The organism is Rhizobium sp. Pop5 (genome assembly GCF_024721175.1).
Classification (GTDB): domain Bacteria; phylum Pseudomonadota; class Alphaproteobacteria; order Rhizobiales; family Rhizobiaceae; genus Rhizobium.
Genome location: NZ_CP099399.1, coordinates 903,684 through 961,354, shown reverse-complemented (window position 1 = coordinate 961,354; position 57,671 = coordinate 903,684). Strand labels below are relative to the sequence as shown.

Sequence of the window (57,671 nt, the reverse complement as noted above, 5' to 3'; positions counted from 1 at the left end):
AGAACGTCCTGCTGTTCTCATGCTACCTCTTTTACGGCCTTGCCGCCCGCGAAGTGCTGAAAAGCCGGTCGATCGCCGCCGTCGCCATGTTGAGCCTCATCACCCTGCCGCAGGTAGGGTTCCTGGCACAGAGGGAGCTCACCCACACTGTGGCGCTGCTGTTTGCCACGTCGCTTTTCCTTTTCGGCTTCTTCCGTACGCTGCAACGGCCGTCGCTCGGAAGCTACCTCGTCATCGGTATCGCCACCGGCATCGGCCTGATCTCGAAGTATAATTTCGTCATTTTGCCGTTTGCCGCCCTCATTGCCGTGCTGCCGAACCGGGAATGGCGCAGCCGTCTCTTCGACTGGCGCCTGCTGGCGGCGATCGTCGTCGCCATTCTGATTGTGTTGCCACATGCGCTCTGGCTGCCTGATAATCTCGCCCGCGCCTCCGCCTCGACGCTGAAGCGGATGGCCGCCAAGGACGAGGCCGCCGCCGGCCTTCCTCGGATGGGACAGGGGCTGCTCTCCTTCATCATCGCGGTCCTCGGCTTTGTCGCACTGCCGATCGTTCTTTTCGCGGCCGCCTTCCGGCGGGATTTCTTTCGCGCACTCTCCTCCTCCGGCCCGATGATACGGGTGATCGAACGGATGATGGCCATCAGCCTGTTTGCGGTCGTGAGCCTGGTCTTCATCGGCGGCGCCAGCGATATCCATGAGCGCTGGCTGGACCCGTTCCTGCTCGTCCTGCCGCTTTATCTGTTCCTGAAACTCGAAACGGCGGGCTTCGACCTTTCCGCCGGCCTTGCGCGCTTCCGGCCCGTGGTGCCGGTCTTCATGGTCGTCATCCTGCTGGTCCTGCTGATCCGGATCATCGGCGTGCAATATGTCGGCTATACAAGGGCGAACGCGCCCTTCTCCGGCTTCGCGGCCGAATTGACCGCGTCCCGCAAGCCCGTTCTCATCGTGGCATCGGACAAGTATCTTGCCGGCAATCTGAGGCTGGAGCTTGATGTTCCGAGCGCAATGCCGTTCTTCGCCGGTCCCGGCGTTCCCGAATACGCGCGGGCGAAAGGGCCGGTGCTGGTCGTCTGGCGCGGAAAGACGGCTGATGATGCAGCCATCCCGCCAGACTTCGCTGCCGATCTCGAAGCATCGGGCATCCATCTGCAAGAGTTGAACACGCTGACACTGCCCTATCTCTTTGGTGACGACAAACACCCCTTCTCGATCGGTTATTCCTGGGTCGAGGGCGGCGCGAAATAGGATATGAACAGTCGGTGCCATATCGGCCGATTGCGGGAAACCGGCATTGGCGGCTGGCAACGGGCGAACACTTCATGTAGTAGGCTTCCCCAAGTGCTGCGGCGGCTATGGAAGCCGTTCCGCCCGACGGCCTTTTGGAGATCAAGAGTTGCAGACAACGGTAGAAACCATTCGCGGTGCGAATGATCCGGTACAATCGCTCGAACTGTCGCTGGTCGTGCCCGTTTTCAACGAAGAGGAAAGCGTCGGCCCGCTGGTCGAGCGCATCGTCTCGGCGATGGCCGGATACACCAATCGCTGGGAACTGATCCTCGTCGATGACGGCAGCACGGATGCGACGCTTGTCAACGCCCGCAAATTCGTCGGACGCGCAGGGCTGGCGCTCAGAATCGTCGAGCTGCAGCGTAATTTCGGCCAGACTGCCGCCATGCAGGCCGGCATCGATACTGCTCAGGGCCGCCTGATCGCGACGATGGACGGCGATCTGCAGAACGACCCGAAGGACATTCCCGCGATGGTCGCCGAACTGGAACGGCGCGAACTCGACCTCCTGGTCGGCTGGCGCAAGAACCGCAAGGACGGGCTGTTCTTGCGCAAGATCCCTTCCTGGTGCGCCAACTACCTGATCGGCCGCATCACCGGCGTCAAACTGCACGACTATGGCTGCAGCCTGAAGATCTATCGCGCCTCGATCATCAAGCAGGTGAAGCTGATGGGCGAGATGCACCGCTTCATCCCGGCTTGGGTTGCCGGCGTCGTCCCGAGCTCGCGCATCGGCGAGATGGCCGTTACCCATCATGCCCGCGAGCACGGCGTTTCGAAATACGGGATTTCGCGCACCTTCCGCGTCATCCTCGATCTTCTGTCGGTGATGTTCTTCATGCGCTACAAGGCGCGGCCGGGACATTTCTTCGGTTCGCTCGGCCTCGGACTTGGCGCGATCGCGATGCTGATCTTGCTCTATCTCGGTTTCGACAAGTTCATCATGGGCAATGACATCGGGACGCGCCCGATGCTGATGGTCGGCGTCGTGCTTCTGCTGTCTTCGGTACAGATGATCACAACAGGCATCCTGGCGGAAATGATCGCGCGCACCTATTACCGCGACGACGCCTCCCCGAACTATATCGTCCGGCAGATCTTCGACGATCAAACCAAAGCGTAAGCCGGCAGCACGATGCTGGAGCGCGCGACGAAGACGATTGGAACCGCAAGCCTGCTGCTTGCAGCCTATTTCGTGCTGAACGTCGCGCTGCGCATCGCGCTTCCGCATTCGCTGGAACTCGACGAGGCCGAGCAATCCTTCTTCTCGCAATATCTGCTGGCGGGCTACGGCCCGCAGCCGCCCTTTTACAACTGGATGCAATATGCCATCGTTTCGGTGGCGGGCATGTCGATGGGCGCGCTGATCGTTCCGAAGAACATCCTGCTCTTCCTGTGTTACCTCTTCTACGGTCTTGCCGGACGCGAAGCGTTGAAAGACCAGACGCTTGCCGCCGTCGGCATGCTGGCGCTGATCACCCTGCCCCAGGTCTCCTACATGGCCCAGCAGGATCTGACCCATACGACCGCACTGCTCTTTGCCAGCTCGCTGTTCCTTTACGGCTTCTTCCGCACGCTCAACCGGCCCGGTATCGACAGTTACCTCCTGCTCGGGCTTGCGACCGGCATCGGGCTGATCTCGAAATATAACTTCGCCCTGATGCCCGTCGTCGCGCTGATCGCCATCTTGCCCGATGCGGAATGGCGGCGGAGAGTGCTCGACTGGCGGCTGCTCGTCGCAGTCGCCATCGCGCTCGTCATCGTCCTGCCGCATGCGAACTGGCTGCGGAACAATCTCGAATTCGCCTCCTCCGACACTCTGGGCAAGATGGCCGCCGGCAGTGAGCCCGCAAGCGCGTCGCGGATCGGCAAAGGCCTTCTCGCCTTTCTCGTCGCCATCATCGCTTTTGCAGCATTGCCCGTTGCGGCCTTCGCCGCCGCCTTCCGCCGGGATTTCTCCCGGGCATTTTCGGCGGGAAACCGCTGGACTGGGATGATGGAACGGATGATGCTTGCAAGCCTCGCCGGGATCGCCCTCATCGTACTCCTCACCGGCTCCACCATGGTCCGCGAGCGCTGGCTCGATCCGTTCCTGCTCGTGTTGCCGATCTATTTCCTGGCGAAGATGCAGGCAGCCAGGTTTGACCTTTCTGCCGGATTGCGCCGCTTCCGGCCTGTCGTGCCGGTGCTGATGGCATGCGTGCTGATCGCGCTCGGCTTCCGCGTCGTCGGCGCCGGGCTGATCGGCACCTACAGCCGACCGAACGTGCCAATGGCCGGCCTCGCGCGCGAAATGATGCGGCAGGCTCAACCCGCCCTCATCATCGCCTCGGATACCTATGTCGGCGGCAACATGCGGCTGCAGTTTCCCGATGTGCCCGTCGTCATCCCGGATTTCCCTGTGACCGGCATCCCATCCTATGCGTCTGCCGGTGGCCCCGTACTCATCGCCTGGCGCGGTAAAAAGACGGAGACGGCCGCGGATGCGGTGATGCCGGAGCGGCTTTCATCGGCGCTGACGGCGGCCGGTGTCGTGCCGCAGGCGATCGGTTCGCTGTCGCTTCCCTATTATTTCGGCCGCCAGGGTGACAATTTTTCGCTCGGTTATGCCTGGGCTCAGGCGGGGACCGGTAAATGACCGAAACCGGCCCTCGCGACATGCGATGGATCTTCGTCCTGCTGGCCGCCTATTTCGCGCTTCAATTCGGCGTGCGGCTGGCAACCTCGCATTCGCTCGATCTCGACGAGGCCGAACAGGTCTTCCGATCGCAATGGCTCGCCGCGGGTTACGGCCCGCAGCCGCCTTTCTACAACTGGCTGCAATACACCGTCTTCCAGTTTACCGGCGTTTCGCTTGCCGCCCTTTCTGTGGTGAAGAACCTTCTGCTCTTCACCTCCTATGTGCTCTACGGCCTGACCGCACGCCTTATCCTGCGCGACAAGGCGCTCGCCGCGGTCGCAACGCTCGGGCTGCTGACGATCCCGCAGATGGTCTTCGAGATGCAGCGCGACCTGACGCATACTGTCGCCGTGTTCTTTTCGGCCACGGTTTTCTTCTACGGCTTCGTTCGCAGCCTGAAGCAGCCGAGCCTCGGCTCCTACGCAATCGCAGGCATTGGCATCGGTTTCGGCTTGCTTGCCAAATACAATTTCGCGATCCTGCCGGCCGCCGCTCTGATTGCAGCGCTGGCGGATCAGCGCCTGCGGCCACGGATCTTCGATTGGCGGCTCGCGCTGACCGCAGTGGTGGCGCTCGTTATTACCCTGCCGCATCTCTTCTGGCTCAAGGACAATCTCCATTTCGCGACCGCGCGAACCCTGGAAAAGATGACGTCGAGCGACAATGCGAGCTATCTGATGCAAGTGGCGATGGGCGTCGGCTCGTTCGCTCTCGCCATTATCGGTTTTGCCGGATTGACGGTCGCAGTGTTTGCGGTCGTCTTCGGCAAGAGCCTGCGCGCAGCACTCGCCGCCCATTCCGAATGGACGCTGCTCCTCGAGCGGATGATGCTCGTTTTCGTCATCGGCATTCTGCTGTTGATCGTCTTCGGGGGTGCTGCCGGCATCAAGGATCGCTGGCTGGTGCCGATGCTCTTCATCCTGCCGCTCTATCTCTGCCTGAAGATCGAGGCGGCGGGCGTGGAGACAGGCAAGGCTTTCCGGCGCTTCATCCCGGTTGTCGCCGTCATCATGATCGGCGTGCCGGCCGTTCTTTACGGCAGTGTGGCCACGGCACGCTTCTCCAGGTCATTACGAGCGACTGAACCGACCTTACGCCGGCATGCTCGAAGTCCTGCGAAAACAGGCCGAACCGGCGGCTATCCTTGCCGGTGACAGTCTGCTTGCCGGCAATCTGCGGCAGGATATTCCCGGCGTACCGGTCGTTTCCATGGATTATCCGGGCTTCAAGCCGGATCTCTCCGACCGGCGGCCGCTTCTCCTCGTGTGGCTCATCCCGCGCAAGGGAGAAAACGAAGCGCTTCCCGCGGCCATGGCCGCATGGCTCCAGGCAAATCTCGGCGTCACCGCGCCTGATGCGTCGGTGATCGACGTGCCCTATTTCTATGGGCGCGGTGACGATAGCTTTCGTTTCGGCTACGCCTGGATCAACCCGCCGGCTTGAACGACGTCAGGATTTCAGTTCCTTCCATGCCGCATCCAGCGCCAGCTTCGTGATTCTCGCCATCTCATCCACTTCCGCGTGGCTGATGACGAGCGGCGGCGAGGCGAGCATGCGGTCACCGGTGGCGCGCAGGACGAGGCCGTTCGCCAGCGCGTAGTTACGCACCAGCGAGCCGACCTGATCTGGCTTTTCGTAACGGGTGCGCGTGCTCTTCTCAGCGGCAAGCTGCAGGCCACCCATCAGCCCGATACTATCAGCCCCGCCGACAAGATCATGCTCCGCCAGCGCTGCCCAGGCCTTGCCGAAATACGGCCCGATATCGTCGCGCACGCGCTCGACCAGCCGTTCCTCCTCGATGATGCGCAGGTTTTCGAGTGCGGCGGCAGCGCAGACCGGGTGACCGGAATAGGTGAAGCCGTGATTGAAGTCGCCGACGTCGTTGATCAGCACATCGGCGATGCGGTCGCTGACGAGCACGCCGCCGATCGGCAGATAGCCTGAGGAAAGACCCTTGGCGATCGGCGCAAGATCCGGCTCGACGCCATAATGCTGATGGCCGAACCAGACGCCCAGACGGCCGAAACCGCAGATCACTTCGTCGGACACGAGCAGGATATTGCGCGCCTTGCAGATGCGGTCGATCTCCGGCCAATAGGTTTCGGGCGGGATGATGACGCCGGCTGCGCCTTGTACCGGCTCCGCGACGAAGGCAGCGACATTTTCCTCGCCCAGTTCGTCGATCTTAGCTTCGAGTTCGCGAGCGACCTTGAGACCGAACTCAGCAGGCGAGAGATCACCGCCCTCGCCATACCAATAGGGCTGGCCGATATGAACAATACCCGGGATCGGCAGGTCGCCCTGTTCGTGCATGTATTTCATGCCGCCGAGGCTGGCGCCGGCGACGGTCGAGCCGTGATAGCCGTTCTTTCGCGCAATGACGATCTTCTTCGACGGCTTGCCGACGGCGCTCCAATAAACGCGGGCCATGCGGAACCATGTGTCGTTCGCTTCAGAGCCGGAGCCGGTGAAGAAGATATGGTTGAACCGCCCGCCGGCATGTGAGGTGACCTTCTCGGCAAGCAGCGCCGTCGGCGTCGAGGTCGTGCCGAAGAAGGTGTTGTAATAGGGCAGTTCGTTCATCTGACGCGCGACGGCTTCCGTGATCTCCCGGCGGCCATAACCGATATTGACGCACCAGAGGCCGGCGAAGCCGTCGAGGTATTTCCTGCCGTGATTGTCGAAGATGTAGACACCCTCGCCGCGCTGGATGACGCGCGTGCCTTCGGCATTCAACTTCTTCATATCGGCGAAGGGATGCAGGTGGTGCGCGGCGTCGATCGCGGCGAGATTCGAGAGCGGGTAAGTATCGGGCATGGCTGGTGAAAGACCCTCATGGATTGAAAGGCTGCTGGCGATGAAATGGCAGCTTGGCCTTGTTCCGGAGGATATTCAAGGTCTTGGCGAGCGACGCTGCCGCGACTCGAGGTACGTGTTGCGGCGCCTTTGGCGGGGGCGGCTCAACCCTTTTCCATCACGCCGATATTGCACGCTTGATGACTGTTAAATGGCTACAAATGCAAGCCAAAAACACCGATATGAAAAGGAAGGTCCCAAGCGGTGAATGAGACAGCGGCAGAAACGACCAGTCGCCTTGTTGAAATTGAGGCAACGCAAACTCGGAAAGCCCGGCTTGCGCAACCGCTCCCCGCCCCATAGGCAGACCGGTCGCGATCAGCGCGATATGGGCATGAATGAACCCCGAACGGCGGTGTCTTTGCGGCTGCATGGCCACTCGAATCCCGAAAATCGATGCAAGCGTCAACAGGACCGCGGCGCTCCAAATTCCAACGCCAGGTACCGCCAAAAGCAGATAGATGGGCTCGCGCATGACCGGAAGCAGTGTCATATGCAGCCACCATGCGAACGCACTTGAGGGGTGGCTTTCCAGGAGCGGTATGCTGAGAACAAAGTTCGATGCTATCGCGTAAGCCAGTGATGGCCCAAGTCGCATCAGCGTGAAAATAGCGATCCGCATGCGGCGTTCCATCCTTTCACCTCAGAGCAGGATAGGCGACGTTGATCGATTTCAACTCAAGGAGTCATGGGTGGCACAGCATGCCTACTTTGGATAGCAGGCATTTTATCACGCTCTCGCATTCCGGCGAAGGCCGCATCTGTCGCTTTTTTGCGACTATTTGCTCAAATTCTTGAGTTGTTAGCTTTTTTTTACGATGATTTCCGGTGAACAGATCCGAGTCTTAGGTATGAATGTCTGATGGGGGATCAAGTTGCCGATGATGCAGATCAGAGCTGGAACTAAATGCATTGCGTTTTTGATAGCGGCTGGAGCGATCTTAGCTGGGTGCCAGTCATCCGGCGTTGATGGTCTGGCTGCTTATGGCGACAGTGCAAAAACTCTCGAGGATGACTCAGCCGTCGCCTTCTATAAGAACGACGAGTTGATAACCAACGGCAAACTGCAGTTTCAGGAAAAGAACTACGGAAAATCCTACGCCATTTACAAGCGAGCGGTTGACGTTTTTCCGCAGGATCCGGCCGCTTGGCTAGGCTTGGCGGCCTCAGCCGACATGGTTGCCCGCTTCGACACTTCCGATCGCGCCTACCAGCAACTCTCTCGAATGATCGGCAACACCCCGGTCTACTACAACAATCTCGGCTATTCCCACCTATTACGCGGTGATTTGCGCACTGCCAGACGGTATTTCCTGAAAGCCTACGAGCTTGATCCAGGAAACGAAATCACTGCCCGCAATCTCGAATTGATGAAGAACAGTGTGAATTACGCTCAGCGGGGATAGGCCCTTCAGCGATCGGCAATCTGCGTCGGGATGAGAGCGCCCTTGCTGCATTGCGAGCATCGGCGCGGCGCCTCCTGGCAGCCATTGCTTTGGAGATTTCGGTGACGTCTTTGTTTACCGTGCCTTCCGAAGTATGAGCTGGCCTTCCGGCGAGAGTGTTCGTTCGTAATGCGGCAGGTTGTTCACTGAAATGCCCCCGGCTTCGATGGATGCAAGAGTGCTATCCGGAGTTTGAGTTTCCGCTGCCAGGGCGCGGGGCGGCGGAGCGAAAAATTGTGCTGGTTCCTTGCCGGGCGCGCTCAGGACCAAAGCTGAACCCATGCGTAGACCGCTTGTGTCGTTGCGCTGTTCGTTGATCGACGAGATAGCCTTTTGCAGGTCACCCATCTCTTGGTGGATAAGTGCGACTTCGTCGGCCTTGGCATTATCCGCGATCTTGCTCGACTGCTTTTCGATCTGTCCTCTCAGACCATCGATGGACCTTTTCAGCGCGGCGATCGTCTCGCGGCTCTCGCGAACATCCGCTGAGTTCTTGGCGGTATAGATGAGAACGCCGGCATTCACAGGCAGAAGCATCAGGAGCAAACCGACGAGGAGCGGGCTTTTTGAGCCTTTCGGCTCTATGGCCCGCAAATTGCTTGGTTTTGGGTGTTCTGCTTCGACCTCGATACTTGGAATGCTGGTCATTCGTTTACTCCCCGTAAGTCGTTAAGTCTGCGTTGGCCGCGGTCAGCGCCAAGTCCGCAATCATTCCGATGTAAACACACCTTCCCATGCCCGTTCGAGCATGTCGAGCGATGCGTTTCTATCTATGCCGTTGAAATCACAGTAGGAACCGACGAAATCCAGAAGATATTTCGGATGATAGCAGGACGCCGGCACATTACCGCTGTACTTACGATCGTAGAACAGGTTCAGGTCTGGATCACTGACAACCAATCCGGTGCCGCCGGCATAGGATTTGAAGATTCTGAGATATTCGTCGCGCGACGGCGTGTTCACAAAGATCTTGTATTTCAAGCGCCGCAAGCCGGCCTCGTCGGAAAGATCCTTCGGTGCGATATTCGTCGAAAATACCACCAGCTCGTCAAAGGGAACCTTGAACTTCTTGCCGGTGTGCAGCGTCAGGAAGTCATATCCGCGCTCGAGCGGCACAATCCAGCGATTGATCAGCGCCTGCGGCGCCACCTGTTGGCGCCCGAAGTCATCGATGATGAAAACACCGCCCGATGCCTTCAAGTGGATGGGCGCCTCATAGACATTTGGCCCTGCGTTGAAGGTGAGATCGAGCTGATCGAGGGTCAATTCCCCGCCCGTCTTGATCACCGGACGCCGGCATTCGATCCATCGTTGATCCGCTTTCGGATGAGAGCCCGCGTCAGCCTCCGATACGGAGTGATGCACGGCTTCGTCATAGAAACTGATGACATGGCCGCCGACCTCGATGGCGTAGGGCACCCAGATCGTCTGGCAAAACAGTTGCGACGTCCGCTCGGCAATGCTCGTCTTTCCGTTTCCGGGTGGCCCGTAAAGCAGGATCGAGCGGCCGGAATTGATGGCCGGGCCGAGCTTTTCGACCAGAGCCCCTGAGAGCACCAACCCGTCAAGGCTGTCGGTCAGCCGCTCTGGGGTCACGCGCTCGTGATGGATCGACTGCAAACCTATTTGCCGGCAGAACGCCTCCAGCGACACCGGCGCCGGGCCGATATATTGGCATTGACGCGACGCCGCGTGGGCATATTCGAGCCCCTTCATTGAAAGCGCATATCGAATATCGGATCTCACATCCTCACCAGCCAGGCCGCGAGCCTCGAGGTATGCGAGTTTCACAAGTTCCTTGATCAGGATATTGACGATCACCTTCGGCAATTTCATCCGGTCAGCCAGATACGAGGCCGTGGTTGTATCCTGCTCGGCCGCACATTTTGACGCCAGCCGAAGCAGGAATGACGGATCCAGCCCGGCTTGGTCTATGCCTGCCGGTGCCATTGGCATACGCGGATCGAGGGAAATGATGGCTTCCTTACGATCCTGTTCGAGCGAATACTGCATACGACCTCGCTTGGCTCAACCGCCGGGTTTCATGCTGATCAAAAGATCCACAACGCGGATAACTACGGGAACGAGAACGATGATGAGGCTTACCGGAAAAAGGAACGCGCCAAGCGGCAGCAGCATTTTGACCGGCAGGGCGTTTGCCTTTTCCTCCGCGCGAACAATACGGAGATCGCGCATTTCCTTGCAGTAGACTCGCAACGTCTGCGTTACGCTGGTCCCGAGTTCCTCTGATTGGCGGAACAGAACGGAAAGGGCCCGGGCCTCGTCAATCCTGAGGCGGGTGGCAAGGTTGGCGAGCGCCTCGCGCAATCGCCGGCCGCCCCGCACTTCCAGCATCATGATCGAGAGATGCAGGCCGAAATCCTGCCGCTTGTCGACGAACTCCCGGGCAACACGGTTGGCCGCCGCCTCGATGCTCATCCCCGCATCGAGGCAGACGATCAGCATATCCATGAAATCGGGAAAGAGGCGGCGATACTCCCTCTCCTTGGCGGCGCCACGCCGGTCGATATAGATATTGACCAGAATAAAGGTTACACCCGCAGCGAACATGGCAACAATCAGCGTCGCCAGCTGTGACATATCAGGCGCGACCCTGTTTAAAACCCAGACCGCCGCGACCAGCACGCTGACACAGACCACCGCGCGAACCACCTGGAAGGTGGTGACGGCGCCGGCAGCGAAATACCCCGCCCGGATCAGCCGGTTCTGGGTGGAGTTCGCATTGGTGTCACGTCGAGTAATCTCGAAATAGCGACGGATGAGGCGGTTTTCTGCCTCGCCGAGGTCGGCAATGGTCGTATCGCCAAGGTGGAACTCCTCGCCTGTTGCCGTCGAGCTCTTCGACACCCGCACCGAAACCTCGCGCTGCCGAAAAAACAACTCTGATGCCGCTGCAGAAAAGATCAGTACTGCAAAGAAGACGATGAGGTAAATTCCATACTCACTCGACATGACCGCCTCAGTACTCGAAGTTGACCATCTTGTAGAGAATGACATTCCCGATCGCCATGACGGCCAGCAGCACGCACACCAAGACGGTGCCGTGGCCGCTATCCCAGACGGGATCGAAGTAGGTCGGCGACAACGCCTTGATCATCGCGTAGAGCAGAAACGGATACATCGACATGAAGATCGCGGTGATGCGTCCTTCCGAGGAAATCGCCTTGACCTTTGCCTTCAGCATCGATCGGTCTCGCAGCGTCTTCGAAAGGTTCTGCAGGATCTCTACGAGATTTCCACCGGTGCCTGCCTGTACGCTCAGCGATATCGCAAGCAGGTTCAGATCCTCGACGCCGACCCGGTCCGCCAAATTGACGAGGGCGTCGTCCAGCGTCACGCCGTAGGTGAGTTCGTCCGAGAGGAGACCGAACTCGGTGCCGATCGGATCAGGCATCTCGCGTGCCACCAAAGAAATCGCCGCCGGCAGCGGATGGCCGGCGGCCAAGCTGCGATTGGCGACATCGAGCGCTTCCGGAAGCTTCTGTTCGAATTTCCTCATGCGCCGCGCCCGGGCGCGCCAGACGACCAGTGCCGGGATGAAGAGGCAGACGAGGAGAAAGACGGGGATCCTGAACAGAGTGCTCGGCACGAGGAACTGAACGACCAGCCAGGTCAATAGTGCGCCCGCGATCGCGAAGAGAGCAAATCGCCTGGCATCGAACTTGATCCCCGACTGGGCGTAGAACCGCAACAGCCGCTGCATCATGGCGACTTGCCGCCAACTGCTTGCGGCACCGCGCTCCTTCAGCATATCGCTATAGGTCTTGCGATGATCATCGCTGACCTCGAGCAGGCTCAGCCGATGGTTCACAGCGCGGTGGCGTTCGGATGTCCTGAAATAGCCGCGCATGATCGCTTCGACTGCGACAAGGGCCGCGGTGAAAACGGCCGCGTAAAGGAGTGTCAGGGTCATTGAACGGGTCCCGTCTGCAGCGGTTTGCCGGGATCAAAAATCGTCAAAGGGATCTCGATCCCGAGTTCGGCGAATTCTTCGACGAACCGCGGCCGGATGCCGGTGGCGCGGAATTCTCCATGGATCCGCCCGCCTTCATCGGTGCCGATTTTCTTGAATTTCATAATCTCCTGCATCTGCACGACTTCGCCCTCCATGCCGGTGATCTCCGAAATCGAGACGATCTTGCGGCTGCCGTCGCTCAGGCGCTGGACCTGCACGATCATGGTGATGGCGGACGAGATCTGCGAGCGAATACTCAACTGCGACATCGGCATCCCTGCCATGCCGACCATCTGCTCAAGCCGGCCGACGGCATCGCGCGGCGTGTTGGCGTGAATGGTCGTCATCGACCCCTCGTGGCCGGTGTTCATCGCCTGCAGCATGTCGAACGCCTCGTCGCCGCGTACTTCGCCGACGATGATGCGGTCGGGACGCATGCGCAGGGCGTTTTTCAAGAGTTCGCGTTGACGGATCTCGTTGCGTCCGTCGAGTGTCGGCGGTCGGGTTTCCAAACGCCCGACATGTGGCTGCTGCAGTTGAAGCTCGGCCGCATCCTCGATGGTGATCAGGCGCTCCTTTGGGGAAATCTGCGACGAGAGCGCGTTCAGCAAGGTGGTCTTGCCGGAACCGGTGCCGCCTGAAATGACCATGGACACCTTGCCCTTGACCGCGGCGCTCAGAAGGATGCGCATCGCATCGGCCATGGCGCCATATTGCACCAGGCGCTCCAATGTCAGCGGCTTGCGCGTGAATTTGCGGATGGAAACGAGCGGTCCATCGACCGAGATCGGCCGGATGGCGACGTTGACACGCGAGCCATCCTTGAGGCGGGCGTCAACCATCGGCGTTGACTCGTCGACGCGGCGGCCAACCGCCGAGACGATCTTGTTGATCACCCGAAGGAGATGATCCTCGTCTTTGAACCGCACGGCGGTGCTCTCGAGCTTGCCGCTCCGCTCGACATAGACGCTGTTGTAGCCGTTGATGAGAATATCTGCGATTGTGTCGTCGGCCAGCAGCGGCTCGATCGGTCCCAGCCCGAGCATCTCGTCGGTGATATCGCGGATCAGATCGTTGATTTCCTTGGCATTCAGCGGAAAGTTGTTACTCCGGATATAGTCCTTGACCAACGGCCGGATCTCGGTGGCGATCTCCTCGTTGTCGAGTGTGTCGAGGATCCCGAGGTTGATGCGATCGAGCAGGTAGCGGTGCAGATTGACCCGCTCCGAAACCATGTCCGGCCCGAGCGAAGCCTCCTCGTCTCTCGCCGCGGCGCTGTCAGAGGCCGGCTGGGCAGGCATGCTCTGAAGTGCGCCGACCACGGACAGTTCGGCGGCCTCCAGATGTTCCTGGTTTTCCGGCTCCCGCTTGTAGAAGCGCCCGATGATACCGTTCGCCATGCGTCCCACCCCTCAACTGTTACTTTACAATGACCGTGGAACCGACTTTCACCCTCTCATAGAGATCGATGACGTCGGCATTGCTCATGCGAAAACAGCCCGATGACGCGAAGCCACCGACCGTCGACTGCTCGTTCGTTCCATGAATGCGGTAGAGCGTGTCGGTCCCGCCCTTGTAGAGATAGATCCCGCGAGCACCCAAGGGATTGAGCGGCCCTGCAGGTACCAGGTCCGGAAGTCCAGCCGAGCGCGCCTTCATCTCAGCAGGCGGGCGCCAGTCAGGCCACTCTGCCTTCCGCCCCACCTTGACGGTACCGCTCCACCGAAATCCGTCTCGTCCGACGCCAATTTTGTAACGGATCGCCCGTCCTTCGGAGATGACGAGATCCAGCGTACGATTGCCGCTGACGATGACGATTGTCCCAGCCGCGTAGCTTTTCTCGATCGCCACCACGGCGCTTGTCGTCGGCCCAAGGCTTCGCGGGACAAGCCCGCCTGCCGCGGCATCCCCGACAGCGGCCAGAATTGCCAAAACTGCAAAGCCGACATCGGCGGCGCGGATCGCCGTCATCGCACCAGTGCTCCAAGTTTACCGACCGCGCCGCAGAAGCGCGCCCGGGAATTCACTTGAAATGGCAGCACGCCCCGGTTGACCGCCTCGCTCAAAGTCTCCCAGTCATCCCCGATGACATGCGTCGGGATCTCCTTGAATATCTTTTCCGTTTGTTGCCGGCGCAGGCCGAGGCCGAAAAGCTTGGAGCGATATTTGTTGATGACGATGAATATCTGATCCGCACTGCCACGCAGCCGCACCAGATTGGCAAACAGATCCTTGGCTTGAGAAAGCGCAGGGACCGTCATTTCGGTGACGATGCAGACGCTGTTGACCGAGGTGAGCACTTCGTATTTCCACGGCGTGTCATAATAGGGAACGTCGATGATCGTGTGATCGCTCTCGAACGCGGCCACGTCGAGCATGCGCAGCACGAGTTCACGGCCCTTCGGCGCCAGAAGAACCGATGGCTGCTTGAAGGAAAGCAGTGAAAAGCCCCCCGAATGACGCTTTCGGACCAGATCGATGAATTCCAGATCGACCCGGGAAGGATTGGCGATGACTGGTTTCAAGTCGTAGTCATTGACGAGGTTGAGATAGTAACCAAGCGTCCCGGAGCAAAAATCCGTGTCGAACAAGTCGATCCGCGGCGTGGAATTCTTGGTCGGCTGGGCCAGCACATGCGCAAGCGACGAAGCGATCATGCTGGCGCCCGCGCCACCGACGGCCGAGACCACGGCATGCACCCTGCTGTCGCTCGCCCCAGTGCCTGGCGCATGGGTCGAAATCATGTCGATCAGTGCGCGGCGCTCGAGCGGCTTCTTCAGCCAGTCATTGCCGTTCAGGCGGAAGAGCAGCCGCAGCATGTCGTCCGGCAGGTCTTCGGAAACGACGACGAGCGGAATGTCCCGATAGCTGGTGCGAAACGCGAAAAGCTCCGGCTGATGCAGCAATTTCCCGTTGTCGACGTCGAGAACGATCAGGTCGAACTGCGTCGGGTCGAACCGGCCTTTTTCTGCGAGCGCCTTCAACGCCAGATGGCGGACATCGTAACGGGAAAGCGACCCGAACGTATCGAGCATCAAGCTCGCTGCAGCCGCATCGTCGGAAAGGACCAGGATCTTGGTGGATGCGACTATGTTCATGTGAGCTGTCATTTCGCTTTCCTACGCGTAATTTAAGGAGTCAGCAGGTTGAGCACGTCTTTAGATCTTCCGTCGTGATCGTCACCGGATGGGCCGGGATGGTGACGTCGTTCAGTCCCAACAGGCCGCCGAGGACCGGCAGATCGAAGGTGATGTTGCGCACCTCCAGCCGCATCGTCAGCACAGGCCCGTCCGGCCGGCCCCAATAGCCGAGCCCCGACCGCTGATAAGTGACCATCAGCTTATCCGGGGTGATGCGCCAGTTGAGGTCGCAAATGCCGGGGTGAGGATCGGTTCCGGCGTTGCAGACGCCGTCGCTTCCGAGCACAATCCGGTTCAATGCCGCCGTGCTGCAGTTCGCAAGAGCCGGTCCGCAGGTCGAAGATATCGTCGCATCGTTCGGCGCCGCTTTGCCGTTGTTGAGCGGATCGGCAGCGTCGGTTGGGAAAACGGCATTGAAATTCGTCGTCAACGGATCGGATACGGCCGCCAGGCGGGCACCATATTGCAGTGCCTTGACCGTCTGGTTCCACTGCGACATCGCATAGCCGAACTCGATGAAGGCGGCAAACACCAGCATGACGATCGGAAAGGTCAGCAGTGCTTCGACAAGGCTGGCACCACTGCTATCCTGCCAGAATGCCTTGATCGCCCTAGAGGTCACCATCCGATGTACCTCTCTTCATGGTAGGAACTGATCGTGATTGCACCAATTCCCAGAAAGCCGAAGACCGGCGAAGTCTGGTAGAGATGAGCTGTGGAAATGGTGATGTTCCCGTCTGCATCGGGTGCCGTGATGGTGATATCGGCAGCGTTCTTCCAGCCGGGTACACGGGGTGTGGCGTTTGCCGCAGGTGTTTGCGTTCCGTAAAAGGCGATCGTCTTCGCAGTCGCCTGATTACAGGTCGGCACGTAGGTTCCCGACACCGGTCGGCATCGCGAAAGGTAACGCCCCGCATCGCGCAAGCCTGCGTCGATCTGCATACGCTGCCAGAAGATGCTGCCAAACTCCAGTATGCCCGCCGCAAAGATTGTCACAAAGGGGATGGCGAGCAGCGCTTCGGCAAGCACCGCGCCTTCCTCCCGCCGCCAGAAGCCGAGGCAAAGCCGATGCCTGATAAAGTTGCGGAGCGCGATCATCTGACCAGCTCCGCTTCTTCCCGCAAGAATTCGTCCAGCGTTCCGCGACCACCCTTGCCTGATATGTCGATCATCTCCAGGGAAAGGTATCGTTCGCTGGAATCCTTTATCGCCGGCTTGGTCAGGAACATGCGCGCGAAGGCCACGGCGCGGGTGGCCTTGTGACCGTTCAAATGGCCGACCGAGGCTTCATAGCCGCAATTGACAATGGCTGAGAAGATCTCGCGGCGATCACCGTATTCGGCCGCCGTATAGTTCGAAAGGTCCGGGCCGGTATAGCACTGGCCGCCAGTTGCCGGTTTTCCAGTCTCACCATTCGCCGAGGCATGGTTGATGAGAGCCGCGTTCGCAAGCTCGTAACGATAGACATCGTAAGCGGAGGGCTGATTTGGCGTTCCTGTCGCCTGCGCGGGATAACTGGAATAGTTGCTGAGAACAGTGCTCACCGAGGGCGCAACCGTTCCCTGCGCGACGTTCCAATAGGTCGTATACTGCCAATTATTGCCGCTGCTGATCTTGCCGCCGGAAAGCGAGGTCATGGATGCTCCATAGCCGAGCGGCACAGCCTTTGCGGCATCGCCGACAACGGCTCCTGTCATGACCGGATTGTAGCTATCGCAGGCCTTGTTTCCCTTGCCGGTGATCGTTTGGGCGGAGCGTGTGTTTTGCGCCGGTCGATAACGATAATCGCCGTTCACCTTGTTGAACGACGAGGAGTAAAAGCCGAAGCGCGTATTCACGCCATCCTCGACCGGCCCTGCCTTTGCGCCGGTCTCCGTATCGAGGTTGTCCTGTGTGTAGCAGGTACCGGGATTGCCGGTGGCAAGAGCCTCCGCCAGCACAGAGGCACCATTGCCCAAGGGGGTCCGCAGGAACCCGAAATTGCCGGGACCGGGATTGGACGCCGAAGTGCTGTGAAGCTCGATCTGTCGCCCGTAGAGATTGCCGGCCGCAAAATTGGTGTGCAAGGCCGCAGCTGCAACTTCACTGGCGCTTTCGCTCGTGTTCCCTGCTGGCTCGTACGGATTGCAGATAAAGATCGGCGTCACGTCGCAGGCGCTGGCGTGGTATACCGCCACGGCGTCGGCAGCGATGTTGATTGTATTGCGGGTAAAGCCAACCGGGATCGGAAAGATCGTCTGCATCGCCTGCGGCTTGGCGATGACCCAGGCGTAGGAAGCTTCGCTGGCGTCCGTCGTTTCCATCGAAGACGGGATGGGCGTATCGTCGTCCGCCGGGATGCTCTTCAGAAAAAGCACGGTGACAGTGCTCGCGGCATCGTTTCCGGCGTCGTAGGTGACGGTAATATGCGAGCCAAGCGACATGCCGGTCCCGCCCCCGGAAAAGGCCGCGCTATTGGCGATTTTCCCGATCGCCGTCTGAGCCCTCGAAATGGCATCATCGCGGCCATCGAGTTCGCGGGCTCCGGCCAGAGCCATCGCATCGACCGCGTTCTGGAGATCAGTATGCAGGTTGCCGCTGCGACCGACATCGATGATCAGCAGCGAAAAGCCGAGAAGCATTGGCATGGCGATGAGCGTCAAGGCGATGACATAGCCGCGATGATCGTTCCAGAACCGTCTGACAACCCTGTTCAGCATTGGTATACCCCCATCACGGCGCTATCGCCGTGACGACCCAACTTCGTGTATTTTCCCTTCCGGCGCGCTGCCGCCGTTCATGCCTTTCGAACTGCTACTGGCTAACAGTCGCCCCGCTGGACGCCCCGTTGGCCTCCATGGCCGGCGACGGCTCAACAACGCCCGCCCCGCCATTCTGGTACTGAGTGACCACCCTGCGGATCACCTTGCCGTCGCTTGCGATACGAGTTCGCTGAGCTTCCGGCGGGAACGGGTCCTCGGTATGGATGGCCTTGTTTGCTTCCATGGCGTTCCCGAGCCCGAAGGTGATCGAGTCGCGATGGTTCATGTAGTCGGCGCAGCCGGAAACCAGGCCGGCGGCTGCAAGGACGAGAAGGAGACGCTTAGCGTTTTGTAACAACAACCTGGCCTCCCTGGTTCAGATCGAGACGATGGCCATAGGGCCCAGTCACACCTTCGCCATTGCGAAAGCGTCGGAGCATGTCCTTGTCGACTTCCAAGACACCGAGAGCGAAAAGCTCGACATCGTTGGACGAGCGCGTCTGATCGAGCGGACTGTAGAGGTCCTCGCCCGGGCGGGACGGTCGCACAATGTGCGGCGTGACCACGATAACGAGGTCGGATTCTTTCTTCTGGAAACTCGTCGAACGGAACAGTGCGCCGAGAACCGGTATCTGCCCGAGGCCTGGCAATTGCTGGATGTCCTTGGCATTGATCGACTGCAGCAGGCCCGCCATGGCAAAACTCTGGCCGTCGCGAAGCGCTACCGTGGTGCTGGCCGCGCGGGAGATGAAACCCGGATTGCCGTTGACGTTGATCGAGGGATCAAGCTCGGATACCTCAGGCTCGATCTCCAAATTGATGACGCCGTCGTCAAGCACCACCGGCTTGAAGGTCAGCCGCACACCAAAGGGGCGATAGTCCGTCTCGGTGGCGACCGTCGTGCCGTTGTTCGTCGTCTTCAGGATCGGCACCTCACCGCCGGCATGGAAGCTGGCGGTCGAGCCGCTCATTGCGATGAGATTCGGCTGAGCCAGACGACGCACCAATCCCTTCTGCTCGAGCGCGTTGATGACGACATCGATGCGGCCGCCCGAAATTTCCAGAACCTTGGCGATCAACTGGCCGAAGGGCAGCATGCCCGTTGCCGCACCCTTGGGGTCAAGGAGGGTACGGGCCAGGTTGCCGTTATCGTCCACGGTGATCCCCTGGCTGGTCGTTGCCTTGCCGATGCCGTTGTTGCCGTGCCCGGACCAACCGATCCCGAGGTCACGACCCGTCTGGCGTGAGGCTTCAATGACACGGACCTCCAGCATCACTTGCTGGCTGTCGCTGACGCGCAGTTGGTTCAGCACCGGTTGATCGGAATAGGACTGGGCGATTTCCATCACCCGCTGCAATTCGACGCCGTCACGGACGATGCCTGTCAGGCGAATGCGATCGTTGGAGTTGACGACGGTAACCCGGGCCGAGGGCGCGGCGGAGCGAATAGCGGAGGCGACTTCGGTGAAATCGCTGGCAACGCGGATGTCGATGACACCGAGAAGCGATTTGTCGTCGCCATAGACCGAGATATTGGTGGCGCCGATCTTCTTGCCGCGAATGAAAAGCGATTTGTCGGAAAGCGGCACCACGTCGATCATTTCGGCGTTGCCGATGACGAGATCGCCGAAGGTCTGGCCGGTATTGAGCGTCAGCGTCGCGTTCGGAGGCAAGGTCACACGCTGGACCGATTTGCCTAAGGTGACCGACTTTTCCTGCGCGTTGGCGCAGCCGGCAAATCCAGGCCCTAAACATACACAGGCCGAAAACACTGCCGCCAATGCCGCAAGGCTTTTCGTCCTTGCGATTCTTCTCTTGCCGTTCGCCATGCCTGCGTTAGCCCCCCTCGTTCGGCTGGCCGCACCCGCGGCAGGCCGCATAAACATCACTGGACCAGACCGACTCGGTGCTCCTCGCGCGTCGTCGTATTCCAGACCCCTACCGTTACCCACTTCGGCTCGACCGGCAATACCGGCTCGACCTTTTGCTCCACAATCTGCACTTGTTTTTCAGGTTCTGGCAACTCATTCTTTTCCAGATCTTGGCCGAGCTCCGTCGCCATCGCCCCACCACCGAGGTCGGCGACGGTGATCGGACGGGTTTGCTCGACAGAGGAAGAGGCAATATTGCGAAGCGCCAGCGAGAGCGTGCCGATACTGGAGCCGAGGGTGAGGCGCTGCGCCTCATCGGTCGTCACCTCAAAGGTCACGGTTTTCACGACGGACGGCTCGTCCTTGCGCTCGTCTGCCGTCTGGTCCACCGCCAGCACCTTGACGCCTTGCAGCAGCACGTCAACGAAGGTCTGATCGTTGCCTGCCGGTCCGCGCACGACCCGCGTCAGAAGCACGTCGACGCGATCGGAAGGCCTTACGAACCCGGCAACGCCAAGCACGTCGTTGACGCGGATGGAAATCGCCTTCATGCCTTGGTCGAGGGCCGCCGACAGCGTGGCGCGTTCGCCGGCACCAGTGATTTTCGAGGATAGCACCGGCTCGCCAGGGTCGATCGCCGCCATGGCATAGCGCGGCTGGGCATCGCTGCCAACGACCGCTTCGATGCTGACGAACGAGCCTGCGGGTGTTTCATTCGAGGGCCACGGAATGGCTCTGAGATTTTCGGCTCGGATCCGGTCGCCGAAGCGCATCGGCTTGGCGGCGACAATGAGTGTTCTTTCCTCGGCCTTCATGCCGTTCATCGCCAACAGCCGGGCCTTCTGATCGGAGAGATACTCGCGCATGCCGAAGACTGCTGCTGCTGCGAGCACAAACGCAATAACGAGACTTAAAATCGTTGATGAACGCATCGCGGTTACTCGCTACACTGGACGGAGCGCATCCATTCATTGATGCTAATTTAGGAGAGAGGGGTTAATAAAAACCCCTCGCTTCTTCGAACGCTATTATCAGCCTGCGGCTGCTGGGGCGCTCAGCTTGGTCGTAAACCACCCTGCCCAGCCGTTCCAAACGGTAGCCAGATTGGTGCCGGCCAATGTCACCGCCGCGATCACGCCGCCAACCAGCAAGGCAAGCAGAATGAGGTATTCAGTAAGTGCGACGCCGTCTTCTTCCCGCGCGAAAGCGCGTACGCTATTTACAAAGGCTTTCATCGAGAATTTCCTCCGAGATAAGTGGTGCGCCGTATTTCCCCCCGGCCCCCTTGTCGTCGAGACCGCCTCTTCGACTGGGAATATTAATAATCTCTTAATTCTAATTTAGTCAACCGATTTATACATAGGCTCCCGACATCTATACTTTATGGTTAAGACGAAAGTCCCGGTTCCAGTCGTAGAAATTGGCTCGCTCGCCAATTATTTACTTGAGCAGAACTTGAAAATCAGGCAACAATAACCCAAAAGGTTGAATATTATGCTGAAAATGATCGATGTTATTAGCTCGCTTTCGGTATTCCTTTTTCTCTACGCCGCCTGGACCGATTTCCGCGCATGGAAGATCCCCAACTCGGTCGTGCTTGCGCTCGTGGCACTTTATGCATTGCGCGCGGTGGCCGTGATGCTTGGCTCCGAGGATGTCGGCGCTGCGCTGTTTGCGTCGAGCGGAATTGGCGGCGACCTCGGGGCCGGTCTGTTGATGTTCATGCTTGGGGTGATTCTCTGGACGTTCCGGCTGTTTGGCGCAGGAGACGCCAAGCTTTTCCTGCCGATCGGCCTTTTTGTCGGGTGGCACGGAATGCTGCCGTTTTCGTTTTTGCTCCTCGTCTTCGGCATCGTGACGCTCCTGGTCCTCAGGCTGCCGGTGCCGCTGCCCGTCGCACATCTCGCCTTTTTCATGCGCGTCGAGGAAATCCGGGCGAGCCGGAAGGTACCTTATGGTGTCGTCATGGTTTTCGCCGCGCTCGTCACCATGGCTTTGCCCCTTATTCAACAGCAGCTACGGTAACCGCATCGACAAGAGCCCCACTGGTTGGAGGGCGGGCAAGTGTCGGGCATGACTGGCAAAAGAGGCCCGCAGATTGAAAGGCTGCTGGCGATGAGATAGGAGCTTGGCCTTGTCCCGGAGGATTTTCAAGGTCATGGCGAGCGACAGGATGGACGGTAAAACCGAAGGCGGCGACCCGCGTTTTGAAATCCTGCTCGTCGGCATGAACGGCGACCTGCGCGGCAAACAGCTTCCCTCGGGCGCCGAAGACAAGGTCTGGGCCGGAGAAACCCGCCTGCCGACCTCGACGCAATCGCTCGATATCTGGGGCGACGACAATGACGATATCACCGGCGTGTCGCTGACGATCGGCGATCCCGACGGCAAGCTCATTGCGGATCGGCGCAGCCTCGTGCCGATGCCCTGGGCGCCGGAAGGCTCGATGCAGGTGCTCGCCACCATGCATGAATTCGACGGCAGCCCGAGCTTCATGGATCCGCGCGCCATCCTCGCTTCGGTGCTCGAACGTTATGCCGCGCGCGGGTTGACCCCTGTTGTCGCGACCGAGCTGGAATTCTATATCATGGCAGGCAACTGGCGTGAAACCGGGCGCCCCTCCCCGCCCGAAAGCCTCACCTATCGCGGCGAACCGAACGGCTTCCAGCTTTACGACATGAGCGCCGTCGATGCGCTCGATGGCTATCTCCGGACACTCAGAGCCTATGCCAGGGCGCAGGGTCTGCCGGCGGACGCGACGACCGCGGAGTTCGGCCCCGGCCAGTTCGAGGTCAACCTTACGCACCGTCCCGACGCGTTGGCAGCGGCCGACGACTGTCTCTATCTCAAGCGCGTCGCCGAGCAGGCGGCGCGACGCCACGGACTGAAATCGACCTGCATGGCCAAGCCCTATTCCGAACATGCCGGCTCCGGCCTGCATGTTCATGCGAGCATCATCGACGGACAAGGCCGCAACATCCTCGATGCCAAGGGCGGTGAGCCGAAGCTCATCAAATCGGTCACGGCAGGCCTGCTCGATACCATGCGCGAGGCGCAGCTGATCTTCGCCCCGTTCGCCAATTCCTACCGGCGCTTTCAGCCGGGTTCCTTTGCACCCGTTGATCTCACCTGGGGCACCGGCCATCGCGGTACGGCGATCCGCATACCCGATAAGGACGGACCAGCCGCGCGCATCGAGCATCGCGTCGCGGGCGCCGACACCAATCCCTATCTGCTGCTGGCTGCAATCCTTGGCGGCATGCTCATCGGTCTCGATGGCGAGCTCGATCCCGGCGAGGAGACGACGCCCTCGCATACGCCTGCGAATACGCCGCGGCTGACGCATGATTTCCTGAGCGCCGTCGAGGCTTTCCGCGGTTCGCGCTTCATCGCCGATATCTTCGGCGCACGCTATCAGGCGCTCTATGGCGACACCAAGCGCAAGGAAGCGCTCGCGCATCTGCGCACGGTTTCGGATTTCGACTACCGCACCTATCTGCCGCGGCTCTGAAATCAGGCGGAACTGCCTTACGCGGCCGGCTCGCGGCGTTCGCTGGCGTCCACCTGAGCAGCGAGACCCTGCTTGACCAGGACCTTCAATTCGCCTGGATGCAGCCGGATGGAAACGTCGCGTTGGAGCGGCAGGAGTTCGCCGTCCATGACACAATTGGCCTTGGAGCGCAGTTTGGGGAAATGGAGATGCACTTCAGCCGGATGCATCACCATGACGTCGGCATTCTCGCGGACCTTGCCGCGCAACATGTCTATGGCGAGACGGGCGACACCGAGGGGCTTCAGCGGATTTGCCGTGTAGAAGCCGAGTTCGCCGCTTCTGAGATTATCGGCGTAAAGCAGCAGCGCATTCTCGCCGAAGGGATTGTTGGAGACCGAGATCGCCGACACCCTGCGGCGCTCCCGCATGCCGGCCGCCTCGAACTCGACCTCAAATTCCGGCGGATTGAACACCACGCCGAGAGCAGCCTTCGTGCTCGCCCTGATCTTGCCCAGCCGGGAACGATAGCTGTAGGCATTGCGGTAGCGCACCATGCGGGCGTGCAGACCGGCGGAAAACTGGTGAATGAAAGGCCGGCCGTTGGCGCTGGCGATATCGACATTGTCGATCTCGCCGGTAGCCAGCACATCGAGCGCCTGCCAGATATCGAGCGGCACGCGCAGCGAACGGGCAAAGAGGTTCATCGTGCCGGCAGGCACGACACCAAGGGCAATGCCGTTCTTCCAGGCGATCGAGGCCGCCGCCGAAATCGTGCCGTCGCCGCCCCCGGCGACGATACCGTCGATATCGTCGCGTTTGGCGGCCCGCTCCATGGCGGGAATGATTTCCTTTCCTGAGAAAACGATGGCGTCGAAATCGTGCCCTGCTTCGCGGAAAGCTGCTTCCGCCCTCTTCTCGTAGGCCGACATGTCGGTGGTCTTGAAGGTGCCGCCGTCGCGATTGAAAAAGCCTACAAGCTTCATGAGGGCTCCCGTCTCTGGCGCGGAAATAATCCTGCCTTTACCCCTGAGATGGTTGCGGTATCGGCGATTTCAAGCGCCGGCGCTCCTCCCCAGAAAGGACAGAAATGCAAATATTGCAACGGACATATGCACATAACACGACGCTGCACTGCGAAAAACGCACTCGACGCCTGCCGGTATATCACGGATAGATCAGATATCGGAGAGATCGTCTCCACATCCCGCCATTTCGAACGATCGGCTCACGGCAGCACCTGCGCCAGGGCCTTTAGCCAAGCATAAAACCGCCTCAAGGAGCTCTCATGTCTGAGATCGCCGCCAATGTTTCCGTCGTCACCCGGGACTCCATCGAGAGCCAACCGGACGACGAGCTGCCGTCGGCGACGACAGTGGCGCTGGTTCAACTGGCGCTTGCCTGCGGCGGCTTCGGCATAGGCACCGGCGAGTTCGCGATCATGGGACTGCTACCGAATGTCGCCGATACCTTTTCGGTCACCACGCCGCAGGCGGGCTACGTCATCAGCGCCTATGCGCTCGGCGTCGTCGTCGGCGCGCCCGTTATCGCCGTGCTCGCCGCCAAGATGGCGCGCCGCACGCTGCTTTTGACGCTGATGCTGGTCTTTGCCATCGGCAATATAGCAAGCGCCGTGGCTCCGACCTTCGAGACCTTCACCGTCCTGCGCTTCATCAGCGGCCTGCCGCATGGGGCTTATTTCGGCGTTGCGGCCCTCGTCGCCGCCTCTATGGTGCCGGTGCATCGGCGTGCACGCGCGGTCGGCCGCGTCATGCTCGGCTTGACGGTCGCCACCCTTCTCGGCACGCCGCTGACGACGTTCTTCGGCCAGTCGCTCGACTGGCAGGTGGCTTTTTTCTCGGTCGGCGCCGTCGGTTTGCTGACGGTGGCATTGATCTGGATTTACGTTCCAAGGGACAGGGTTTCCTCGGAGGCGAGCTTCCTCCGCGAGCTTGGCGCGTTCCGCCGGCCTCAGGTGTGGCTGACCCTCGGCATCGCCGCTGTCGGCTATGGCGGAATGTTCGCGATGTTCAGCTACATCGCCTCGACAACGACCGAGGTGGCCATGCTGCCGGCAAGTGCGGTTCCGATCATGCTTGTTCTCTTCGGCGTCGGCATGAATGCCGGCAATTTCATCGGCTCGTGGCTCGCCGACAAGTCGCTGCTCGGCACGATCGGCGGCTCGCTCGTCTATAATATCGTCGTGTTGACCACCTTCTCGCTGACGGCCGCCAATCCTTATATGCTCGGCCTCTGCGTGTTCCTCGTCGGCTGCGGTTTTGCCGCCGGTCCGGCGCTGCAGACGCGGCTGATGGATGTCGCCGCGGATGCGCAGACGCTTGCGGCCGCTTCCAACCATTCCGCCTTCAATATCGCCAACGCGATCGGCGCCTGGCTCGGCGGGCTCGTCATCGCCTGGGGCTACGGTTTTGCGGCGACCGGTTATGTCGGCGCGGCGCTCTCCTTCCTTGGACTCTTCGTCTTTGCAGCTTCGTTCCGCCTGGAACGCCGCAGCCGGAGCGCGTAGGCCGGCTGAAGCACCCACGTCTGCAAGGCGTGGGGTGCGACATTCTGGCGTTAAGCATTTACCCTGCTTGACTTTTTCCGAATTCGGGACCACCTAGCAAAGCACGTGAGCGACACCTGTCGGTCACGGATTTCAACGGAGCCATCTTAACGATGCCAAGCGACAGTAGCAGTCGATTGCCTTTGCCGTACGCGGCCTTCGTGCGCTGACCGACTCCTGTCGGCTCGCTCGTCGGACGCTACGGCGGATCGACGGAAAGGCGAGCCTTAATGAACATCAATCGCTTCCCACTTCGGGCAGGCCATGCCGCCCGTGCCTTCATCAACAACAGCCGTAGCGCAACGATCGCCGAACATGTCGATGCGTTGAATGCGCTGACCGTCCATGACGCCGGGCACGTACTGGCAGGCATGCCGCTGGATTATGCCGTCAACATTCTCGACCGGCCGGAACTTCGCAACGCCGCACAGATCCTCGCGCTGATGGGCGCCGAAGATGCTGCACGGTTGCTGCACGGCATGTCCAATGACCGCGTCGCCGACGTGTTGCTCGAACTCGACGGCGAGACCCGCGCCCGACTGTTCGCCAGCCTCGACGAGCCGGTACGCATCGCGATCCAGCACCTGATGGGCTATCCGCCGCGCACGGCGGGCGGCATCATGACGACGGAGTTCGTCAGCGTGCCTGGCAGCTGGACCGTCGCCCAGACGCTCGACCATGTGCGCCAGGTCGAACGCTCGCGCGAAACCGTCTATGCCATCTACGTGCTCGACGAGGCGAGCCATGCGCTGATGCATGTGGTGACGCTGCGCCGTCTCATCACCGGCGAGCCCGATGCATCCATCCTCTCTGTGGCCCAGAAGGGAACCCCGGTTTCGGCCGATCCGCTGATGAAGCAGGAAGATGTCGCCCGCCTGATCCGCAAGCACGATCTGCTCGCACTACCGGTGACCGACCAACATGGGCAGGTGCTCGGCATCGTCACCGTCGACGACGTGATTGATACGATGATCTCGGACACGACGGAAGCGGCCCAGAAGTTCGGCGGCATGGAAGCGCTCGGCCAGCCCTACATGAAGATCAGCTTCGCCGGCATGATCCGCAAGCGCGCCGGATGGCTGGCTGCCCTGTTCCTCGGCGAGATGCTGACGGCAAGCGCCATGCAGCATTTCGAAGGCGAGCTTGAGAAGGCCGTGGTGCTGACGCTGTTCATCCCGCTGATCATGAGCTCCGGCGGCAATTCTGGCTCGCAGGCGACCTCGCTGATCATCCGGGCACTGGCGCTCGGCGAATTGAAGCTTTCGGACTGGTGGAAGGTGTTGTTCCGCGAATTGCCGACCGGCATCGTGCTCGGCGCGATCCTCGGCCTCGTCGGCTTCATGCGCATCGTCTTCTGGCAGTCGGCCGGGCTTTACGATTACGGCCCGCACTGGCAGATGGTCGCCATCACGGTGTTTGCCGCCCTGATCGGCATCGTCACCTTCGGCTCGATCTGCGGTTCGATGCTGCCCTTCGTGCTGCAGAAGCTCCGGCTCGATCCGGCCAGCGCCTCGGCCCCCTTCGTCGCCACGCTGGTCGACGTCACAGGGCTCGTCATCTACTTCTCGGTGGCGCTGCTCATCCTCAGCGGCACGCTGCTGTAGAACACGCATGCCACAGGCCCGAGGGGATTATTTTCCCTCGGGCAACTTCAACGGTCCATGCGTCTTGACGCTGCGGATGGCGAAGTTGGAGCGAATGTCGCTGACATTCGGCAGGGTCAGCAGCGTTTCCGTCAGAAGCCGGTCATAGGCGGCGAGATCCTCCACCACCACTTCGGCGAGGAAATCGGCCGTGCCCGAAATCAGAAAACAGGAAACGATCTCAGGAATGGCAAGCAGCGCCTTCTGCTGCGCCTCCGAATTCTCGCGGCTGTGATGGACCACCTTGAATTCCACGAAGACCGTCAGGCCGAGACCAACCTCCTTGCGATCGATATCGGCGGTGTACCCGCGAATGATACCCGTCCGTTCGAGATTGCGGATGCGGCGCAGACAGGGCGACGGCGAGAGATTGACCTTCTCGGCGATCTCGACATTGGTGGCCCGGGCATCCTCCTGCAGGCACCTCAGGATGGCAATATCGAATTTATCGAGATTTGGCATTTTCGCGATCACCGCTGGCGTCAATTGGCAGAAGATTGCGCATGATACGATTTTCGAGCCACAGATAGCAAGGACGTGCCTCGGCATCTCGCGCTAATCTTCTCTTCGACCGGACAAGATCCGGATGAAGGGTAGGGATTAGGACGATGAGCACGATTGCATTTTCAAATGAAAAATCGCCGTCACAGACGCTGGGTTATGCCGCCGGCACGATCACCGTGCTGATCTGGTCGACCTGGTTTCTGGCAACCCGCCACAGTGCCGCGACGTCGCTTGGCCCAGTCGATATCGGGCTCATCCGTTTCGGCATTCCGGCGCTGGTTCTCTCGCCGGTCTGGCTGCGTATCGGGCTCTTGCCAAAGGGACTGCCGCTTCATCTGCTGGCGATCATGGTCGCCGGCTGCGGCGCGATCTTCTTCCTGGTGACGACGCTTGCCATTCACTCCACACCGGCCGCCTCATCGGGTATTCTGCTCGGCGGCTCGATGCCGCTGGCCACCGCACTGATCGGCATTCTGCTGTTTCGGGAACGGCCTGATGTCACGCGCATCGCCGGGCTGGCGGCGATCGTTGGAGGTGTGCTGATCCTGCTGGGCCGCAGCCTTGCCGATGCCTCCCTGCCCTGGACGAGCTTTGTCATGCTGCCGGCCGGTGCCGTGCTCTGGGCAAGCTATACCCATGCCTTTCGCCGCTCGGGTCTGACCGCTGTTCAGGCCAGCGCGCTGATTGCCGTCTGGTCTTTCCTGATCATCGCTGCGCTTGCTCTCGCCTTCGGTATTTCGCTGCCGCAGGCTCCGCTCCCGGAAGTCGGCCTGCAGGTGCTGAGCCAGGGGATTCTTTCCGGCCTCGTAGCCATGGTGGCCTATGGCACAGCGGTGCGCACGCTCGGCGGAACGCAGGCTGCGGCCTTCACGGCGCTGACGCCGGTGCTCGCGACGCTCGGCGGCGGCTTCCTGCTCGGCGAGCAGACGGGGCTTGCCGAAATCAGCGCCGCTGTCATCACCGGCATCGGCGTGGCGCTTTCGACCGGCATTGCCGCCAAGCGTCGCTGAACGTTTCGATCAATCAAGAGCCGCCGTCAGCGATATGCTGCGGCGGTTCAGTTTGAATGAACGCAGGATTTTTTGAGTTGACCCGACTTCTCTTTATGCACGAATTTGGCAATCTGCCCTGCAGGACACTGCCCGTCATTAAAAAGCACCGCTTGTCCCGCCGGCAATGACTGAGTTGTCGGCCTCTGCGTAACGGTCTTGATGGCCGCCAGTGCCGGTAAAGCACTGGCAAACGTAGAAAGTGCCACGATAGAAACTATTATGCTTATACTACGCATTTCGGCCTCCATCTATGAATAGATCGCAGTATACTGAGCACACTTGTCCCGTTCGTCAATTCACTTTCATCAACGATGTCCGCCCCTGCTCTCCCTGAGGGCATCGCTTTTCTTTCGGCCCTAGGGCTTAGGCCGTAGCCTGGATGACGACAACCCTGGCGCCGACATCGACGCGGCTGTAGAGATCGATTACGTCGTGGTTCATCATGCGGATGCAGCCGCTCGACATGGCGAGGCCGATCGATTCCGGCTGGTTCGTGCCGTGAATGCGGAAATGCGTATCGTTGCCGCCGCGATAGAGATACATCGCGCGTGCGCCGAGCGGGTTGTTCGGGCCGCCCGGCATACCGCCGGCAAGCTTGCGATAGCGCTCTTCGCGGCGCTGCATGTTTTCGGTCGGCGTCCAGCTCGGCCACTCGGCCTTGCGGCCGATATAGGCATCACCGGCAAAGGCCAGCCCCTCGCGGCCGACACCGACGCCATACCGCATCGCTCTGTTATCGCCGAGGACGTAATAGGCGCGACGCGCCGGCGTATCGACGACGATGGTGCCCGTTGCATGAATGGTTTCGTAGGCCACTTCCTGGCGACGGAGCTCCGGCTTGATCTTGTCGATCGGCACCTGCCGCAGTGGAAACTTCTCATCAGGAAGTGCGGCGTAATTCGTTTGGCTGTTCAAACCTGTCGAAGAGCAGCCGGCCACGACAAGGGGCAGAGCAATCAGAAAGCCCCGGCGGGAGATCGTCATGAAAGTGTCCTTAGTGCGTCGAGAAGATGTCGCAAGCTAAGGAATTTATGGTTAACGAATGGCTAAGAACCGCCGCCGGCAGGCGATCACGAACGCCTCCGCTCGTGAAATTGCCGGCTGCGGTGCCGATCCGCCTCACATATTCGGATAGACCGGTCCTTCGCCGCCCTGCGGCGGCACCCAGTTGATGTTCTGGTTGGGGTCCTTGATGTCGCAGGTCTTGCAGTGCACGCAGTTCTGGGCGTTGATGACGAAGACGTCCTTGCCGTCCTTCTCCACCCATTCATAAACGCCGGCCGGACAGTAACGAGTCGACGGGCCAGCATAGATGTCATGTTCGGAGCGCTTCTGCAGGCCCATGTCCTTGACCTGCAGATGCACCGGCTGGTCCTCCTCATGGTTGGTGTTCGACAGGAACACCGAGGACAGCCGGTCGAAGGTCAGGACGCCGTCCGGCTTCGGGTAGGCGATCGGCTTATGCTGCGAGGCCGGCTCGAGCGACTGTGCATCGGTCTTGCCGTGCTTCAGCGTGCCGAAGAAAGAGAAGCCGAACAGCGTATTCGTCCACATGTCGAGACCGCCAAGCGCGACGCCAATCGCGGTGCCGAACTTCGACCACAGCGGCTTGACGTTGCGAACCCGCTTCAAATCCTTGCCGATGTCGCTTGAGCGCCAGTCGTTCTCGATCTCGACCACCTCGTCATTGGCGCGACCGGCAGCAATCGCCGCAGCGATCCGGTCTGCCGCCATCATTCCCGACAGAACCGCATTGTGGCTGCCCTTGATGCGCGGCACGTTGACGAGACCGGCCGAACAGCCGATCAGCGCGCCGCCCGGGAAGGACAGCTTCGGCACCGACTGGTAGCCGCCCTCGGTGATGGCGCGCGCGCCATAGGAGAGCCGCTTGCCGCCCTCGAAGGTGGTGCGGATCGCAGGATGGGTCTTGAAGCGCTGGAATTCCTCGAAGGGATAGAGATAGGGGTTCTTGTAGTTCAGGTGGACGACGAAACCGACGGCCACCAGATTGTCTTCCAGGTGATAAAGGAAGGAGCCACCGCCGGTCTTCATGCCGAGCGGCCAGCCGAAGGAGTGCTGCACCAGACCTTGCTTGTGGTTCTCCGGCTTGACCTGCCAGAGTTCCTTGATGCCGATGCCGAACTTCTGCGGCTCCCGATCCTTCGACAGGTCGAACTTGGCGATCAACTGCTTGGCAAGCGAGCCGCGCACGCCCTCGCCGATCAGCACATATTTGCCGAGCAGTTCCATGCCGCGTGTATAGTTCGGGCCGGGCTCCCCGTTCTTCTCGATGCCCATGTCGCCCGTGGCAACGCCGATCACCGCGCCGGCATCGTTGTAGAGCACTTCGGTTGCGGCAAAGCCCGGATAGATCTCGACGCCGAGTTCTTCCGCCTTGGTCGCGAGCCAGCGACAGACGTTGCCGAGCGAGACGATATAATTGCCGTGATTGTTCATCAGCGGCGGCATCAGCACATTCGGCAGGCGGATCGAGCCGGCCGGACCGAGGACCAGGAAGTGGTCGTCCTTCACCTCGGTCTTGAACGGATGGTCGGCCTCCTGGCGCCAACCGGGCAGCAATCGGTCGATGCCAATGGGATCGACGACGGCTCCGGACAGGATATGGGCGCCGACTTCCGAGCCCTTCTCCAAAACGACGACCGACAGTTCCGGATTGACCTGTTTCAGGCGGATCGCCGCAGATAGACCGGCCGGTCCGCCGCCGACGATTACCACGTCGAATTCCATGCTTTCGCGTTCGGGCAGCTCACTCACCTCGGTCATCCATTCGTCTCCACTTGGCCGCAAGCGGCCGACTTCCCCTGATCGGCACTTTCTTGTCAAAACGAGAAGGGATTGTCGAGCCGGGATACGACAGCCGATCTTCCAATTCGCACAATGATAGAGATCCGAGCCAAGATTATATAACGCTTACGTTAACGTCAATTATCAAACCTCGCCAGACCCCATCACTCTCCCTTTCCTTTTCCGCCGTATGCGCCTTATACATCGCTCAAAGATATCGGAGGACAAGGTCATGGATCTCGGCATCGCAGGCAAACGGGCGCTCGTTCTCGCCTCCTCACGCGGCCTCGGCCTCGGCATCGCCGTGGCGCTGGCGCGGGAGGGCGCAAATGTGCTGCTATGCGGGCGCAGCGGCGAACAGCTCGAGGCCAACTGCAAGGCGATCAATGCCGAAGGCAAGGGCAAGGCCGACTGGATCTGGGCCGATCTCGGCGATGAACGCTTCGTCGAGACGGCAACGACGGCGGTCAAAGAGAAATTCGGCGGGCTCGATATCCTCGTCAACAACACAGGCGGACCGACACCGGGCACGACGGAAGACATGACGGCCGAGAAGCTCGAGACCTACTTCCTCTCCATGGTCGCCCGCGTGATCACGCTCACCAACGCGCTGCTGCCCGGCATGAAGGCACAGGGCTGGGGCCGTATCCTGACGGTTGCCTCGTCGGGCGTGATCGAACCGATTGCCAATCTGGCGCTCTCCAATACGCTGCGCCCTGCCCTCGCCGGCTGGAGCAAGACGCTCGCCTCCGAAGTGGCGGGCTTCGGCATCACCGCCAATCTGCTTCTGCCCGGCAGCATCCTGACGGGAAGGCTTGACGATCTCGATGGCGCGGCAGCGAAACGGACAGGCAAGAGCCTGGATGAGATCCGCGCCGGAAAGGAAGCCCGCATTCCGACCGGCCGATACGGCAAGGTGGAGGAATTTGCAGCAGCGGCCGCCTTCCTCTGCAGCCAGCCGGCAAGCTACATCACCGGCTCGCTTATCCGTTGCGACGGCGGCGCGGCGCGGTCTGTCTGACCGCCGCGTCTTAGCCGACGCGGGCCGCAGCGGCGGCCCATGTCGCGACACTTCGCATCATCTGCTCGACATTGGCCGGATCGTCCGCGATTTCGGCGAGTTCGGAAAGGCGATGGAAACCGGTCAGGATCGCAATGCGCCGCCGATCGATCCGACGTCCGGTCAGGATTTCATATGCCGATACGATGCGGGCGGTCAGATCGGGTGAAATGAAGTTCGAGTAGATGAATTCCTGGTGCAACGGGCCGAAGCCAGAATCGGCAAAATCGTAAATGCCATTGAGCCTCCTATGCGTATGGTCGAAAGCCATGTTCCAGCCGTGGCCATCGAAGAAGCCGAAGACGCTGCCGTAAGGATCGGGCGGCAAGGCTTGGAAATCCCAAATGATGGCCTCCGCGAAGCTCCCGATATCGGATGACAGCAGCGGCAGAGCCTTGGACCTGACCGCCTCCGGCGATTGCCATGGCAAGATTGCGCTTGCGCCGGCGGTGCGCATGCGATCGGCATCGAGCACATGCAGCTCGGCGTAAAACCGCGCGAGATCCTCCGCCAGGTGCTGACGGTCGCCCTCATCAAGCGCATCGTAATCTTCGGCGATGAGATGTTCGCCCTCAATCTTCGTATGGCTGGAGAAGACCGGCGGACCGTCATGAATATGCATGTCGGGAACGGCCATCGAAAGCGATGGCCTGATGACGTCGAGCAAGGCGGCTTCCTTTTGAAGCGCCCGTTCCGCGGCGAGAGTGCGGGGAAACTTGAAAATCAGCGTGTCGTCGACGTCGATCGCCGTCGAATCCCAGCCCTTTGCCGCCAGTCGGAAGACAGCCCCGGTGAGGTGCGGAAACACGCTTGTGATGAGAGAGCGAAACTCGCTGGCGTCCAACTCGGTCATGACGACCTGCCTTTTCCGTTTTTCTGCGTTCTTCCGCGCAACAAAGGCATAGGGTGCAGCCGTCGGGGCTGCATCAAGCTGCGCAGCCACTATATTAGTATAGTTTGAATATTACGGAATATTCATTACAAAAATTTAAGCCGTTATAACCACTTAGTGATCGTGGATGGACAATTATGTCTTTTTTGCGCCGCAATATAAGTGGTTCAATCAGGGCATTAAATTTTGCTACCTTGCCCCAGCAACCTTGCCCAAAGTCCGGTCTCGCCCATGAAGAAATTTTGGATCACCGTCAGCCTTATCGCCGTCGCCGCCGTCGGCCTCTGGCAATTCGGGAATCTCATCCCCTATGCCTCCCGCATTCCCTACCTTTCGCAGATCATCAAGCAGCCGGCAGGCGGCAATGGGCAACAGGCACAGGCCGATCAAGCGCCGGACGGCGGGCAGCATCAGGGCGGCGGCCGCAGACGCGGCGGCGGCCCAACTGTCGTCAAAACCGTCGCCGCCGTGAAAACGGCGCTCCCGACGGATGTGACGGCGACCGGCTGGGCCGATGCCGATGACAATACGACCATTGCGGCGCAGGAGCAGGGCGTGATCGTCAGTATCAATGCTGACGATGGTGCGACCGTCAAAGACGGCGACCTGATCGCAAAGCTGGACGACCGGACGGCCAAGGCGGCTGTCGACAAGGACAATGCGATGATCGCGCGGGATACGGCGACCCTTTCGGAAGCAGAGACCGCACTGGTACGCGCGCAGGATCTTTTCGACCAGAAGGCCGGCACCCAGCAGAGCCTCGATCAGGCAAAAGCCGCCCGCGACACTGCCGCGGCGACGGTCGAAGCTGATAAGGCGACACTCGCCTCGGATCGGATCACACTCGAGCATACCGAGATCCGCGCCCCCTTCGACGGCCGTCTCGGCGATATCGCCGTCAGCAAGGGCGCTTTCCTCAATGCTGGCGCCGCGATCGTCACCATCGCCAAATACGACCCGATCTATGTGAAATTCCACCTGCAGGAACGCTATCTGCGTGAGCTGAAGAAGGCCCTGGCAACCGGTCCGGTCGCGGTCAGCACAGTTCCCTCTTCCAGCAAGGGGCAAGTCCGCAAGGGCGAGATCAGCTTCTACGACAACACAGTCGATACGGCCTCGGGCACAATCCTCGCCAAAGCGAAATTCGAGAATGCTTCCGGTGCACTCTGGCCCGGCCAGTCGGTCAATATCGTGGTGCATTTCAACAACAGCGAACAGCAGGTGGTCGTGCCGACGGTTGCCATCAGCCCCGGCCCGGACGGGTTCTTCGCTTTCGTCGCCAAGGACGGCAAATCGCAGTTGACTCCCGTCACCGTCGCCCGCGCCAATGGCGGGTTTACCGCAATTGCCTCGGGCCTTTCGGAAGGCGACCACGTCGTCGTCGAAGGTCAGGGCCAGCTCAGTGATCAGCAGGCCATCAAGGAGCAGTTCGACGAAAAGACGCTCGATGTCGCCTCCGCCGAAAAGCCCCCGCAACCGCAACAGTCCGAGACGATTGCGGTGGGAGCTGAGCAATGATTCCCAATTTCTGTATCCAGCGCCCCGTCGCAACGACGCTGCTTGCCATCGGCGTCATTCTGGCCGGCCTTGCCGGTTATCAGCTCGTGCCGGTCGCGGCGCTGCCGCAGGTCGATTTTCCCACAATCAACGTTTCGGCGCAGCTGAGCGGCGCCTCGCCGCAGACGATGGCGACCTCGGTCGCAACGCCGCTGATCAAGCAGTTCGAGACCATTCCGGGGATCAGCGAGATCAGCGCCTCGAGCTCGCTCGGCAGCACCAGCATCGTGCTGCAGTTCAACCTCAACCGCGACATCGATGCGGCTGCAGCCGACGTGCAGGCCGCGATCTCGCATGCGACACGGCAGCTGCCTGACAACCTGACGACGCCGCCGAGCTACCGCAAGACGAACCCGGCCGATGCGCCCGTCATGCTGCTTTCCGTGCAGAGCAACACCATGCCGCGCAGCAAGCTCGATGAGATCGCCGAGGATATTATCTCGCCGTCGCTTTCCACGCTTCCCGGCGTTGCCCAGGTCAGCGTCTACGGAGCGCAGACCTATGCAGTGCGCGTCGAGGTCGATCCCAACAAGCTGCTCACTCGCGGCATCGGCATCGATACCGTCAACAAGGCGCTCGCTGCCGCCAATAGCCAGCAGCCTGTGGGAACGTTGCAGAATAATTTGCAGGCCATGACCATCACCGCGAATACGCAGCGTACCAACGCCGACCAATTCCGGTCGCTCGTCATTGCCACTCCGAACGGTGCGCCGATCCATCTCGGCGATATCGCCGATGTGCAGGACAGCGTCGAGAACCAGTATACCGGCAGCTGGTATGACGGCCAGCGCGGCATTATCCTCGCCATCCAGCGTCAGCCGGATGCCAACACCGTCGACGTCGTCGATGCGATCAACGCCAAGCTGCCTCAGCTTCACGCCGAAATCCCGCCCTCGGTCACCACGGTCGTGATGAACGACGCCGCAAAACCGATCCGTGCGGCCATTGCAGACGTGAAGTTCACGCTGCTGCTCACGATCGGCCTCGTCGTTCTGGTCATCTACCTCTTCACCGGCCATGCGACGGCAACGATCATTCCGGGACTTGCCGTTCCGCTGTCGCTGATCGCGACCTTCGGCATGATGTATGTGCTGGGTTACAGCATCGACAACATCTCCCTGCTCGGGCTGACGCTCGCGGTGGGGCTCGTGGTCGACGACGCGATCGTGATGCTCGAAAATATTCTCCGCCATGTCGAGGAAGGCATGCCGGTGCGGGAAGCGGCGATCAAGGGTGCGGGCGAAGTCAGCTATACCATCATTTCGATGTCGGTTTCCCTCATTGCCGTCTTCATCCCGATCCTTCTGATGGGCGGCGTCGTCGGCCGCGTATTCAACGAATTCGGCATGGTGGTCGCCATCGCCATCATCTCGTCGGCAATCGTCTCGCTGACCGTCACGCCGATGCTCGGCTCGCGCCTCTCCAACAACCACAGCCGCCCGCCGCTCCTCATCCGCCTCTTCGATGCCGGTTTCGAGTGGACCCTGCACGGCTATGACAGGTCGGTCGGCTGGTGCCTTCGTCATCGCGTCACGATCCTTGGCGTCTTCCTCGGTTCGGTTGCGCTGACGGTCTATTTCTTCATGACGCTGCCGACGAGCTTCTTCCCACAGGAGGATATCGGCCGCTTGACCATCAGCACCCAGGCCCGGCAGGATATTTCCTATTCCGCCATGGAGGCGCTGCAGCAGCAGGCGGCAGCCGCGGTGAAGGCCAATCCGGCGGTCAACCATGTGATGTCCACGATCGGTGGCAACCCGAACAAACCACAGAACAATGGTTCGATGTTCGTCGAGCTCAAGGATAAGACGGAGCGCCCGCCGCTCGAGCAGACGCTGCGCGAGCTGCGCATGGAGATCAACAAAATCCCCGGATTGCAGGCCTTCGTGACGCCGAACCAGAGCCTTCGCTTCGGCGGCCGCCAGACCGCCAGCCAATATCAGCTGGTCGTGCAGGCACTGAATACCGACCAGACCAACCTCTGGGCCGGCAAGCTTCAGGCGGCGATGCGCGGGGACCGCCAGTTGTTCACCGACGTGACGTCAGACGCCCAGAACAACGCCCTGCAGGCCAATATCGTCATCGATACAGAGCGGGCCGCCGCCTACGGGATCGACAACGGCACGCTGCGAAAGACCCTGCAGGAATCCTTCAGCGGATATACGGCGGCGGAAATCCAGTCGACCGGCGACAGCTACGACGTCATCGTCGAATACGACACTAGAAAACCCTGGGACGACCAAAAGCTGTCGGAGATCCGCGTCGCCTCGGCCAATGGCAGCCTCGTGCCGCTTTCCAACTTCGCGCATGTCCAGCGCACGACCGGCCCGGTAACGATCAACCAGACGGGCCAGCTCGTCTCAACGACGGTTTCCTTCAACCTGCCGGAAGGCGTATCGCTCAGCGACGCGACAGCCGCGATCGATCAGATCAAGAAGCAGATCGATATGCCGGCCGATGTCTTCACCTCCTATGGCGGCACGGCGGAGATCTTTCAGCAGTCGCAGGGCAATACGCCTTATCTGATCCTGGCGGCGGTGCTGACCATCTATGTCGTGCTCGGCGTGCTCTATGAAAGCTTCATCCATCCGCTCACCATTCTTTCCGGCCTGCCGGCCGCGGCTTTCGGCGCGCTGCTGGCGCTTGACATCATGGGCTTCGATTTGTCGATCATTGCGCTCATCGGCCTCCTGATGCTGATCGGCATCGTCAAGAAAAACGCGATCATGATGATCGACGTGGCAGTGGAGACGATGCGCACGACCGGCGAAAAGGCGACGGCGGCGATTCACGAAGCCTGCGTGCGACGCTTCCGGCCGATCATGATGACGACCTTCTGCGCCCTGCTCGGCGCCCTGCCGATCGCGCTCGGCTCAGGCGCAAGCTCGGAGCTGCGCCAGCCCCTCGGCATCGCCGTCGTCGGCGGCCTCGTCGTCTCGCAGCTGCTGACGCTCTTCATCACTCCCGTCATCTTCGTCGAGATGGACCGCTTCGGCAATTTCCTCGGCCGCCTGATCGGCGAGAAGAAGGTCGTGGAAGTCGAGGTGCAGGAAGCAAGGGCAATGGCCGCCGAGTGACGGCGGCCTGCGGATTCGGCATCACCGATGAGCCCCGAGGCGCGCTTCTTCTCTCCGACCGGGAGAAGAAGCGCGCCTCGACCATATCGGCCCCTTGAATGTGTCACGGCCCTGTGGCATCACCCGCCCTCCTGAATCCGGGCGTTCTCACGCTCTTTCGCGGAGCCACGCTCCGTCTCCAATAACAATCGGTATGAAGAGGTGCGGGCATGGCTCAGGCGCTGGGTTTCGACTTCGGCACGACGAATACGGTTCTCGCCATGGCGGACGGCGGGGCGACGCGCTCGATGGCGTTCACGAGCGCGGCGGGCACGGCCGGCAGCATGCGCACCGCGCTCTCCTTCATGAAGGACGCACAGCTCGGCGCTTCGGCGCTGAAGGTGGAGGCGGGCCACGCCGCGATCCGCCAGTTCATCGACAATCCCGGCGAATGCCGCTTCCTGCAATCGATCAAGACCTTTGCGGCGAGCGCGCTCTTCCAGGGCACGCTGATCTTCGCCAAGCGCCATAATTTCGAAGATTTGATGGAGGTCTTCATCAGGCGCCTGCGCAACTATGCCGGCGACAGTTGGCCTTCGGAGGTCAGCCGCATCGTCACCGGCAGGCCGGTGCATTTCGCCGGCGCGAGCCCCGATCCGGTGCTGGCGACCGAGCGCTATAACGAGGCGCTGTCGCGCTTCGGCTTTCCCGAAATCCACTATGTCTATGAGCCCGTCGCCGCCGCCTTTTATTTCGCACAGAACCTGAAGCAGGACGCAACAGTGCTGGTGGCCGATTTCGGCGGCGGCACGACCGACTATTCGCTGATCCGCTTCGAGACCGTCGCCGGCAAGCTGATTGCAACTCCCATCGGCCATTCCGGCGTCGGCGTCGCGGGCGATCATTTCGACTACAGGATGATCGACAACATCGTCGCGCCGCAGATCGGCAAGGGCAGCCACTTCAAAAGCTTCGACAAGATCCTCGAGGTGCCGTCCAACTACTATTCCAGCTTCGGCCGCTGGAACCAGCTGTCGATCTTCAAGACCACGCGCGAATTCGAGGATCTGAAGAAGCTGGTGCGCACCAGCCTGGAGCCGGAAAAGCTCGAAATCTTCATCGATCTCATCGACCATGACGAGGGCTATCCGCTCTACCAGGCGGTGTCAGCGACGAAGATGGCGCTCTCGACATCGGAAGAAGCGCCTTTCGATTTCGCGCCGCTCGGCCGCGGCGGGCATCGCAGCATCAAGCGCAGCGATTTCGAAGGCTGGATCGCCGAGGATCTTGCCCGCATCGAAGGCGCACTCGACGACGTGCTCGAAAAGACCGAGACGAAGCCCGCTGACATCGACAAGGTGTTCCTGACGGGCGGCACTTCCTTCGTGCCGGCGGTGCGTCGCATCTTCACCGAACGCTTCGAGCGTGACCGGATCGAGAGCGGCGGCGAACTCTTGTCGATTGCCCACGGCCTGGCGCTGATCGGCGAACGCGACGACATCTCGCAATGGACCGTGCAATAGAACGGGCAAGAGCGGGCAATGTGCCGCCCGCCCTTTCAATGCCCATTTCTCTCCGCTAGACTTGTCGCATGATCTCCGCCAACGACCTTTCCCCTGCCGAGCTTGCAGCGCTTCTGCATTTCCATGCGGATGCCGGCGTGGAATGGCTGCTGGAGGAAGAGGCGGTCGACCGCTTCGCCGAGTTCGAGGCGATGAAGGCGGCTCGCCGGCCGGCGACACCAGCGCAACAGGAAGGCGCGGCGGCCGGCGAACGCCAGATATCGCCGCGTCCGAATGCGGCGGCGCGCCCGGCCCCGGCCGAACGCGCAGCTTCCGGCCCGCAACCCGCCATTCCCGATGGCGAGGCCGTGCAACAGGCGCGTTTCGTTGCCGAAAGCGCACGTTCGCTCGGTGAACTCAAGACAGCGATCGAAGCCTTCAACGGCTGCAATCTCAAGCATAGCGCCCGCTCGACCATCTTTGCCAGCGGCGATGCGACAAGCGGCATCATGGTGATCGGTTCGGCGCCGGGCGCCGAAGACGACCGAGAAGGTGCGCCCTTCTCGGGAAAATCCGGTCAACTGTTCGACAAGATGCTGGCCGCGATCGGGCTCAACCGCTCGGGCATTCTTCTGACGCAGGTCATCCCTTGGCGTCCGCCCGGCAATCGAGCCGCGTCGCAGGCGGAAGTGGACATTTGCCGGCCCTTCATCGAGCGGCAGATCGCGCTGGCCGAACCCAAGGTGATCCTGCTCCTCGGCAATTTTTCGGCGCGCTTCTTCTTCGGGGAAAACGATACGATTCACGGCCTGCGCGGCCGATGGAGGGAGATCGCAGTTGCGGAGCAGGTCATTCCCGCAATCGCCAGCCTGCATCCTCAGGATCTGTTAACCGCACCTGTAAACAAACGGCTGGCCTGGAACGACCTGCTCGCTTTTCAGGCGAAGCTTAAGTCCCTCTCCCTGCTCAGAAATTAGACGAAGTTGAAAAAATTATGAAGCGGTCCATGCGTTTTTCGCATAGCTGCATCGCATCATGACGCATTGCAGAATCTATGTTGCACTGCAATATAAGCCTGTGTCTTGGGAGGAATCACAGGAACCAAGGCCATGAACAAGCGTTTTCGTCCTATCCATTCCGGGTTTGAAACCCTTCGCCTCGCCGGCGATCAGATTCGTTCCACTCAGGGCTACAGCCGTTTCGGCTTTGCCACGAACGAACAGATGGTTGCCCGCGGCACCGGCGTCAGCAGCCGTATCGCGCGTCCGACCGCTATTTTCGCGGACTTTCAGCAGTATTGAACAGCAGTCTCTACAGCGCCGCGCGTCTTTCCGGACGCGCAAAGGGCGCTGTAGCGCCTTGAATTGCTGCCCTTTCGCGTCAAGAGTACCCTGAAATGTCTACGATCCTGATATCGCTTTTGTGCAACATCGACACCTTCGAGCATATCCGCGCTGCCGTCTGCGCCGCGCGGGAATATGAGCGCGAGCTTTCCGTCAAGCCGGCTGATGCAGTCGCAAGCGTTGCGGCGATCGTTCTCTGATTAGATGGTCATCTCCTCGACCTGGGCTTTCGCCCATTCGAAGGCTTCGTCGACATATGCGAACTTGACCGCCTGCCAAGCGCAGTATTCCTCGACGAAATTCCGCGATATCCAAAGATGCGTCTTGCGCGTTTCGTCGTGCCACCCGACACAGCCGCGCTGCGCCGCCTTGGCCAGCAGCCGCTGCAGGTGGGTACGCGACATCATGAAATCGCTCGCCAGCGCGCGGGTTTCGACGCGGCCGACAGGGAACCTGTCCGGCTCGGCATTTTCGATGTCCATCCGGGACATGAAGTGGTCGACGACGAGCCCGCCAGCCTCTGTCCAGAGAAACAGCGCCACCTGCTCCGGCGGTTCGCGCCAAGCGGCATCTTCCAGGCAATGGCGGGCAATGCGCGGCTGGACGAGCCTCATCAACGAGGGGTTTGCTTGAAAAAAAGCTGCCCGTTGGCCGCCGTCGAGCAGGTCGAGCGCGGCGAGGTTGGCAAGAAGCCATCCAAACATCGCCTGATGGCTGACTTCGGCCGGCTCGAAATGGCGTGGCCGCCGCCGCTCGTCGCCGGGCGTGTGTAGAATGAAGCGATAGGTATGGAGTTCTTCGATGAAGGCGAGCACGGTGTTTCGGCTCGCGACCTTGTAGGCCGTGATGCGTCCGGTCAGCCGCACGGCGGTGAAACCCGACGTCGGATCGCGCGGATCATATTCCAGGTTGAGGGCATAGGCGGTCTGGGTGAGAAGCCAGCGCTGGTGTGAGGCGAGCAGGCGCGCCAGCCGAGGGCCGGCATCGAACATGCTGCGCGTCTGTCCGGCCAGAAAGCGGATGCACATCAGGAAGGAGGAATTCCCCGCCAATTGCTCCGCCGTGAACGCCATTATGCTTTTCTCCACCTCCGCTCACGGGCCAGCGTTCGGAGCAGCGACACCGGAAACGTCTCCGGCACCAGCGGCCATTCAAACATGCACAGCTTCAAATAAATGATAGTCTCTCACGTTCAACAATCATATTTCACAGGTCGGCGATATCCCAAGAATTCACCACTCTTTTCACGCTTTGGGCGCAACTTTCCGACCACGGCAATCCTTGGATTAAAAAGCTTTTATATCATGAGCTTGCAGCCGCTCAGGCTTGCGGCGTGATGGCCTTGCGCGCCTCTTTCTGTTCGATCCCCAACTGACGCTCGCGATAGATGATGAAGATGCCGGCCGCGACAACGATGACCGTGCCGATCAGCATGGTGACGCTCGGCACGTCGCCGAAAAGGAAATAGGCAACGATACCACCGAGCAGGATCGACGTGTATTCGAACGGCGCGATGGTGGAGACATCGGCATGACGGTAGCTCTCCGTCAGCAGGATCTGTGCGACGCCGCCGCAAAAGCCGGCCGCGATCAGGCAGATTGCCGACCGCCACGGTAGCACGAGCCAGCCGAAGGGAAGAGAGGCCAGTGAAAAGACCGAGGCGGTGATCGAGAAATAAAGCACGATCGTCGTGGTTTTCTCCTCCTCGACGAGACGACGCACCTGGATCATGGCCATGCCGCCGAGAACGGCCGAAAGCAGCACGGAGAGCGCGCCGATGGCTTGTTCGGCCTCCATGCCGCCGCCACGAAACAGGGTGAGCTTCGGCCAGGAGATAATAGCGACGCCGACCATGCCGACCAAAACGGCGCTCCAGCGATAGACGCGCACGGTCTCGCCGAGAAAAACCGCGGCGAAGATCACCGCGACGAGCGGCAACGCATAGCCGAGCGCGATCGCCTCCGGCAGCGGCAAATGCATGAGGCCGTAAAAGCCGAAAGCCATCGACATGATGCCGATCGTGCCGCGCTTGAGATGCCCGATCGGATTGGCCGTGTAGAAAGCCGGCCGCAACTGCCTGTTATAGGCAAGAAAGGCCATGATCGGGAAAAGCGCGAAAAAGGACCTGAAGAAAGTGACCTGACCGGGCGGAATGTCCGAGCCGGCCAGTTTGATGAAAGTCTGCATGGCCAGGAAGACCACGACCGACGAGACTTTCAGCATGATGCCTCTCATCGGATTTCTGAGAACCGAGTGCATGATCCTGGCTCTTGATACTGACTTAACAGGGTGGGGAGACGCGTTCGACTCGGGAACGCAGCGGATGATTTCCTGCATCGTAACGAAAGAAAATTCCGATGGGCGAAAAAACCGCAGCAATCCAGCAGAATTGCAAAATTGCTTCCTCACAGGCTCGATCTGCGCAGGTAAGTCCGCATTGCGTCGAAAATTCTCCTCCTTGAGGCCATTCACCCTAAAATGTCAGCCCATGGCCGCTCGGCATTAACCAGTTGAAAACCATAGCCGAGCATCGTTTTTCGTCATCGATTTCAAAATCACCTTGACCGCCAAACGATTACCCACCCTCCAGGATAGTTTGATGAAGCCGCTCAGCGCAGAAACAATTGCCCAATCGCAGAATGCGACGCCTCGCTCCATGCGCGTCGTTACCGACGGCATCAGCACCGATCTTGAGCGCTTCAGCGCCGACAACACGCATATCGTCAAGCAGATCAGCTGCTTGCGATCAATGCGCTGATCGAGGCGGCAAGGGCCGGCGAAACCGGGAAGGGCTTTGCGGTCGTCGCCAACGAGGTACAGCGGCTGGCTCAGATCGCAACCGACATCACCGGCAGGTTCGAGAGCAACGTGCTCGGGCGCATCGGCCTCAGCCGCGCCATGGCCGATTCACTTGTCGAGGAGATGGAGGGCGTGCGCCTGACGGATCTCGCGCAGACCCTGGTGCAGCTCATCGTCCGCAATCTCTTCGAGCGCACGGCCGATGTGCGCTGGTGGGCAACGGACCCGGCACTCTGGCAGGCGCTGCAGGAACCGGGCCGGGAAACCGTCGCCTTCGCAGCGGAGCGTCTTAGCGCCATCAACCGTTTCTACACCGTCTATCTCGATCTCGTCATGACCGATCTCTCGGGCAAGGTGATCGCTTCGGCCAATCCGCATTTCCAGCGCAAGCTCGTGGGAATGAGCCTTGCCGGCGATCCGTGGTTCCGTGCGGCATCGGCCTGCGCTTCCGGTGACGCCTATATCGTCGACGAGGTCAAATTCAGCCCACTCCACGACAACAGGCACGCGCTCGTCTACGCCACCGGCATCCGCGAAAACGGCAAGCTCGACGGGCGGATGATCGGCACGCTCGGCGTCTATTTCGACTGGCAGAACCAGGGTCAGGCGATCGTGGAGAAAGAGGCGAACCTGCCGCCGCAGCTGGCGGAAAAGACGACAGTGATGCTGCTCGACGGCAAGAGCCGGGTCATCGCCACCACCAATCCCACGCTCCTCTTTTCCCATTTTGCGCTCGCCAACCCATCAGGCCAGGCAAAAGGCAGCTACTACGACAATAACGGTTCGATCGTCGCCTTCGCGCGCACCCTCGGCTACGAGGATTATGATGGGCTCGGCTGGTATGGCGTCGTCGTGCAGCGGACGGAAAGCGATGCGGCAATCAAGACAGCTTTCAATCTTAAATAGCATAAGCCAAGAAGGCGCACTCATTGGCTTCAAACGGAATATTTGACCGGGAACTTCATGTTCAAGGGCAATTTGCTTTAACTTTAGTTCAGACTTTAATGTAATCATGCCCGGCAAATTTATAGCAGAGTGCGCCCGCCTCTGTATTCCGCGATTGTCCAATAACGGTCTTCAGGAACCACCATGCGAACAGATACCGGCCAGGTTATTCATCTGGCAGACTACCGCCCCACCGACTTCGTACTGGAACGCGTGGACCTGACCTTCGAACTCGACCCGACGGAGACAAAGGTCGAGGCCCGTCTCATCTTTCACCGCCGCCCAGGCGCCGATCCCACGACCCCGATCGTTCTTGACGGCGACGAACTGACGCTGTCGGGGCTGCTGTTGGACCAGGTGGAGTTGGAACCTTCGCGCTATGACGCGACGCCGGAAAGCCTGACGGTGCGCGACCTGCCGGAAAGCGCGCCCTTCGAGCTGACGATCACGACAATCATCAATCCCGAGGCCAACACCCAGCTGATGGGCCTTTACCGCACGGGCGGAATCTACTGCACGCAGTGCGAGGCGGAGGGCTTCCGCCGCATTACCTATTTCCCCGACCGGCCGGATGTGCTGGCACCGTTCACGGTCAACATCATTGCCGACAAGGAGCCCAACCCGCTGCTGCTATCGAACGGCAACTTCCTCGGCGGCGCGGGCTATGGCCCCGGCAAGCATTTCGCCGCCTGGTTCGATCCGCATCCGAAGCCGAGCTATCTCTTCGCGCTCGTCGCCGGCGATCTTGGCGTCGTCGAAGACACGTTCACCACCATGTCCGGCCGTGAAGTGGTGCTGAAGATCTATGTCGAGCACGGCAAGGAGCCGCGTGCGGCCTATGCCATGGACGCCCTGAAACGCTCGATGAAGTGGGACGAAGAGGTCTTCGGCCGCGAATACGATCTCGATATCTTCATGATCGTCGCCGTCTCCGACTTCAACATGGGCGCGATGGAGAACAAAGGCCTCAACATCTTCAACGACAAATACGTGCTCGCCGATCCCGAGATCGCGACCGATGCCGACTATGCCAATATCGAGACGATCATCGCGCATGAATATTTCCACAACTGGACCGGCAACCGCATCACCTGCCGCGACTGGTTCCAGCTCTGCCTCAAGGAAGGCCTGACCGTCTATCGCGATCACGAATTCTCGTCCGACCAGCGCTCGCGCCCGGTCAAGCGCATCGCCGAGGTTCGCCATTTGAAATCGGAGCAGTTTCCCGAAGACGGCGGCCCCCTTGCCCATCCGGTGCGGCCGACGACATATCGCGAGATCAACAATTTCTACACGACGACCGTCTACGAAAAGGGCAGCGAAGTCACGCGCATGATCGCGACGCTGCTCGGCAGGGACGGCTTCAAGAAGGGTATGGATCTCTATTTCGAGCGCCATGACGGAGAGGCCGTGACGATCGAGGATTTCGTCAAGTGCTTCGAAGAGGCGAGCGGACGCGACCTCGCGCAATTCTCGCTCTGGTACCATCAGGCCGGCACGCCGCTCGTCACGGCGTCGGGCAGCTATGATGCCGCGGCCGCGAGCTTCACCCTGTCGCTTGAACAGATGACGCCCGCTACCCCCGGCCAACCGGTCAAGGAGCCGATGCATATTCCGCTGAGCGTCGCCCTCTTCGGCGAAAACGGCGGCAAGATCGAGCCGAGCTCGGTCGAGGGCGCGGAATATGCCGGCGAGGTGCTGCATCTCACCGGCCGCACACAGACGGCGGTGTTTCACGGCGTCGGCTCGCGGCCGGTCGTTTCGATCAACCGCAGCTTCTCGGCGCCGATCAATCTGCATTTCGATCAAAGCCCGGCCGATCTCGCCCATCTCGCCCGCCATGAGACGGATCATTTCGCCCGCTGGCAGGCGCTGACGGATCTCGCATTGCCGAACCTTCTGAAAGCGGCGCGTGACGCCCGCGAGGACAAGCCGGTGGCCTGCGAGCCGACTTTCGTCGAGGCGCTGATTGCAGCTGCCGGCGACGAGAGCCTCGAACCCGCCTTCCGCGCACAGGCGCTGGCGCTGCCGAGCGAATCCGACATCGCCCGCGAACTCGGCGGCAACAACGATCCCGACGCCATCCATGCCGGCCGCCAGGCGGTCCTGAAACAGATCGCCGATGCCGGAAAGGATGTCTTTGCCGCCCTCTATGCAACGATGACGACATCGGGTGATTTCAGCCCCGACGCGAAAAGCGCCGGCCGGCGCGCACTGCGCAATGCCGCCCTCACCTATCTCTCCTATACCGAACAGACGCCTGCCCGCGCCAAGGCCGCCTTCGACGCCGCCAACAACATGACCGATCTCAGCCATGCTCTGACGATCCTGGCCCACCGTTTCCCGGACAGCGCGGAGACGAACGAGGCGCTGGCGACATTCCGTGATCGTTTTGCGGAGAATGCGCTCGTCATCGACAAGTGGTTTGCGATCCAGGCCGGCATTCCGGGCGCCAAAACCCTGGATCGGGTCCGCGCCCTGATGGACAATCCGCTCTTCAAGCGGACCAATCCGAACCGTATGCGCTCTCTGGTCGGCAGCTTCGCTTTCGGCAATCCGACCGGCTTCGGCCGCGCCGACGGCGAAGGCTATCGCTTCCTGGCCGGTCAGATTCTCGATATCGATGGGCGCAACCCACAGCTTGCTGCACGTATTCTCACCTCCATGCGCTCCTGGCGCTCGCTGGAACCGGTCCGTGCCGACCATGCTCGCGCAGCACTCCTCGAGATCGAACAGGCCCCGACTCTTTCGACCGACGTGCGCGACATCGTTGAACGCACGCTTAAAGGGTAACCGGCTTCGGACGGCCGTCGCGAACAATGCGCCGGCCTTCCACCTGGCAATCCGAATCGGCAGAAAAGCACGAAATCAGAAATAGTTAACGGATTTTTACCTTTGCCTCTGGACAAGGCGAATCACCCATGATTCTCTAGGTCAGGTTCGAGCGAGCGGCGCGCGAGATCACACGAGGGACAAGGCGAAGAGATGATGGACGTGCGGCGGGCAACCGTGGCCGGAGGACGGCTGCGTGTCGATTTTGACGGGCTGAAAGCCTGGCGAGACAGCCTTTCCGGTCATGCGACATCGGAACCGCTGCTTCGTCATTTGCCGAAGGCGGAACTCATCTTGAAGCGCGCCATTCCGGCGCTGATCGTTGCCTTCCTGACCGTCGTCGCCACCTCGCATTTCTTCGGCATGATGAGCGAATACGCCCGCATGGAGGCCTCGGCCCGCCATGCCACCGCGCTTTCGGCGGCGACGGCCGCGGCCGTATTTGCCGACGCGGCCAATATCTTCGACAGCGGCGACGTCAGCGAGGCGCAGGTGCGGCTTGCCAAGTTCCTGCCGCAGGACAGGCTGGACAGCGGCGCGTTCGTGCTGCTCGTGCAGGCAAGCGGCAAGGTCTTTGCCGCGACGACCGCCGGGCTCTCGCATGTCGGCAGCAATGTCGGCGATTTCTTCCCCGAGGTCTCGGCAATCCGGCGTTTCGGCGATCGCGCCGGCGTCATCGAAACGACGATCGGCGGCGTGCCGCACTATGCCGAGATCACGTTGATGGGCAGTGCCGGCGGCTATATCGTGGCAGCCACCTCGCTCGACGAGATCGGCCGGCTCTGGCGCGAGGAGCTGGCGCTCAATGTCACGCTGTTTGCGGGCATTTCCTCGATCCTGCTCGTCATCCTCTATGCCTACTACACGCAGGTGAAGCGCGCCCGCGACGCCGACGACATCTTCCTCGAATCGAACCTGCGGGTCGAGACGGCGCTGTCGCGCGGACGCTGCGGCCTTTGGGATTTCGATTTCGAGAACCGCGAATTCTTCTGGTCGCGCTCGATGTACGACATGCTCGGCCTGCCCGGTTCCGACAAGACGATGGGTTTCGGCGAGGCAGCACGGCTGATGCATCCCGACGACGGCGGCCTCTACGAGATCGCGCGCGCCATCGCCAAGGGCCACTCCGGCCAGGTCGACCAGATCTTCCGCATGCGCCATGCCGGCGGTCATTATGTCTGGATGCGGGCCCGCGCCCAGGTGATCCGCAGCAATTCCGGTCGCATGCACCTGATCGGCATCGCCATGGACGTGACCGAACAGCATCGGCTCGCGCAACGCTACGCGGAAGCCGACCAACGGCTCGCCGACGCTATCGAATGCACCTCGGAAGCCTTCGTGCTCTGGGACAAGAACGATCGGCTCGTCATGTGCAACACCCATTTCCAGCAAGCCTATGGACTGCCGGACAGCGTGCTCGTGCCCGGCACCGAGCGCTCGATCGTCAATGCCGCTGCCGCCCGTCCTGTCATCGAACGACGGATCGCCGATGCCGACGGCTCCGGTTATTCGCGCACGACGGAGGTGCAGCTTGCAGACGAGCGCTGGCTGCAGATCAACGAACGGCGCACGCGGGACGGCGGCAGGGTCTCGGTCGGAACCGACATCACGCTGATGAAACGCCATCAGGAGCGGCTGCGCGAATCCGAACGCCGCCTGATGGCGACGATCGGCGATCTCTCAGCCTCGCGCCAGACGCTGGAGGCCCAAAAATACGAGCTTTCGACGGCCAACGCCAACTACCAGGCGGAGAAGGAGCGCGCCGAAGCCGCCAACAAGGCAAAATCGGAATTCCTCGCCAACATGTCGCACGAACTGCGCACGCCGCTCAACGCCATTCTCGGCTTCTCGGAAATCCTGCAGAACCAGATGTTCGGGCCGCTCGGCTCGCTGAAATACGACGAATATGCCCGCGATATCCATGACAGCGGCAAACATCTGCTCAACGTCATCAGCGACATTCTCGACATGTCGAAGATCGAGGCCGGGCACCTCCGGCTGCACCGCGAGCGCATCGACCTCGTGCCGCTGATCGAGGAAAGCCTGCGCTTCACCGCCATTCCGGCGGCTGAAAAGAACATCGTCATCGACCAGCGCATCTGCTCCGGCCTGACGCTGATGGCCGATCGCCGGGCGATGAAACAGGTGCTGCTCAACCTGCTCTCCAACGCGGTGAAGTTCACCGACAACGGCGGCCGCATCGCGGTGCGCACACGCCGTGTCGACGGCGCCGTGCTCGTCACCATCGCCGACACCGGCATCGGCATTCCGCGCTCGGCGCTATCCAAAATCGGCCAGCCCTTCGAGCAGGTCCAGAGCCAGTACGCCAAAAGCAAGGGCGGCTCCGGCCTCGGGCTTGCCATCTCCCGTTCGCTGACGTCGCTGCATGGCGGACGCATGAAGATCCGCTCCCGCGAGGCTGTGGGTACCGTGATCTCGCTGCGGATTCCGGATGATGTCTGAGGCCGCGACCCATACTGAACGAAAGACTTGCTATGACGGGGTCAAGCGCCTGACAATCTAGGCGATTATCCGCCCTCTGCTTCCGGGCAAGCGACGATTGACCGTTCCCCTGCAATCGCTTCGAACTTCACCCAATGCCGGTCGTTGGCCGTTCCCGTGATCCCTACGTCACGGCTCTACGAAGTCCCGCGCCAGCAGATCGAAATTGCAGAAATGCTAAAGTATCCAAAAAGCGAACAAAAAAATTGGGTTACGCAGGATAAATTGCGCGGAGATGCAGGGGTAACGATTTGGCAACTGCCACGAACGATAACTGGCCTGTAGCTGGCAAAGAATCTTCAGCTTTTTGCTCAGCTTAAACAACGCATTGCCGCCGGTTGAATCACTCACCCGGCCACCGTTTCTGCGAGCTATTCTCAGGATCTTAAGACAGGGATCATGACGACATCCTGTTTTCCACACAGAGAAACCGAATGTTGCCGTCATCCATCTTCTCCCGCATCAGCTCCAAACTGGCAATTATGTCTGGTCTCGGAATGGTCATGGTCATCACCATGCTGACGACCACTTGGCTGACGGATCGAATGGTTAATGAGAGCGCGAGTCTCGAACGGCGACAGCTGATCATTTCGCGCAATGCCGTGGATACCAAAGCATCTGTTCGAGGCATGCAGGTCGGCGTGCGCGATTTGCGCCTCGCCGATTCACCGGACAAAGTTGCGACAGCGGTTGCCTTCATAGCCGAGAACCACGAATCGGCGAGCAAATACCTGAACGAGGCGATCTCCGCCATGACGGTGCGTGCCGACTCGGATCGAATGCAGAACGTTAAGGGCATGTCCGACGCTTACTTTGCCTTGACCGGTGACCTCGCAAAGGTCATCGGAGCAAAGCTCAGTCAATCGGCACCTGATGCAAACCTGAAACAGCAAGAGGAAGAACTGAGAGCAAAGCTGCTGGGAATCGCTCAAAATGCGACCAAGACGCTGGACGAAGGCGTTAATGCCGCCAAGGAAAGCGCACGGCAATCGAACGTCGACATGACCGAGATCCAAAGCCTGGCCCAAAAGCTGAGCCTCGGCGTTGGCATGCTCGTCCTCATGACTCTTGCGGGTTCCGCCGTTTTCGGCAGCCGCGCCATCGCCAAGCCCATCGCGCGGATCACCAGCGCGATGCGCAATCTTGCTTCCGGCGATACATCGACGCAGATCCCGTTCGTCGGCCGCCTGGACGAGATCGGGGCCATGGCGGCCGCGGTGGATGTGTTCCGGGAAGCGGCCATTACCAACGGCCGCCTCGAAGGTGAAGCACGTGCGTCGCGTCAACAACAGGATGGCGAGCGGGCCGCGACCCAGAAGCGCATGGAAATGGAAGCCGAGCAACTGCGCTTTGCCTCCGAACATCTCGGCGCGGGTCTGAAGCGCTTGGCGGCCGGCGACCTGGCTTTTCAACTGAATGAGACTTTTGCACCGGATTTCGAACCTCTCCGTCATGATTTCAACGAGTCGGTCCGCCAGCTGAATACGACCCTGTCGACGATCGCGGACAGCATCACCACAATGGACAGCGGCACGCGCGAGATCGCCACCAGCGCCGAGGACCTCGCCAAACGCACCGAGCATCAGGCTTCCTCGCTGGAGGAGACCGCAGCCGCGCTCGATCAGATCACCGCAAATGTCAGCTCGTCGACGAAGACAACGGAAGAAGCCCGTACGGTCGCGACCCAGGCCAACCAGAGTGCGGCGAAGTCTGCAGAGGTGGTTTCACAGGCCGAAGAGGCGATGCGACGGATCGAGCAGAGCGCGCAACAGATCTCCAACATCCTCGGTGTCATCGACGAGATCGCCTTCCAGACGAACCTGCTGGCGCTCAATGCCGGGGTCGAGGCGGCGCGCGCAGGCGAGGCAGGCAAAGGTTTTGCGGTGGTCGCACAGGAAGTGCGCGAACTGGCGCAACGTTCGGCTCAGGCCGCCAAGGAGATCAAGAGCCTCATTCAGACTTCGACAACCGAAGTGGAAGGCGGCGTGAAGCTGGTGCGCAATGCCGGGGAAGCATTAAACGTCATCGGTGGCTTCATCGGGCAGATCAACGACCATATGAGCTCGATTTCCGTCTCGGCAAAAGAACAGGCGACAGGTTTGGCGGAGATCAATACCGCGGTCAATTCGATGGACCAGAGCACACAGCAGAATGCGGCAATGGTGGAAGAATCGACGGCTGCCGCATCAAGCCTGGCCCAGGAAGCCGCGAAGCTCCGCGACCTCGTCGCTCGCTTTAAACTCGGAGCGGCCGCTCCACGGGTGGCCAATCATGCCAGCCAGCCCGTCACCTCGCCTGCCCGCGCACTTACTCAGAAGGTTGCCGGCGCCTTCGGCGGCGGGAGCAAGGCTATCGCCGCTCAGACTTGGGAGGAATTTTGATCGACGTTCAACTGCCGGACAGCGCTGGGATTGTTAGGTCTTTATAACAGTCAGGAATATTTTCCTGACTGTCTTCGACAATCGCTTCACCTCCCCTTCCAGCGTCTTGATATCGGGGCAGTCGCCGGCGCGGCAGACGAGCTCGATGAGGCCTGATGGCGCGTCGTTCGGATCGAACGGGCCGTCGATGCAGAGACGGATCAACTGCGAAAGGCTGGTATAAAGCGCGAAAGCTTCGAGACATAGGTCGAGATCGGTCGGCGCCATCAGCCTATCGCCGAGCACCTTCAGGGCTTCGCCGGTGCTCATCCCATTCACGGCGATGCCAACGCCGCTGGTCGGGGCGATCAGGGCCAGGTATTGCGCGATGAATTCGAGGTCGATCACGCCGCCGGGAATGAGCTTCAGGTCCCAGGGACCGGATGGCGGCTTTTCCCTATCGATCAGGTCGCGCATCTCGGCGACGTCATGCGCCACCTTGGCGATGTTGCGATCGGCCGACAGGACTTCGCGGACGATATGCTCCGCTTCGGCGGTAAGGCTCTCGTCGCCGCAGATCAGCCGGGCGCGGCTCAGCGCCATATGCTCCCAGGTCCACGCTTCCTCGCGCTGATATTTGCCGAAGGCGTTGATGCGGGTTGCGACCGGCCCCTTGTTTCCGGAGGGGCGCAGCCGCATGTCGACCTCATAGAGCACGCCCTCGGCGGTCGGCGCCGAGAAGGCGGCGATCAGCCTCTGGGTGATGCGGGTGAAGTAGCGCGTCGCATCGAGCGGCTTCGGCCCATCGGATTCGGCCGCCGCGTCGTCATAATCATAGAGCAGGATCAGATCGATGTCGGAACCGGCCGTCAGCTCGAAGCTGCCGAGCTTGCCCATGCCGGCGACCGCGATGCGCCCGCCGGGATAGTCGCCGTGGGCTGCCCGCATCTCGCTGACCACGGCATCGAGCGCCGCCTCGATGATGAGGTCAGCCAGATGGGTAAAGGCGCGCGCGGCCATCGCGCCGTTAATCGCGCCTGTCAGCAGGCGAATGCCGATCAGGAAGCGCTGCTCGGCGGCGAAGATGCGCAGCCGGTCGAGCACTTCCTCATAGTGGCGTGCCTGGACAAGCGAGCCCTTCAGCCGCTCACCGAGATAGTCGCGCGTCGGCAGTTCGGCCATCAGGCCGGGATCGAGCATGCCGTCGAAGACATGCGGCTTGGCCGCAATCACCTCGGCCAGTCGGGGCGCGGAGGACATGATGTTGACGATCAGCGACAAGAGCGCCGGATTGCTGCCGAGCAGGGAGAAGAGCTGGATGCCGGAGGGAAGGCCGGAGATGAAACTGTCGAAGCGCAGCAACGCCTCGTCGGCGCGCTTGCTTTCGCCGAAGACACGCAGGAGCTGCGGCGCCAGCTCCGTCAGCCTTTCACGCGCCTCGACCGATTGCGTCGCGCGGTAGCGGCCATAGTGCCAGGTGCGGATGATGCGGGAAATGTCGGACGGCCTGGTGAAACCCAGTTTCTTCAGCGTCTCCAGCGTATCCGGATCGTCGCCCTGGCCGGTGAAAACGAGATTTCCGGTCCCGGCGGAAAGCTTGCTCTCCTGTTCGAACAGTTGGGCATAACGCCGCTCGACGGTCTTCAACACGCCAACCAGCCTTTCGGTGAAGCTCGGCGTATCGGTAAAGCCCATCATGAAGGCTATGCGCTTCAGGTCGGCATCCGTTTCCGGCAGCAGGTGGGTCTGCTCGTCGCGCACCATCTGGATGCGGTGCTCGACATCGCGCAGGAACCAATAGGCCTCCGTCAACTCGTTGCGGGTCTCCGCGTCGATCCATTTCGCCTTGGTGAGTTCGCCGAGCGTCTCCTCCGTCGCCCGGCCACGCAGCGCCGGCATGCGGCCGCCGGCGATCAGCTGCTGCGTCTGCACGAAGAATTCGATCTCGCGGATGCCGCCGCGACCGAGCTTGACGTTGTGACCCTTGACCGCAATCGCGCCGTGCCCCTTGTGCGCATGGATCTGCCGTTTGATCGAATGAATATCGGCGATCGCGGCATAGTCGAGATATTTGCGAAAGACGAAAGGAGCGAGCCCGCGCAGAAACTCTGCACCCGCAGCAAGATCGCCCGCGACGGCGCGCGCCTTGATGAAGGCTGCCCGCTCCCAGTTCTGGCCCCTGCCCTCGTAATAGATCATCGCCGCATCGACGGGGATCGCAAGCGGTGTCGAGCCGGGATCGGGGCGCAATCTGAGATCGGTGCGGAAGACATAACCGTCCGCCGTCCGCTCCTGGAGGATGCGCACCAGCCGGCGCATCATTCTCGGGAAAACCTCGATCGCATCGTCGGGGTCGGGCACGATGCCTGCTTGTTCATCGAAGAAGACGACTAGATCGATATCGGAAGAATAGTTGAGCTCGCATGCGCCGAGTTTGCCCATGCCGAGCACGATCAGTCCGGAGTCCTCGCTCGGCACCCCCGGATTTCTGAGCCTCAGCTTTCCGCCCTCATGTGCAGCCAGCAGCAGATGGTCGATCGCGGCGGCAACAGACGCCGCAGCAAGCTCGCTCAGCCAGCCCGTCGTCGCCCGCCCGTCGAAGATGCGCGAGAGATCGGCGACCGCGACGAGGAAAGCCACCTTGCGCTTGATGATACGCAGCCTGCTCATCACCACGGATTCTGCCGGTGCAGCACCGTCGTCGTCCGGCCGCCAGCAATCGCGCGCCTCGGCGACCAGCGCCTCGATCTGTGGTTCCAGCGGTTGCCCGATGGCGCCGGCAAGGACGGCAGGGTCGAGATTGACGATGTCTCGCAGATAGGGCGACAGCGTCAGCACCGCCGCGATGAAATCGCGCAACGGGCCCTCCGTCTTCAGCATCGCGGCGACCGACGGCTCGCTTTTGCCGGCCTCCTGAAGGTCGGCCAGCGCCAGTTTCAGCTCCGCCTGGTTCAGCGGACGCAGCAGCCCTTCGGCCACATCCTTCAGGCCATGCGTCGATTTCGTCAGCATGCGCTCTCCCTGCCTTACCGCTGAAGGAAACAGGCCCGCAGAATCGCGGGGACGCCTCCTTCGATCGGCATTAAACTAGGGTCTCGGCGGTAAACCGCCAATACGCGATTCAGCCGATGGTGTTTCGGGGGAAGAGATCAGGCAGCCTGGGCCGGGAAGATCATGCTGACGGTCAATCCGCGCTGTTCGGGCTTGTCGGGATCGGTATCGGAGAGCTCCAGCCGGCCGTTGTGCAGCTCCATCACCGCCTCCACCAACGAAAGCCCGAGCCCCGTGCCGGGCTTCGAGCGGCTTTCGTCAAGGCGAACGAAGCGCTTCACCACGTCGTCGCGCCTGTCGGCCGGAACGCCCGGCCCATGGTCGACCACCGAAAGGCAGATGCCATCAGGGCGGCGGGCAAGTTTCAACGACACCACGCCTGCGCCTTGCGTATCGGAGGAATATTTGATGGCATTGTCGAGCAGATTGAAGATCGCCTGACCGATCAGTTCACGATTACCCTGCACCTCCACATCCGGTTCGATGCTGGAGCTCAGGCCGAGCCCGGCTTCTTCCGCCGCCGGCTCGTAAAGCTCGGCGCTATCGGAGACGATGGCCGAAAGCTCCACAGGCGACATTTCCGCCGCGACCGATCCCGCCTCGACGCGGGAAATCATCAGCAGCGCGTTGAAGGTGCGGATCAATTGATCCGATTCGGAAATGATGCCTTCGAGCGCCACACGCCGCGTCTCGCCATCACCCATGTCGAGCGCATCCGCCGCCTTGTTGCGCAGGCGCGTCAGCGGAGTCTTGAGATCGTGGGCGATATTGTCGGAGACTTGCCGCAAGCCCTCGTTCAGCTTCTCGATGCGCTCCAGCATGGTATTCAAAGACATCGAAAGCCGGTCGAATTCATCGCCGGATCCGCCGACCGGCAGGCGCTGCGAGAGATCGCCGGCCATGATCTTCTTGCTGGCATCCGACATGCGATCGATACGTTTCAGCGCATTGCGCCCGATGGCGAACCAGATGATGATCGCCCCGAGCCCCATGATCGCCAAAGCTATCATCAGCGCCTGGCGCACCAGCAGACGGAAACGTTCGGGATCGCCGAGGTCGCGGCCAATGAGGATTCTGAGGCCATTGTCGAGGACGAAGATATTGGCGATCGCCCTGTGGCGGCGCTCGACGCCGCCGCCGTCCGTATAGCGTTGATAGGCGAAGGGAGCGGACGTCCAGCCGATCTCCTCGAAGACACCAGGCTCGACCGAGGCGACGTTGCCGGCAAGGATATCGCCGGAGGGACCAGCGATGATGTAGAGATTGGCGCCCGGCTGACGGGCGCGCCGCTCCATGGTGCGCAGAAGAAGGTTCATGCCGCCGGTGTCATAGGCGCGCTGCACCTGCTCCACCTCCTGCCTGACGGCGTCGCGGATCTGGCCGGTCAGCAGCCGTTCCGACATCGCCGTCACATAAAAGACGAGCGTCGCGGCGCAGATGGCAAAAAGCAGGATGTAGAGTGCCGAAAGGCGGACTGCGGTGGATTTGAAGAGAACCCTGAAGCGGCTCATCCCTCATCCTTGATCATATACCCCGCGCCCCTGATCGTCTTCAGGAGCGGCTGGCTGAAGTCTTTTTCGATCTTCGAGCGCAGGCGCGAGACATGCACGTCGATGACGTTGGTCTGCGGGTCGAAATGGTAGTCCCAGACGTTTTCGAGAAGCATGGTGCGGGTCACCACCTGCCCGGCATTCTTCATCAGATATTCGAGCAG

The 57,671-nt window shown here is 60.8% G+C and carries 47 protein-coding genes and 2 pseudogenes (2 of these 49 cut by a window edge); 21 read left to right on the top strand and 28 right to left on the bottom strand.

The window, feature by feature from the left end; genetic code table 11:
- The 4 genes and pseudogenes from NE852_RS06840 to NE852_RS06825 all read left to right on the top strand — a co-directional run.
- Positions 1-1,247: the 3' portion of a glycosyltransferase family 39 protein gene (locus NE852_RS06840; RefSeq protein ID WP_008522615.1), read on the top strand. Its footprint begins 241 nt before the window's first position; the window shows 1,247 of its 1,488 coding nt (coding positions 242-1,488); its start codon lies beyond the left edge, outside the window; its stop codon occupies positions 1,245-1,247.
- Positions 1,248-1,395: 148 nt separating this feature from the next.
- A complete protein-coding gene (locus NE852_RS06835) occupies positions 1,396-2,412 on the top strand; it encodes a glycosyltransferase family 2 protein (RefSeq protein WP_008522617.1) in 1,017 nt (338 codons plus the stop codon).
- Between the two features lie 12 nt (positions 2,413-2,424).
- Entirely contained in the window at positions 2,425-3,927 is a 1,503-nt protein-coding gene (locus tag NE852_RS06830; protein WP_008522619.1) for a glycosyltransferase family 39 protein, read from the top strand.
- Positions 3,924-5,412 (top strand): annotated as a pseudogene (locus NE852_RS06825) (ArnT family glycosyltransferase). The gene NE852_RS06830 and the pseudogene NE852_RS06825 overlap by 4 nt, the downstream one beginning before the upstream one ends.
- A gap of 6 nt (positions 5,413-5,418) precedes the next feature.
- Here the strand turns inward: NE852_RS06825 and NE852_RS06820 are convergent.
- Together NE852_RS06820 and NE852_RS06815 are read right to left on the bottom strand one after the other, a co-directional pair.
- Complete coding sequence (locus tag NE852_RS06820; RefSeq protein ID WP_008522623.1) at positions 5,419-6,786, bottom strand: aspartate aminotransferase family protein; 1,368 nt, start codon at positions 6,784-6,786, stop codon at positions 5,419-5,421.
- A 157-nt stretch (positions 6,787-6,943) separates the two neighbouring features.
- Positions 6,944-7,447: a hypothetical protein gene (locus NE852_RS06815; protein ID WP_008522625.1), complete on the bottom strand. Its 504-nt coding sequence runs from the start codon at positions 7,445-7,447 to the stop codon at positions 6,944-6,946.
- Positions 7,448-7,706: 259 nt separating this feature from the next.
- Here NE852_RS06815 and NE852_RS06810 point away from each other — a divergent pair, with 259 nt between their 5' ends.
- A complete protein-coding gene (locus NE852_RS06810; protein WP_008522627.1) occupies positions 7,707-8,231 on the top strand; it encodes a tetratricopeptide repeat protein in 525 nt (174 codons plus the stop codon).
- Positions 8,232-8,345: 114 nt separating this feature from the next.
- Here the strand turns inward: NE852_RS06810 and NE852_RS06805 are convergent, their stop codons facing one another.
- From NE852_RS06805 to NE852_RS06740, 14 genes are all read right to left on the bottom strand, one after another.
- A complete protein-coding gene (locus NE852_RS06805) occupies positions 8,346-8,918 on the bottom strand; it encodes a hypothetical protein (protein ID WP_008522629.1) in 573 nt (190 codons plus the stop codon).
- 60 nt (positions 8,919-8,978) lie between these two features.
- A complete protein-coding gene (locus NE852_RS06800; RefSeq protein ID WP_008522632.1) occupies positions 8,979-10,283 on the bottom strand; it encodes an ATPase AAA in 1,305 nt (434 codons plus the stop codon).
- Positions 10,284-10,298: 15 nt separating this feature from the next.
- On the bottom strand, positions 10,299-11,243 hold the full coding sequence (locus NE852_RS06795; RefSeq protein WP_008522633.1) for a type II secretion system F family protein: 945 nt from the start codon (positions 11,241-11,243) through the stop codon (positions 10,299-10,301).
- Between the two features lie 7 nt (positions 11,244-11,250).
- Positions 11,251-12,204, bottom strand: a complete 954-nt coding sequence (locus NE852_RS06790) for a type II secretion system F family protein (protein WP_008522634.1) — start codon at positions 12,202-12,204, stop codon at positions 11,251-11,253.
- Positions 12,201-13,646, bottom strand: coding sequence for a CpaF family protein (locus NE852_RS06785; protein ID WP_008522637.1), 1,446 nt, complete (start codon positions 13,644-13,646; stop codon positions 12,201-12,203). Before NE852_RS06785 ends, NE852_RS06790 begins: the two co-directional genes overlap by 4 nt.
- 19 nt (positions 13,647-13,665) lie before the next feature.
- The gene (locus NE852_RS06780; protein WP_008522638.1) at positions 13,666-14,217 is read right to left on the bottom strand and encodes a L,D-transpeptidase; all 552 of its coding nucleotides are present in this window, start codon (positions 14,215-14,217) and stop codon (positions 13,666-13,668) included.
- Positions 14,214-15,356 carry a pilus assembly protein gene (locus NE852_RS06775; RefSeq protein ID WP_258156332.1) on the bottom strand — a complete coding sequence of 381 codons (1,143 nt, stop codon included), beginning with the start codon at positions 15,354-15,356 and terminating at the stop codon, positions 14,214-14,216. The genes NE852_RS06780 and NE852_RS06775 overlap by 4 nt, the downstream gene beginning before the upstream one ends.
- 28 nt (positions 15,357-15,384) lie before the next feature.
- The gene (locus tag NE852_RS06770) at positions 15,385-16,011 is read right to left on the bottom strand and encodes a TadE/TadG family type IV pilus assembly protein (RefSeq protein WP_008522641.1); all 627 of its coding nucleotides are present in this window, start codon (positions 16,009-16,011) and stop codon (positions 15,385-15,387) included.
- On the bottom strand, positions 16,005-16,484 hold the full coding sequence (locus NE852_RS06765) for a TadE/TadG family type IV pilus assembly protein (RefSeq protein ID WP_008522642.1): 480 nt from the start codon (positions 16,482-16,484) through the stop codon (positions 16,005-16,007). Before NE852_RS06765 ends, NE852_RS06770 begins: the two co-directional genes overlap by 7 nt.
- Positions 16,481-18,085, bottom strand: a complete 1,605-nt coding sequence (locus NE852_RS06760) for a TadE/TadG family type IV pilus assembly protein (RefSeq protein WP_008522643.1) — start codon at positions 18,083-18,085, stop codon at positions 16,481-16,483. The genes NE852_RS06765 and NE852_RS06760 overlap by 4 nt, the downstream gene beginning before the upstream one ends.
- 94 nt (positions 18,086-18,179) lie before the next feature.
- Complete coding sequence (locus NE852_RS06755; protein ID WP_008522644.1) at positions 18,180-18,485, bottom strand: hypothetical protein; 306 nt, start codon at positions 18,483-18,485, stop codon at positions 18,180-18,182.
- Positions 18,469-19,956, bottom strand: a complete 1,488-nt coding sequence (locus NE852_RS06750; protein WP_037170609.1) for a type II and III secretion system protein family protein — start codon at positions 19,954-19,956, stop codon at positions 18,469-18,471. Before NE852_RS06750 ends, NE852_RS06755 begins: the two co-directional genes overlap by 17 nt.
- Positions 19,957-20,012: 56 nt before the next feature.
- The gene (cpaB, locus tag NE852_RS06745; protein WP_037170611.1) at positions 20,013-20,930 is read right to left on the bottom strand and encodes a Flp pilus assembly protein CpaB; all 918 of its coding nucleotides are present in this window, start codon (positions 20,928-20,930) and stop codon (positions 20,013-20,015) included.
- Positions 20,931-21,029: 99 nt separating this feature from the next.
- The gene (locus tag NE852_RS06740; protein WP_008522648.1) at positions 21,030-21,233 is read right to left on the bottom strand and encodes a Flp family type IVb pilin; all 204 of its coding nucleotides are present in this window, start codon (positions 21,231-21,233) and stop codon (positions 21,030-21,032) included.
- A 259-nt stretch (positions 21,234-21,492) separates the two neighbouring features.
- Here NE852_RS06740 and NE852_RS06735 point away from each other — a divergent pair, with 259 nt between their 5' ends.
- Positions 21,493-22,023 (top strand): prepilin peptidase, encoded by a 531-nt coding sequence (locus NE852_RS06735; RefSeq protein ID WP_008522650.1) that lies wholly within the window; start codon positions 21,493-21,495, stop codon positions 22,021-22,023.
- A 133-nt stretch (positions 22,024-22,156) separates the two neighbouring features.
- Entirely contained in the window at positions 22,157-23,509 is a 1,353-nt protein-coding gene (locus NE852_RS06730; protein ID WP_008522652.1) for a glutamine synthetase family protein, read from the top strand.
- 17 nt (positions 23,510-23,526) lie between these two features.
- Here NE852_RS06730 and NE852_RS06725 read toward each other — a convergent pair whose 3' ends face one another.
- Positions 23,527-24,474, bottom strand: coding sequence for a diacylglycerol kinase family protein (locus NE852_RS06725; RefSeq protein WP_008522653.1), 948 nt, complete (start codon positions 24,472-24,474; stop codon positions 23,527-23,529).
- Positions 24,475-24,776: 302 nt separating this feature from the next.
- Between NE852_RS06725 and NE852_RS06720 the strand changes: the two genes are divergently transcribed.
- Together NE852_RS06720 and mgtE are read left to right on the top strand one after the other, a co-directional pair.
- Positions 24,777-26,015, top strand: coding sequence for an MFS transporter (locus NE852_RS06720; protein WP_008522654.1), 1,239 nt, complete (start codon positions 24,777-24,779; stop codon positions 26,013-26,015).
- Between the two features lie 269 nt (positions 26,016-26,284).
- Positions 26,285-27,658, top strand: a complete 1,374-nt coding sequence (gene mgtE / locus NE852_RS06715) for a magnesium transporter (RefSeq protein WP_008522656.1) — start codon at positions 26,285-26,287, stop codon at positions 27,656-27,658.
- Between the two features lie 27 nt (positions 27,659-27,685).
- Here the strand turns inward: mgtE and NE852_RS06710 are convergent, their stop codons facing one another.
- Complete coding sequence (locus NE852_RS06710; protein WP_037170618.1) at positions 27,686-28,159, bottom strand: Lrp/AsnC family transcriptional regulator; 474 nt, start codon at positions 28,157-28,159, stop codon at positions 27,686-27,688.
- 146 nt (positions 28,160-28,305) lie between these two features.
- On the opposite strand from NE852_RS06710, the gene NE852_RS06705 reads away from it, so the two are divergent.
- Positions 28,306-29,211 (top strand): DMT family transporter, encoded by a 906-nt coding sequence (locus NE852_RS06705; RefSeq protein ID WP_258156331.1) that lies wholly within the window; start codon positions 28,306-28,308, stop codon positions 29,209-29,211.
- A gap of 47 nt (positions 29,212-29,258) precedes the next feature.
- On the opposite strand, the gene NE852_RS32615 is transcribed toward NE852_RS06705, so the two are convergent.
- From NE852_RS32615 to NE852_RS06695, 3 genes are all read right to left on the bottom strand, one after another.
- Entirely contained in the window at positions 29,259-29,489 is a 231-nt protein-coding gene (locus NE852_RS32615; protein WP_308821730.1) for a DUF6719 family protein, read from the bottom strand.
- A 127-nt stretch (positions 29,490-29,616) separates the two neighbouring features.
- Positions 29,617-30,237, bottom strand: coding sequence for a L,D-transpeptidase (locus NE852_RS06700; protein WP_008522668.1), 621 nt, complete (start codon positions 30,235-30,237; stop codon positions 29,617-29,619).
- A 135-nt stretch (positions 30,238-30,372) separates the two neighbouring features.
- On the bottom strand, positions 30,373-32,037 hold the full coding sequence (locus NE852_RS06695) for an electron transfer flavoprotein-ubiquinone oxidoreductase (protein WP_008522670.1): 1,665 nt from the start codon (positions 32,035-32,037) through the stop codon (positions 30,373-30,375).
- Positions 32,038-32,290: 253 nt separating this feature from the next.
- Here NE852_RS06695 and NE852_RS06690 point away from each other — a divergent pair, with 253 nt between their 5' ends.
- Positions 32,291-33,079: an SDR family oxidoreductase gene (locus tag NE852_RS06690; protein ID WP_008522672.1), complete on the top strand. Its 789-nt coding sequence runs from the start codon at positions 32,291-32,293 to the stop codon at positions 33,077-33,079.
- A 10-nt stretch (positions 33,080-33,089) separates the two neighbouring features.
- Here the strand turns inward: NE852_RS06690 and NE852_RS06685 are convergent, their stop codons facing one another.
- Positions 33,090-33,971, bottom strand: a complete 882-nt coding sequence (locus tag NE852_RS06685) for a phosphotransferase family protein (RefSeq protein WP_008522674.1) — start codon at positions 33,969-33,971, stop codon at positions 33,090-33,092.
- A gap of 270 nt (positions 33,972-34,241) precedes the next feature.
- Here NE852_RS06685 and NE852_RS06680 point away from each other — a divergent pair, with 270 nt between their 5' ends.
- From NE852_RS06680 to NE852_RS06655, 6 genes are all read left to right on the top strand, one after another.
- Complete coding sequence (locus NE852_RS06680) at positions 34,242-35,528, top strand: efflux RND transporter periplasmic adaptor subunit (protein ID WP_008522676.1); 1,287 nt, start codon at positions 34,242-34,244, stop codon at positions 35,526-35,528.
- Entirely contained in the window at positions 35,525-38,644 is a 3,120-nt protein-coding gene (locus NE852_RS06675; RefSeq protein WP_008522677.1) for an efflux RND transporter permease subunit, read from the top strand. The genes NE852_RS06680 and NE852_RS06675 overlap by 4 nt, the downstream gene beginning before the upstream one ends.
- 209 nt (positions 38,645-38,853) lie before the next feature.
- Positions 38,854-40,146: an Hsp70 family protein gene (locus NE852_RS06670; RefSeq protein WP_258156330.1), complete on the top strand. Its 1,293-nt coding sequence runs from the start codon at positions 38,854-38,856 to the stop codon at positions 40,144-40,146.
- Between the two features lie 68 nt (positions 40,147-40,214).
- Positions 40,215-41,102, top strand: coding sequence for a uracil-DNA glycosylase family protein (locus tag NE852_RS06665; protein WP_008522711.1), 888 nt, complete (start codon positions 40,215-40,217; stop codon positions 41,100-41,102).
- A 132-nt stretch (positions 41,103-41,234) separates the two neighbouring features.
- Positions 41,235-41,426, top strand: a complete 192-nt coding sequence (locus tag NE852_RS06660; protein WP_258156329.1) for a hypothetical protein — start codon at positions 41,235-41,237, stop codon at positions 41,424-41,426.
- A gap of 95 nt (positions 41,427-41,521) precedes the next feature.
- On the top strand, positions 41,522-41,668 hold the full coding sequence (locus NE852_RS06655) for a hypothetical protein (RefSeq protein WP_258156328.1): 147 nt from the start codon (positions 41,522-41,524) through the stop codon (positions 41,666-41,668).
- Here NE852_RS06655 and NE852_RS06650 read toward each other — a convergent pair whose 3' ends face one another.
- Complete coding sequence (locus NE852_RS06650) at positions 41,669-42,541, bottom strand: hypothetical protein (RefSeq protein ID WP_008522713.1); 873 nt, start codon at positions 42,539-42,541, stop codon at positions 41,669-41,671. It lies immediately after the preceding gene.
- A 247-nt stretch (positions 42,542-42,788) separates the two neighbouring features.
- A complete protein-coding gene (locus NE852_RS06645) occupies positions 42,789-43,727 on the bottom strand; it encodes a DMT family transporter (protein WP_008522714.1) in 939 nt (312 codons plus the stop codon).
- Positions 43,728-44,067: 340 nt separating this feature from the next.
- Here NE852_RS06645 and NE852_RS06630 point away from each other — a divergent pair.
- The 3 genes and pseudogenes from NE852_RS06630 (at position 44,068) to NE852_RS06620 (ending at position 50,507) form a co-directional block, all read left to right on the top strand.
- A pseudogene (locus tag NE852_RS06630) lies at positions 44,068-45,173 on the top strand (methyl-accepting chemotaxis protein).
- Positions 45,174-45,356: 183 nt separating this feature from the next.
- Entirely contained in the window at positions 45,357-48,005 is a 2,649-nt protein-coding gene (pepN, locus tag NE852_RS06625; RefSeq protein ID WP_258156325.1) for an aminopeptidase N, read from the top strand.
- Between the two features lie 192 nt (positions 48,006-48,197).
- The gene (locus NE852_RS06620) at positions 48,198-50,507 is read left to right on the top strand and encodes a PAS domain-containing sensor histidine kinase (protein ID WP_008522738.1); all 2,310 of its coding nucleotides are present in this window, start codon (positions 48,198-48,200) and stop codon (positions 50,505-50,507) included.
- Positions 50,508-50,723: 216 nt separating this feature from the next.
- Here NE852_RS06620 and NE852_RS06615 read toward each other — a convergent pair whose 3' ends face one another.
- Entirely contained in the window at positions 50,724-50,993 is a 270-nt protein-coding gene (locus NE852_RS06615; RefSeq protein WP_128623480.1) for a hypothetical protein, read from the bottom strand.
- Between NE852_RS06615 and NE852_RS06610 the strand changes: the two genes are divergently transcribed.
- Positions 50,981-52,927, top strand: coding sequence for a HAMP domain-containing methyl-accepting chemotaxis protein (locus NE852_RS06610; protein WP_008522739.1), 1,947 nt, complete (start codon positions 50,981-50,983; stop codon positions 52,925-52,927). The genes NE852_RS06615 and NE852_RS06610 overlap by 13 nt on opposite strands.
- Positions 52,928-52,960: 33 nt before the next feature.
- Here the strand turns inward: NE852_RS06610 and NE852_RS06605 are convergent, their stop codons facing one another.
- The 3 genes from NE852_RS06605 to NE852_RS06595 all read right to left on the bottom strand — a co-directional run.
- Positions 52,961-55,918 (bottom strand): bifunctional [glutamine synthetase] adenylyltransferase/[glutamine synthetase]-adenylyl-L-tyrosine phosphorylase, encoded by a 2,958-nt coding sequence (locus NE852_RS06605; protein WP_258156324.1) that lies wholly within the window; start codon positions 55,916-55,918, stop codon positions 52,961-52,963.
- A 137-nt stretch (positions 55,919-56,055) separates the two neighbouring features.
- Positions 56,056-57,468, bottom strand: a complete 1,413-nt coding sequence (locus NE852_RS06600) for a HAMP domain-containing sensor histidine kinase (RefSeq protein WP_008522747.1) — start codon at positions 57,466-57,468, stop codon at positions 56,056-56,058.
- Positions 57,465-57,671, bottom strand: the final stretch of a protein-coding gene (locus NE852_RS06595) for a response regulator transcription factor (protein ID WP_374992001.1). Its footprint extends 549 nt past the window's final position; the window shows 207 of its 756 coding nt (coding positions 550-756); the start codon falls outside the window, past its right edge; its stop codon occupies positions 57,465-57,467. The genes NE852_RS06600 and NE852_RS06595 overlap by 4 nt, the downstream gene beginning before the upstream one ends.

What these genes read in the sequence shown, in the direction of transcription:
- NE852_RS06830 (WP_008522619.1), top strand. Translation starts at nt 2,425, where the DNA reads ATGCTGGAGCGCGCGACGAAGACGATTGGAACCGCAAGCCTGCTGCTT.
- NE852_RS06820 (WP_008522623.1), bottom strand. Translation starts at nt 6,786, where the DNA reads ATGCCCGATACTTACCCGCTCTCGAATCTCGCCGCGATCGACGCCGCG.
- NE852_RS06815 (WP_008522625.1), bottom strand. Translation starts at nt 7,447, where the DNA reads ATGCGGATCGCTATTTTCACGCTGATGCGACTTGGGCCATCACTGGCT.
- NE852_RS06810 (WP_008522627.1), top strand. Translation starts at nt 7,707, where the DNA reads ATGATGCAGATCAGAGCTGGAACTAAATGCATTGCGTTTTTGATAGCG.
- NE852_RS06805 (WP_008522629.1), bottom strand. Translation starts at nt 8,918, where the DNA reads ATGACCAGCATTCCAAGTATCGAGGTCGAAGCAGAACACCCAAAACCA.
- NE852_RS06800 (WP_008522632.1), bottom strand. Translation starts at nt 10,283, where the DNA reads ATGCAGTATTCGCTCGAACAGGATCGTAAGGAAGCCATCATTTCCCTC.
- NE852_RS06795 (WP_008522633.1), bottom strand. Translation starts at nt 11,243, where the DNA reads ATGTCGAGTGAGTATGGAATTTACCTCATCGTCTTCTTTGCAGTACTG.
- NE852_RS06790 (WP_008522634.1), bottom strand. Translation starts at nt 12,204, where the DNA reads ATGACCCTGACACTCCTTTACGCGGCCGTTTTCACCGCGGCCCTTGTC.
- NE852_RS06785 (WP_008522637.1), bottom strand. Translation starts at nt 13,646, where the DNA reads ATGGCGAACGGTATCATCGGGCGCTTCTACAAGCGGGAGCCGGAAAAC.
- NE852_RS06780 (WP_008522638.1), bottom strand. Translation starts at nt 14,217, where the DNA reads ATGACGGCGATCCGCGCCGCCGATGTCGGCTTTGCAGTTTTGGCAATT.
- NE852_RS06775 (WP_258156332.1), bottom strand. Translation starts at nt 15,356, where the DNA reads ATGACAGCTCACATGAACATAGTCGCATCCACCAAGATCCTGGTCCTT.
- NE852_RS06770 (WP_008522641.1), bottom strand. Translation starts at nt 16,011, where the DNA reads ATGGTGACCTCTAGGGCGATCAAGGCATTCTGGCAGGATAGCAGTGGT.
- NE852_RS06765 (WP_008522642.1), bottom strand. Translation starts at nt 16,484, where the DNA reads ATGATCGCGCTCCGCAACTTTATCAGGCATCGGCTTTGCCTCGGCTTC.
- NE852_RS06760 (WP_008522643.1), bottom strand. Translation starts at nt 18,085, where the DNA reads ATGCTGAACAGGGTTGTCAGACGGTTCTGGAACGATCATCGCGGCTAT.
- NE852_RS06750 (WP_037170609.1), bottom strand. Translation starts at nt 19,956, where the DNA reads ATGGCGAACGGCAAGAGAAGAATCGCAAGGACGAAAAGCCTTGCGGCA.
- cpaB (WP_037170611.1), bottom strand. Translation starts at nt 20,930, where the DNA reads ATGCGTTCATCAACGATTTTAAGTCTCGTTATTGCGTTTGTGCTCGCA.
- NE852_RS06740 (WP_008522648.1), bottom strand. Translation starts at nt 21,233, where the DNA reads ATGAAAGCCTTTGTAAATAGCGTACGCGCTTTCGCGCGGGAAGAAGAC.
- NE852_RS06735 (WP_008522650.1), top strand. Translation starts at nt 21,493, where the DNA reads ATGCTGAAAATGATCGATGTTATTAGCTCGCTTTCGGTATTCCTTTTT.
- NE852_RS06730 (WP_008522652.1), top strand. Translation starts at nt 22,157, where the DNA reads ATGGCGAGCGACAGGATGGACGGTAAAACCGAAGGCGGCGACCCGCGT.
- NE852_RS06725 (WP_008522653.1), bottom strand. Translation starts at nt 24,474, where the DNA reads ATGAAGCTTGTAGGCTTTTTCAATCGCGACGGCGGCACCTTCAAGACC.
- NE852_RS06720 (WP_008522654.1), top strand. Translation starts at nt 24,777, where the DNA reads ATGTCTGAGATCGCCGCCAATGTTTCCGTCGTCACCCGGGACTCCATC.
- mgtE (WP_008522656.1), top strand. Translation starts at nt 26,285, where the DNA reads ATGAACATCAATCGCTTCCCACTTCGGGCAGGCCATGCCGCCCGTGCC.
- NE852_RS06710 (WP_037170618.1), bottom strand. Translation starts at nt 28,159, where the DNA reads ATGCCAAATCTCGATAAATTCGATATTGCCATCCTGAGGTGCCTGCAG.
- NE852_RS06705 (WP_258156331.1), top strand. Translation starts at nt 28,306, where the DNA reads ATGAGCACGATTGCATTTTCAAATGAAAAATCGCCGTCACAGACGCTG.
- NE852_RS32615 (WP_308821730.1), bottom strand. Translation starts at nt 29,489, where the DNA reads ATGCGTAGTATAAGCATAATAGTTTCTATCGTGGCACTTTCTACGTTT.
- NE852_RS06700 (WP_008522668.1), bottom strand. Translation starts at nt 30,237, where the DNA reads ATGACGATCTCCCGCCGGGGCTTTCTGATTGCTCTGCCCCTTGTCGTG.
- NE852_RS06695 (WP_008522670.1), bottom strand. Translation starts at nt 32,037, where the DNA reads ATGACCGAGGTGAGTGAGCTGCCCGAACGCGAAAGCATGGAATTCGAC.
- NE852_RS06690 (WP_008522672.1), top strand. Translation starts at nt 32,291, where the DNA reads ATGGATCTCGGCATCGCAGGCAAACGGGCGCTCGTTCTCGCCTCCTCA.
- NE852_RS06685 (WP_008522674.1), bottom strand. Translation starts at nt 33,971, where the DNA reads ATGACCGAGTTGGACGCCAGCGAGTTTCGCTCTCTCATCACAAGCGTG.
- NE852_RS06680 (WP_008522676.1), top strand. Translation starts at nt 34,242, where the DNA reads ATGAAGAAATTTTGGATCACCGTCAGCCTTATCGCCGTCGCCGCCGTC.
- NE852_RS06675 (WP_008522677.1), top strand. Translation starts at nt 35,525, where the DNA reads ATGATTCCCAATTTCTGTATCCAGCGCCCCGTCGCAACGACGCTGCTT.
- NE852_RS06670 (WP_258156330.1), top strand. Translation starts at nt 38,854, where the DNA reads ATGGCTCAGGCGCTGGGTTTCGACTTCGGCACGACGAATACGGTTCTC.
- NE852_RS06665 (WP_008522711.1), top strand. Translation starts at nt 40,215, where the DNA reads ATGATCTCCGCCAACGACCTTTCCCCTGCCGAGCTTGCAGCGCTTCTG.
- NE852_RS06660 (WP_258156329.1), top strand. Translation starts at nt 41,235, where the DNA reads ATGAACAAGCGTTTTCGTCCTATCCATTCCGGGTTTGAAACCCTTCGC.
- NE852_RS06655 (WP_258156328.1), top strand. Translation starts at nt 41,522, where the DNA reads ATGTCTACGATCCTGATATCGCTTTTGTGCAACATCGACACCTTCGAG.
- NE852_RS06650 (WP_008522713.1), bottom strand. Translation starts at nt 42,541, where the DNA reads ATGGCGTTCACGGCGGAGCAATTGGCGGGGAATTCCTCCTTCCTGATG.
- NE852_RS06645 (WP_008522714.1), bottom strand. Translation starts at nt 43,727, where the DNA reads ATGCACTCGGTTCTCAGAAATCCGATGAGAGGCATCATGCTGAAAGTC.
- pepN (WP_258156325.1), top strand. Translation starts at nt 45,357, where the DNA reads ATGCGAACAGATACCGGCCAGGTTATTCATCTGGCAGACTACCGCCCC.
- NE852_RS06620 (WP_008522738.1), top strand. Translation starts at nt 48,198, where the DNA reads ATGATGGACGTGCGGCGGGCAACCGTGGCCGGAGGACGGCTGCGTGTC.
- NE852_RS06610 (WP_008522739.1), top strand. Translation starts at nt 50,981, where the DNA reads ATGTTGCCGTCATCCATCTTCTCCCGCATCAGCTCCAAACTGGCAATT.
- NE852_RS06615 (WP_128623480.1), bottom strand. Translation starts at nt 50,993, where the DNA reads ATGACGGCAACATTCGGTTTCTCTGTGTGGAAAACAGGATGTCGTCAT.
- NE852_RS06605 (WP_258156324.1), bottom strand. Translation starts at nt 55,918, where the DNA reads ATGCTGACGAAATCGACGCATGGCCTGAAGGATGTGGCCGAAGGGCTG.
- NE852_RS06600 (WP_008522747.1), bottom strand. Translation starts at nt 57,468, where the DNA reads ATGAGCCGCTTCAGGGTTCTCTTCAAATCCACCGCAGTCCGCCTTTCG.